Genomic DNA, 50,002 nt, shown 5'->3' with positions numbered 1-50,002 from the left:
GTATTGCCGTCTACCACGAGAGTCGCCGTCATCGTTCCGCTTTCCGTAGCATAGGTGGCCGTCGTCGTCTTCAAACCGGTACCATTCGCAGTTCTTTCTGTCGACTTCGGCATGGTCCATTCATACGCAGCCTTTGCTCCAGCCGTAATGCCAGCCATACCAGCCGGGGTCACCTGGGTAAAGGTCCACGTGGTCGATTCACCCTTGTTGATCGTCGCCGGAACCGGTGCACAAGTACCGTTTACCGTACCGTCATCCTGAATTTCAACAGAAGAACTCGACACGACTGTCGAAGACGAAGAGGTCGAAGCGCTCGAGAAGTTAATCACAGCCGAAGAGCTCGACTTTTCCGTTGATGCGGAACTTGTTACTGCAGCAGAAGAAGAACCCGGTTCCGTAATTTCTGAGCTAGAAGAAGATTCTTCAATAACAGTATTATTCGCCTTTTTAGCGCATTCCGCATCGCTTGCACAGGCATTCGTGGCCGTTTCGACACGACCTACATAGTAAGAAGAATCATAAACGAAGACGTTACCCTTGTCTTCCGAAGTAACACCAGATACGTCACCGCTGCCACAAGCGACAAAAGCGCCACCGGCAATCGCAGCGAGAGCGAGTCCATACATCAACTTTTTCTGCATAAGAAAGGCCTCTTTCTTGTAAATTACAACAATCCAATGAGGAATTTAAACTTTTTTAGGCTAAACGCAACATATTTATGCGGTACAAAAGTTCCTCTTTTTCAAATCCCGTGAGTCAAAGCACGCAAAAAGGCTCGCAATCCCCCTCTGGAACATTTTTGCCTAAATTTTTATTTACAAAAAGCGTACGGCATCGTTGTCTGCGAACAACGAATAAATTGTGAAATTCCGCTATCCTACGAAACCACAATAGATTCAGGAAAGGGAACTTTGGCTCAATTCAGAGTTAAAGGATTCAGGTTGGATGCCTATGAAAAACACATTCTGTAAAAAAAGAGCCCTGATTGCAGGGATCGTCCTCAGTTGCAGTTTTGGCTTAAGCCAAGCCGCCATTTCTCCGACTGAAGTGGTCACTCTTCCGTCCGACGCGAAGCTCGGCGGCGGTGACGCCGTCGGTTCTACTTTATCCCGCTCCACCTATAACGGCGGAAAAGGTCCGGGCATTTGGATTGTGGCTGACGGCGGTTACCGTTTGTACCATAATGGAGCCCTTCTTGCCGAAGACAACCAGGCTGGACGCGTTCGCTTTGTGCCGATGACGTTCCTTCCGGGCGAAAACGCCATTTCTGTAATCGGCGTCGATGAAGACGGCGCCCACGGCGTGATGGTGCAGATCGATGAACTGCATGAATCTTATTACAGTGGCGGTACAGGCTGGTACGCAAAACCCGACTACGGCATTTACAACAACGCATGGAAAAACAAGGGCCGCGACTTGAGCCAATGGGGCGGAGCTACCACCCTGAGCTATTCCAATACGAAAATGCCAAACGGAGCCGATTTAACGGGTTGGCCGTCCGGTTCGCAGTCCAAGTGGATTTGGACGGGATCTTCCACCGATACCACCGTGGCCCTTCTTTACAACTTAAACATCACGGCCGAAGGCTTTGGAGCATCCACCACCGGCGGCGATGCGGGATCCATTGTCATCGCCTCGGATTCGGCTTCGATCCGAAAATATTTGCAGTCTAGCGAAGCGGTAACGATTCTTGTTCCGGAAGGAACCTATGATTTTAGACAGTTCCACGATGCCGTCACGGAAGCGACTGCCGCAGGGCGCACTTGGTGTAAATCCGCCTGCGGTGCAAATGACAAGAATTCAAGCAATACGTTCTACCGCATCAACTTTGCAGCCAACACCTGTAGCGGTCTAGACGGAACGACGATTGTCGGAACCGGTGAAATCCAGTCGTGGGATAATTGGATTACCATCAAGAACAACAAGAGCCTCATCGGCATGGGACGTGGGGCCAATCTCCGCGGAGCCTCTCTCAACAACCGCAAAAACGAAGGCGCCGGTAACAATATTTTCCGCAATCTCGCCATTTACGACGTGAACCCGCATTTGATCGAAGCGGGCGATGGTCTAGAAATTTCCGGTAACAATGGCAATGAAGTTTCGAATTTCTGGTTTGACCACATCAGTTACAAATGGATTTCGGACGGCATGGACCTGGAATTTGTCAAGGGTCTGACAGTTTCCTATGTCGACTATGACGGAGCAAACGAATACAACTGCTATTACTATGATCCCTATATGCATCTTGTGGAAAACGCACAAGCGACCATTCACGATATGTATTGGCATAATTCCTTTGGACGTGTTCCGAAAATTTATGCCAAGGACGGAAGTAGCGTCGCCCCCACGGTGCACATCTACAACTCCTATGTGGATTATAACCATTGGCATATTATCGATGTCAACGGCACCTCTTCTTTAACGTCTCAACTGCTTTACGAAAACAATTACATCGGCACGGCCAATATCCAAGTCGCCGGCAAAGATGCCTATAGTAAAGTCAACATGAAGAACAACACGATCAAGAAAGCAAAAAGTTCGACTCCGTACAGCAACAACGGAACCGCAACAAGCACCGCTTTCACCGATAACGTGTTTACTCCGAGCTATTCGTACACTTTGCGCACGAACAGTACCCTTCCGGATTCCATGCCTCTGCTCACAGGTGTAGGTGGTCGCTACGGTAGTATGCCCAGCTACAATCAGGCGACAGGGATTTCCCCCATCGCATCTACGGTAAGCGTTTCGGCAACACCTGCCCAGAATGCAGTTACTTTATCTGCAACCGTCAAAAGCAACAGCGGCTCTGCCATTACCAAGGTGGACTTTTACATCGGCACGACGCTGGTGGGTTCTGCTACGTCTAGCCCGTACATGACAACCGTTTCCGATGTCTCTCCTGGCACCTACAGCGCCATTGCGATTGCAACGGATAAGAACGGTCTCGAAGGCGTTTCCTCGTATACCACTTTTGAAGTCTCGGGTGAAGCGGTTCTCACCAAGGCTACCTTGACCAAGAACGGCGCCGGTTCTTCGAGTCAAACAATCACCCTGGGCGAATCGATTGCGTCCTTCAGCTATGTCTGGGGCAACTGCTCCGGAGTTGAAGTCACGGGTCTTCCAAATGGAGTCAACTACACCTTGAATGAATTCGAATCCCGTGTAACGATTTCGGGAACGCCAACGGAAGCGGGAGCATTCACTTATACCATCGCCACAGTTGGTGCAGACACAAACGTTTCCGTCGTCCGCAAGATTACGGTGAACGATCCAAATGCAAGTTCTTCGAGCGTCGCCGCGGAATCGAGCAGTAGCGAAACCGCAACTAGCAGCGCTACGGCAGAATCTTCGAGCAGCGCAGAAGAATCCACGGTGATTTCTGGAAACGTCAACTACGTCCGAGAAGCGACCACCTACTACCGCATCTTTGACATGCAGGGACGCCCGCTCTTCTCCGGTGCACAAAAGCCAAACCAGATGCCCGCCGACCGAGTCATTGTCATCGAATACACAAAGAGCGGAAGCATTAATCGTCGATACATCCAGGCGCAATAATTCGGAATTTCTCTCCTGTAAATATCAAAAGCGAGACTCTACGGAGCCTCGCTTTTTGTTTAGAATCAGACTGGAGGATTACCAGTCTGTATTACAACGAATTGATTTTCCTTCCGGAACAATCAGGTAAACCGCCGAATCTGTTCGAGGAGCAGTACCCTCCACCGAATTCAATGCTGTAGTAATCACAACCTCTTTGTCATTCACCAGAACCGTCACAGTCGAAGACGCTTCACAGCGAAGCAATCCGCTCCATTGATTCGTGGAATAAACCGCATACGCTCCCGCAGCGATTTCTGTTAAATCTCCACCATATTTCAGCACAATATCCGTATAAGAAATACTACTCGAGCTTCCTTCTGACGAACTCGAACTTTCCACACTGGAAGAACTTTCTGCTGAACTTGAACTTTCCACACTGGAAGAAGACGAAGCGACTACCGCAGAGCTTGAGCTTACCGCACTCGAAGAACTTGTCTCGGAGCTGGAGCTTAAGACGCTCGAAGAGCTTGTCTCTGAACTGGAGCTTAAGACGCTCGAAGAGCTTGTCTCTGAACTGGAGCTTGCAACACTCGAAGAGCTTGCCTCGGAACTGGAGCTTAAGACGCTCGAAGAGCTTGCCTCGGAACTGGAGCTTAAGACGCTCGAAGAACTTGCCTCGGAACTGGAGCTTAAGACGCTCGAAGAGCTTGCCTCGGAGCTGGAGCTTAAGACGCTCGAAGAACTTGCCTCGGAACTGGAGCTTAAGACGCTCGAAGAGGACGAAGCAATCTCCACAGAACTAGAGCTAAAGACAATCTGAAAAGAGCTCGACGAAAGAGCGCTACTCGACGAAGAGACATCCCCTGCAGATGAATTCCCTTCCACAGACGAAGAGCTTTCTGTCGACGCAGAGCTTTCGCCACCCAGTTTTTCAGCGCATTTAGCATCTGCCTTGCAAGCTTCCAACGCCTTTTCCACTTCCTGGGCATAATAGGTAGAATCCTGCAAATACTGCAGGGTTTCGTCGTCCGAAGTCACATCGGAAATATCACCCGAACCACAAGCCACAAAGACACTGGCAACGGAAAGAGCAAAAATGAGTCCCGAAAAAAATTTTTTATTCATAAAATTCCCAAGATCGTTAAAGATCCTAAAGAGAAATGTAATAACTTTCGGCAGACTGTAAACTTTAGTTTGCGGTATCTTCCGGATTAATCTTACGTTTTCCGGTAATAAACTGCTTCACAAACGGATTTGTGGTGTTTTTGATTTCATCGACCGTACCGACTTCAATAATACGTCCCTTATACAGCATCGCAATGCGGTCCGCGACCTTAAACGCGCTGACCATGTCATGCGTCACCACGACCGAAGTTACACCGAGTTTACTCTGCATATCGAGAATCAAATCGTTAATCACATCGCTCGTAATCGGATCCAAACCTGTCGTCGGTTCATCGTACAAAAGAATTTCAGGGCTCAAGGCTATCGCACGTGCTAGGGCGACGCGCTTTCTCATGCCACCCGAAAGTTCACTCGGCATCTTGGTGCGAAATTCCGGCACCAGGTTAATCAGCTTGAGCTTTTCCGTTACCACTTCCTGAACCTGTTTTTCAGAAAGTTCCGGATGATGTTCACGGAGTGCGAAGGCAATATTTTCACCCGTATCCATGCTATCGAAAAGCGCTCCGCTCTGGAACAGCATGCCCATCTTTTTACGAATGGTTCGGGTGTCAAAAAATTTGGGAGTACTGATCGTTACACCATCGACCACGACTTCGCCACCATCCGGTTGCAAAAGTCCAATCATGTGTTTCAAGATTACAGACTTACCACCGCCCGACTGACCGATGATCACCATCGTTTCACCCCGGCGAATGTTCAGATTCACATCTGCCAAAACCGTCTGCGTACCAAAGGTTTTCTGCAACCCGCGCAGCTGAATCATGATGTCATTGGGATCGATATTCACATTGGGCATAACGAAACCTATTGGAAAAGAATGGCGTCAGTGGCAAGGTCCAAAATCAAAATCATCAGGCAGCACGAAACCACCGCATCCTTTGTCGCAAGACCAACACCTCGCGCACCCGGAGCCGCATTGATTCCGTGAAGCCAACCGATCAAAAAGATAATGACTCCAAATACAAACGATTTAATGGCACCGCCGAATAAGTCCATCGGATTGAACAAATACTGCATACCCGTGTAGAACGTATACGAGGAAATGTCGAGAACGAGCACCGCGACAATCCAACCACCGATCAAAGCGAGGCAATTCGAAATGACCGTCAAACACGGCACCATCGTCATAAAGGCGACAAAGCGCGGCATCGCCAAAAAGCGATACGGATCCAGCCCGAGCACCTCATGAGCATCGAGTTCTTCCTTTTCGCGCATCGAAGCGATTTCCGCCGCAAGAGCACTTCCCACGCGACCCGCCAACACGAGCGCCGTCAAAAGCGGTCCAAGTTCAATCAGCACCATTTTACAGGCGGCTGTACCCACCCACTTGTCGGCAACAAGCCCGCGGAACTGGAACGAGGCTTGCACCGTCGCCACCATGCCCGTGAAGATCGAAGTCACAAACAAAAGCGGCATCGACGAAACACCGATCGCCACCATCTGCTTGAGCACAAGTCCCCACGTGCGAAACACGTAAGGCAACTGGCGCAAGGTAAACCACAGAATACAGCATAATTCTCCAACGCTCGAAATGCCGTTGGTAATCATCTTTCCCATGAAAAATAGTGGGGCGAGGAGAATCTTTACCATACCTAAATTCCGATGTCATCCACCGAACCGAAGCCCATGCCGCCATCCGGGCCCGCTTCTTCTTCGGGAATGTAGTTGTCGAAACGCGTGTACTGCGGAATCCAAGTCAGGTCAATGTCGGCCGTTGCACCGTTACGGTGCTTTGCCACGAGCAGTTGAGCCTTGTTCTTATCCGCTTCATCATGGCTACGGTAGAACGGACGTTCAATGAACCACACCATATCAGCGTCCTGTTCGATAGAACCGGATTCACGCAAGTCGGAAAGTTGCGGACGAGCTTTGATACTGCGAGCGGCATCCGCACGTTCTTCCGTTTTACGGGAAAGCTGAGCAAGAGCGATAACCGGGATTTTCAAATCCTTCGCCAGCACCTTCAATCCACGGGAAATCGCACCGACGGCGACCGCACGATTTTCTTCCTTGCCTGTTTTCATCAGCTGCAAGTAGTCCACAATCACTAGGTCCAAGCCAACCTTGCGTTTTAAACTTCGGCACTTGGAAAGGAGTTCCATAATGCCCAAGTCCAAGTTGTCATCCACGTAGAGCGTATTCGACTGCATAATCCGGCTTGCCGCGCCCGGGAGCTTTGCAAATTCATCCTGGTTCAAATGGCCCGAACGGAACTTGGAAAGTTCAATTCCCGCCAAGGAACAGATAATACGCTGCATCAACTGTTCTGCGCCCATTTCCAAGCTAAAGAACGCGACATGCTTTCCGTAGTTCACACTGGAATTCGCCGCAAGGGTCAGCGCAAAAGCGGACTTACCCATACCCGGACGTCCAGCGAGAATGATCAAGTCGGAAGGTTGCAAACCGTTCGTCAAGCGGTCAAGATCCGTAAAGCCTGTCGGGCAGCCCGAGAAACCGTCCTTACGCATTTCCACGGCTTTTAAAATTTCTTGCACGACTTCACTTGCCGGGCGCAGGGAATTCTTCACCTGCTTTTCAGCAAGTGCCATCACGGAGCCTTCGAGCTTCGAAATCACATCGTCCGGTTCCGCCGTCGGATCCTGCGCCTCGCGGATCGCTGTCGTCGATACGTTAATCAGGCGGCGCATCACCGCCTTTTTCTGAATGATTTCTGCATGGTAACGAGCATTCGCGCCGCTCGCCACGGATTCGATCAGCTTCAAGAGATATTCTCTTCCGCCTGCCGCTTCGAGCTTGTTCTCTGTTTCAAGCGCGTTGCTGAGCGTCACCACGTCGATCGGCGTGTTGAACTGGGAAAGCCTCTGAAGCGCTTCCCAAATAATCTTGTGACGTTCCTGGAAAAAGTCCTCGGGATCGAGCAGCGAAACCACGTCCGAAAGGACGTTCGGGTCTTGCATCACACCGCCGAGGAAAAACACTTCCGCTTCGACTGCCTGGGGTGCTGCTCTACCGCTGTACTCGTAATTTTCTTGTTCCTGATCCATTCTAAACCTATTTGGAATTTAACCAAAAAATCCGCACTTCGGAATTTGAATTTTCCAAGTAACAAGCTTCAGCTGGCGACTCGTGAGCATTTCTTCCGGATCGATCAGAGCCGTTGCCTGGGTCTTTGCAAATTCAAGCGGTTTTCCGCCAAAGTCCACCACTTTCACGTTATTCTGCGAAAGAGCCTGTTTTAAGAGTTTATCACCAAAGAAGATGACCGTCTGCGGCTCCATCAGCAAAACTTCCTTTTCGAGCATCTTCTTCAAAACAAGAGCGACCTGCGGAAGTACCATACGGGAAACCTGCTTTTTGCAGAAGTACGTCACCCCAATTTCTTCCGGCTTGACATTCAAGCCTCCGAACATGCGAGCGACCATTTCACCCACATCGGACTTTGCATAACCGTTTTCGAGATATTTCGGAAGCGGAGAATAAACAACAAGCAGCAAGCGCGGTTTGTTCAAGTTGCCTTCACCCCGAATGAACGGAGTCTTGGCATAAAGCTTTTCAGCCGCCACGAGCTCGTAAAACTTTTCAAGGGAATCCGCCTTTTCGTAAGCCGAAGGAACGGCGGATTTTGCCGATTCCGGAATCTCAATCTTCGCAGTCGGCATTAAAGCCGGACGTGGCTTAGGAGCAGGGGCTGGACGTGGAGCAGCCGGTGCAAAGCCCGGCGTAAAATTCGGAGCGGGCTTGGGCGGCGTGAACTGCACAGCAGGCTGCGCCTGCAGCGGAGACCAAGCCCAAGGTTCATCCGAATACAGTTGATCCGAATCCAAATCGATCTGCGCACGGAGATAGTTTGCAAGTTCCGAAAAATCAGGCATCGAACGCCTCCCGCTTGGCACTCACCAACTTCACCACATCCTCGGCGAGTTCTGCCTTGGAGCGCATCAAAAGTTCCGGCACAGGTTTTCCCTTTTCGAGAATCGCAAACGGAACGCGGTCATAGCCAAAACCCGCACCGTCCACGACAGGCGTATTCAGCACCAAAAAGTCTGCACCGCTCTTGGAAAGTTTTTCTTCGCCGTGTTTTTGCACATCATCGGTTTCAAGTCCAAAGCCGACAATCACCTGTTTTGCGGCCTTATTTTTGACCGAGTCCCGCAAAATATTCGGATTCGGTTCGAGTTCCAAAACGAGCTGGCCGCGGCTATCCTTGATCTTTGTTTCCGATACATGCTTTGGACGGTAATCCGCCACCGCTGCGCAATGGACAATCACATCCATCTTCGACTGGGCAGAAAGAACGCGGTCATACATATCCTGCGAACTTGTCACCGGAACATCGAAAACGCCGAACGGCACTTTCACATTCATCGGACCGTGTACAAAGAATACGCGGTAACCCGCCTTCAAAAATTCATTCGCCAATGCGACTGCCGTCTTTCCGCTAGAACGGTTCGATATGTAACGTACCGGGTCAATCGCTTCTTCGGTACGACCCGCCGTAATCAAAACAGATCCCATCTTCGCTTCAGATTCCGGCGTATAGAATCTCAAAGCGTTGACGATTTCCGCGGGTTCCATAAAGCGGCCCGGGCCCATTTCGCCACAAGCGAGTTCCCCCGCCGGAGATTCCAAAATATGCGTGTCCGCAAAAGAACGGAGCGTTTCCAAATTCTTTTGCACGGCATTCGAAAGATACATCGCCGTATTCATCGCCGGGGCAATCCACTTGTCACCGGTACTTGACATGTAGCAAAGAGAAATCGGATCGTCCGCAAGGCCGTTCGCAAATTTTCCAATCGCATCCGCCGAAGCAGGCGCCACAATGTACAGATCCGCCCACCGCGGAAAATCAATGTGCTGGAAAGGACGTCCTTCCGGGTTACCGTCTTTCGTGTAAACCGGGCACTTGGAAAGCGAAGCAAAAGAGAGCGGAGCCACGAACTTTGTCGCCGCTTCGGACATCGCGACGCGCACTTCCGCACCTTCCTTTTGAAGCAAGCGCAAAAGTTCACATGCCTTATACGCCGCAATGCTTCCCGTGACACCCAAAAGGATTTTCTTTCCCGCTAAAATCATTTTGCGGCTCCTTCCTTTGTGCGCAACTGACGCAAATATTCAACAACGGCAAGGCCCGCCTTGGCACCTTCGCCCACAGCGACCGCCACTTGCAGAATTCCACCGAGGCAGTCTCCCGCAGCAAAAAGGCCGGGAACCGTCGTCATCAATTTTTCATCGACAACCAGCTTGTTCGACTGCACGGCCGCACCGGTCTTGCGGGCGAGATCCGCAGCGCTAGCCGTTCCAAGGGCCACAAAAATTCCATCCACCGGAATTTCCTTGCCGCTTGCAAAACGGATTTTCTGCACATGGTCGTCGCCTTCGACGGCGACGATCTTTTCTTTTTCCACGGCATATTCCGCAGGAATTTCCACCTTGGGTTCTTCGCCCAGCGTACAAATGGAAACCTGGGCGGCAAGCGGCAAAAGTTCCTTGGCTTCAGAAAGGGCATAAGCGCCGCTTCCTAAAACCACCACGTTCTTTTTGCGGTAAAAGAATCCATCGCAGACAGCGCAATAGCTCACGCCCTTGCCTTCAAAAGCGTCAAGGCCCGAAACAGGCGCCTTCGCACGCACAGATCCAGCGGCGACCACAACGGACTTCGCCAAAAATTCCCTTTCGCCATCGGCGCCTTTCACGCGCGCATGGAACTGGTCAGCAAACATCAAATCCAAAACTTCACCCGTAAAGATTTCGGCGCCAAGGGCCATGGCCTGGGCTTCCCCACGGCGTTCGAGTTCTGCACCCGTAATCGGTTCTTCAAAACCGTAATAGTTCGCAATCGCATGCGCACGGGCAAGTGCACCCGTATCCTTTGCGACGATCAACACCGATAGCCCAGAACGCAAAGCGTACAGGGCCGCCGAGATTCCCGCAGGGCCTTTTCCAACGATCAACACGTCAAAGTTATTCTGCATAATGGACCTCTGCCGGTTCTAAGGCTAAAGACTTTCCCGACTGCATGGCGGCATCAAGCTTTTGAGACTTGTCTATCGAAAGCCACCAGTACACCGGTATGCTTTCATCTTCACGTCCAAACTTCGCATAAACATTCTTCGGCAAACCAAAGCGATTCCAGTACAGAATGCGGTGGAAGTCGCACTGCCACATCAAAACGTACGGAACGATTTCCGTCAAACGCTTGTCCAAGGCTCGAAGAATTTCATTGCGCTTCGCAAGATCGAATTCGGTTTTCTGCAATTTCACAAGACTATCGACAACCGCGTCCTGCAAACCGGTCACGTTGTTTGTACCCGGATCGTTTGCCGTTTCGCTCGACCAGGAAGCTTCCGGATCTTTCAAACGGGAACTTCCCCACGCGATCCAGTACATGTCAAAGTCCGCATCGTCCAAGCGTTTGCGGAGCGTGCTCTGCGACATCTGTTCGATTGAAACCTGAATGCCCACCTTCTTGAGTGCTTCCTGATAGAGCGTCAAATGGCGCATATCTTCGCTTGCGGTGATGAACGTGATTTCAAACGGCTTGCCGTCTTTTTCTAGCATGCCCTTTTCACCCGGAACATAACCCGCTTCGGCAAGGAGCTTTCGCGCCGCATCCATATCGAACGGATAATTCAGCGACGTCGGATTTTCATGATTTTCCCAAAGGTCCGGGTAGTAGCTGTTGAGCAAGAAGTACTGGTTGTACATATACTTTTCGTTCATCAGCTTGCGGTCCATCAGGTAAGAGAGAGCCTTGCGAACGCGCACGTCCTTGAACTTATCGCGGCGCAGGTTCATCGCCATGCCCTGGAATCCGATCGGTTCACGGTTAAAAATGCGCTGTTTCACAGCCCAGCCTTTTTGCACGGCGTCAAAGTCCGTCTGTTTAATCCAAATGGAAGACGTGTAAATCGCATACGCGTCGAGATCGCCTTTCTTAAAGGCTTCGAGTGCCTTGGTGCGGTCTTCCATAAAACGGTAACGGATCTTTTCAAAGTTGTACTTGCCGCGGTTCCAGTTCTTGTGGAAGCCCCACCAGTTCGGGTTGCGGGAAAGTTCCACGTAGCGATCTTCACGGAATTCCGAAATCTTGTACGGGCCTTCCACCACCGGGAACTTGTAACGGATCTGGTTAAAGTCCTGATCCTTCCACACGTGCTTCGGGAAAGCCACAAGGCCTGCCGCTTCCCAGAAGTTCGCCCAATGCACATCCTTCGCCGTGATCGAAATCGTGAGCGAATCGAGAATTTTAGGACGTTCAAAACGGGAAAGTCCCACCTTGAAAATCGGCGTCAGATTCTTCGGATCCATGATGACATCGTAGTAATACTGCACATCTTCGGCGGTGATCTGCACACCGTCGCTCCACTTGGCGCGCGGATCGATATGGAATGTGAAAGTCATGCTGTCCGCAGAGATTTCCCACTTGTCCGCGAGAATTCCCACCGGGCGTTCTTCCGTTGTGTGCAGCGACACGAGCGGTTCAAACATCAGGCTCATCAGGCCCGCGCTAAAGCTGTTGTAATCCTCCCACATGTTGAAGGACTTCGGCATCGCCGAACCCCACAGGCGAATCGACCCACAAGCCACTGCAGACGTATCTGCAATCGGGTCAAATTCCCCATCCGCATCCGCCGGGTACACCGTCGATGCCGGGCAGTTCACCGCACCTTTCGAAGCGGACTTTTTGTCCTTGGAAGATTCCCCGTTGCAAGCCGAAAGGCTCGCTGCGAGCAAAACGCCCACGGTCAAAAGCACAAAGCAAGCTTTCACAGAAAATTTCATTTTTTCCCCTTCGCCCGAGCTTTCGCGCAATCCTTTTCCGCACGGGCGATCGATTTTTTCGTTACCTTCGGCGGTTTCACGTTTAACAGAGCTTCATTCGTCTTTGCGGCTTCTTCTTCCTTGAACTTTTCCAAAGCGATCTTCGCCGCTTCCTGCTCCGCTTTCTTCTTCGAAGCACCCGTTCCACGGCCGTATTCCTTGTCCTGGAACATCACCGTCATCTCAAAAACCTTGCAGTGTTCCGGGCCCGATTCCGAAACGAGTTCGTAATCCGGATGTGGAAGCGCTCTCGCCTGCATATATTCAAGCAGGGCGCTCTTGTAATTGATAAAGTCCGCTTCCGAAACCACCTGCTGCACATTCGGGAAAATGTGGCGGTTCAAAAAGGCTCGGCAATGCTTGATATCGCTATCGAGATAGATCGCGCCGAGAATCGCTTCAAAAGCGTCCTCCAAAAGGCTGTCGCGGTCGCGACCGCCATTCTTCGCTTCGCCCTTGCCTACGCGCAAATAGGTTCCCAAGTTCCAGCTGCGGGCTATTTTCGTCAAAGCTTGACCCGAAACGATTACGCTCTTCATCTTCGAAAGATCGCCTTCCGGCAAATGCGGATAAGTCTTGTACAGGTATTCCGTCACGAGCATATTCAGCACAGAATCGCCCAAGAATTCCAAGCGTTCATTGTTTTCCCAATAAGGGATTTCCTTATCCGAAAGCCATGAACGGTGCACAAGGGCATGCGCCAAAAGTTCCGGATTCTTAAAGGTGTAACCCAGACTGTTTTCTAAATCGTTTCCCGACTTCTTGCGGAACCACAAAAAGATGCGGTGGATGACATTCTTGTCTTTCTTTTCCATATAGGAAAAGATAAAAAATAAGCCTCTCCCAGATGGGGGCGAGGCCTTATCACTCGGGATTTCCTTTAAAAAGCAAACAGCTCTTTTGTCACGCTGCCTCATACAAGGATTTGCACAAGGACGAGTTTGACAAAAGAGCTGCGCCGAACAGTCGAGAACTTACTTGTTGAGCTTGTTCTGGATGTAGGAAAGAACGTCAGAAACCTTGATGAACTTTTCTGCATCTTCATCGAGGATTTCGATGTCGAATTCGTCTTCGAGAGCCATCACGAGTTCAACGCGGTCGAGGGAATCAGCGCCGAGATCGTTCACGAAGGAAGCTTCGCGAGTCACGTCTTCCGGCTTGACACCGAGCTTTTCAACGACAACAGCCGTAATTTTCTTGAGAAGTTCTTCTTCAGTCATTTTTAACTCCATTTGAGGTTTTGTGAAAAATTAGAAACTTTTTTTAAAATATCAAGCTCCAAGGCCGCCATCGACACCCAGAACTTGTCCAGTGATATAGCTAGCTTCATCGGAAACGAGGAAAGCGACCGCGTTTGCGACGTCCTTCGGTTCACCAATGCGCTGTACCGGAATGGCATTCTTGTACTTTTCGAGGGCTTCCGGGGCGATTTTTGCCGTCATATCGGTACCGATAAAGCCCGGTGCGACCGCATTCACGGTAATGCCACGAGCAGCAAATTCCATCGCATTCGTCTTGGTGAGGCCAATGATGCCCGCCTTGGAAGCGGCATAGTTCGCCTGACCCGCCTGAGCGCGAATGCCATTGATGCTTGCCATGTTCACAATGCGACCGGAACGGCGCCCCATCATGTGACGGGCGACAGCGCGCGTGCAGAGGAACGCGGAGCGAAGGTTCGTGCGAATCACGTCGTCGAAATCCGCATCCTTCATGCGCATCATCAAACCGTCACGGGTAATGCCCGCATTGTTCACCAGAATATCGACCTGGCCAAAAGCTTCGAGGATCGCCTTGAAGGTGGCCGCCACCTGATCTGCATCCGAAACGTCGCAAGCAAAGCTCTTTACTTCAGAGCCCGTTTCCTGCGCAATCTGTTCTGCGATTTCAGGACGTTCCTGCGTCGAAATCACAGCGACGCGTGCCCCCTGAGCGGCGAGCGTCTTCGCAATTTCGAGACCGATGCCACGGGAAGCACCCGTAACAACTGCAACTTTACCTTTCAAATCAATCATAGTTTTCCTTAAGCTTTGAGTGCCTGTACGGCTTCGACAGATTCCACCGCGGTGAACTTCACTGCGCGGTCGATCTTGCGCTGAAGACCGGCGAGGACGTGACCGACACCCACTTCCACACCGGAAGTCACGCCGAGTTCCTTAATCGCGTATGCCATCGACTGATTCCAACGGACCGGGCTCACGAGCTGACGCACCAAGAGATCCTTGATTTCAGCACCGCTTGTCACCGTCTGAGCCGTCACGTTTGCAATGAGCGGTTTCTGGAGATCGTTAAACTTTGTGTTCGCAATTGCGTCGGCAAGACCCGCCTGAGCGCTCTGCATGAGCGGGCTGTGGAATGCACCGGAAACGGCGAGCGGAACAGCCTTGACGCCTGCAGCGCCGCAATTGTCCACGAGAGCCTTCACAGCATCGACTTCACCGGACACGACGATCTGGCCCGGGCAGTTGAAGTTTGCCGGAACGACAATGCCGACATTCTTCACAGCGTCGCAAAGTTCCTGGATTTTGTCGTCGTCAACACCGATGATTGCAGCCATGGAACCCGGATGTTCCTGACCGGCCTTCGCCATCAAGGAACCGCGGAGACGCACAAGCTTCAAGCCGTCTTCAAAAGAGAAGCCGCCAGCAGCGCAGATTGCGGAATATTCACCGAGAGAGTGACCGGCGACGAAATCGAAGTCAACGCCTTCCGACTTGAGAACTTCAAGAACCATCATGGAAGAGACGAAGAGAGCCGGCTGAGTGTTCGCCGTAATCTTCAAATCTTCTTCCGGACCTTCGAACATCACCTTCGAAATCGAAAAGCCGAGAGTATCGTCAGCCTTTTCGAGGAGCTGCTTCGCCGGAACGAAAGATTCAGAGAGAGCCTTGCCCATGCCCACATACTGTGCGCCTTGGCCCGGAAAAACAAAAATTGTCTTAGACATAGTTTACTCCAAGATACATTAACTAAGTGCTTTGCGACAACAAAAAATCGTCCGAGAACGAGATGTTCCGGACGAAATCTTAAACAGTTGTTCAATAAAATCCAAATCCGAAGTCTGTTCAGACTGACCCAAACGGACCAAGAACAGATTTGAACTTTTCATCATTAAGCTTCGATACCTGCGAGCTTCTTGCCGATCTTTTCCGGCACATTGTTCGCGGCGAACGTATAGGCAACCTTAATCGCCTGTTCGATAGCCTTAGCATCGGAACGACCGTGGGCAATGATACCGGTACCCTTAAGACCGAGGAGAAGAGCTCCACCCGTGTTACGGTAATCCCATGCTTCGTTAAACTGCTTACCAGCCGGAGTGTCAATCACGCCGAACGTCTTGGTATGCAATTCAAAGAAACCTTCATACATCTTCAGAAGAACGTTGCCGACGTAACCGGAGCAGACAACGACATCCGCTTCGCCGAGAAGAACATCACGGCCTTCGATATTGCCGATAAAGTTCACCGGGGCATTCTTCAAAAGCTGGTACGCTTCCTGAACGGAAACCGGACCTTTCTTTTCTTCTTCGCCCATGTTCAAGAGGCCGACCTTCGGATCCTTGATGCCGAGATAAGATTCTGCAAAGACAGAACCTGCGAGAGCAAAATCTCTGAGGACGTTCGGCTTTTCATCCACGTTGGCACCTGCGTCCACGAGAACGCTGCGGCCCTTGGCATTCGGGATAATGCAGCCGATAGGCGGACGGGCGAAATCTTCGCTCGTACGGCCGAGAATCATGAGGCAGGATGCCATCATGGCACCGGAGTTACCGGCAGAAACGCTAGCCTGGACGAGACCCTTCTTCTGAAGGCCCACGCACATCACGAGACCGGAGTGCTGCTTCTTGCGGAGCACTTCAGTCGGATGTTCGTCCATAGCAACGAGTTCAGGGGCGTCTACAACCTGGATCAGCTTACCTTCGTAACCGAATTCTTGGAGCTTTGCCTTGACCTCGGCCTCAGGACCGCACAAAACAATCGCAAACTTTCCTTCAGAACTATTGACCGCGTTGATGGCTCCCTGGACAACCACGTCCGGAGCGTTATCACCGCCAAACGCATCAAGAGCAATGCTGATCATGGTGTGTAAACTCCTATCTAATTCTTAAAAATTAGTCTTCCTGAATGTGAACGACTTCTACGCCGTTGTAATAACCGCAGACCGGGCAAACGCGGTGCGGACGCTTTACGGAACCGCAATGGTCGCAAGTAGCGAGAGCCGGCATCTCGATCTTCCAGTGCGTACGACGCTTGTCACGACGAGCAGTAGAGGTTTTTCTTTTTGGTGTTGCCATTTTTGAACTCCTAATCGTTCGGCTTAAGGTTCCGGAATCATCCGTTCGGATGTTCCATCTTGGCCTTAAGCGCTTTCAATTTTTCCCAACGAGGATCTTCCTTCGGTTTTTCCGACTTTTCGCCGATTTCCCAAACGAAGGCCTTGTCCGGATCGTCCTTAACCGGATGGAGGGGTTCCTGGAGAATCACCAGTTGCCGAACACATTCGGTCACATCTACGTGGTCCTGAACCTGCGGTACGCGGAATCCAAAGATTTCATCGTCCGAATCGTCCAGTTCCTGCTCTGCCAGTCCCGAGGTGAGTTCCACCCAAAAGCTAATCGGCGTCTCAAACGGATGGTCGAAGAGCTCGAGCGTGCGAGAGCATTCCAAAATCTGTACCCCAGAAAGAGTCCCCGTGAGCATCCACTTGTTCGAATCTTCGGGGACGACCGTCAATTCAACTTGAAGCGGACCCTGGATACGGAGTTCTTCAAAAACGTTCGCATCGGAATTATCCTTTACGAAACTCGCCTGCAAAGAACCTTCACAGGAAGCAATTTTTGAAATCTCAATTCTCAAGGTAGCGCAAATATACTAGAAAAAAATTATTCAGTCAATAAAAGGAGGCAAAAAACACCTTCAAAGGGGATCTTTTCCGGCTATTCCTCGCTTTCAAACGCATCGTTTGCGGTCGTCGGAGGGGTGTAAGTGATGCCCTGGAACTTCAAAGTATCTCCATGAGGCAGGTTCACCCGAATGCTCTTGACGTAATCTGCAGGGTCAAATTTGCCCGACTTGAGATTGCGGATTACCAGTTCGTCGCCCGAATAGAAGACGAGATCCTGGTAGTCGGACGGCACATTCACCATGGTGATGGAGTTGCAAGAACTGACCGTTTTAAAGTTACTGGTTCCACGAAAACCGACTCGAATGCTGTACGCCCAGCAGAGGGTATCCTGCGTGAATGCGCCTTCTGCAACGAGGAAGACCGAGCCGAGGAAGTTCGAAGTTTTTGCAAGGGTCACCGTCGAAACATGGAGCGTGTCTTTTGCTTCTTCCAAATCGTCCTTGTCGATGTAGTCCGAAAGGCCCATGAGAACGCCGCCCGCAGAATCCTTGCTGCGGAATTCCACGCGGAAGCTGTCTTCGATCAAATCAAAAGCCGGAGCAGCCACACGCCAGACGCCCATCGAATCCGTGACAGCCTGCGTCACAAAGGCTGCGCTATCCAAAACGCCAAAGCCGTAAAGATCCGTCACTACATGGACCGAAACGCCCTTCGCCGGCTTGCCGTTTGCGTTCTTGACGACGCCCTGCAAAATCTTTACCTGGGTCGGTTCGTTTTGCGAAGCGTCCCAGCGCAGCTTGCCGACATCCAAAGTGTCACCGGCAGAAACCATCACCGAAAGCTTACGGATAATCGTCGAATCCGCATAGCCCGAGGAGCGGAGCTTTGTAATCACGCTCGAATCCGCCGGGAGGATCGTCAAAGAGTATGTGCCTTCCGGAAGAGCGATCTTAAAGGAATCCGGAGCGAAAACGTCGATCGAGAACGTCGTCGAATCGAGTTGTACCCTAAAGTGCGAACCTGCGAGGAACGAGGCGTTGCCCGTATATTCCAGTTCGCCCACCACCAAGGCCGATTCGCGGAGCTTTACGCGCAGGCTGTCTTCGCTCTTGGAAGAGACATGGCGAATAATCTGCGTTTCGGAGAGTGTCGAATCGTTTGAATGATAGCGGAATTCAAAATTCACCGTATCGGCAATGGTGCTGTCGAAAGCAAAGGCGCCGAGCGAATCCGTTTCCGTTTCAATAAAGTCCAAAATAGAAGCCGAACGAGCCACGACCTGGCGCACCGAGATCCCGCTTCTTGCAGAACCGTTGGCAAGGGTCACCGTACCAGCGATCGTGTTTTCCGTATCGGTCGCGGTCCCTGCAACCTTGTCGGAACAAGCCAAAAAAACGAAAGCGCCGAGGAGAAGCGCGAAGATGCGCAGACTAATCTTCATCATCGGAATCTCCTTCGGTTTCATCCATTCGAGCTTCGTTCTCCTGGAGAGCTTCGAGCTCCTTCGAGAGCGGGAAGAATTGGATATTCAGTTCACAGATCATCGACTCGTGATCGTCCGAGCGGACGATGTCGACCACTTCCTTACGAAATGTATCAATTTTATGGATGATGCGTTCAAGCCCTTGCGGAGAAACGCTCATCGTCGTGCACGAAACGTTACGACGTTCGGTACTGTAACGGTCCACGGCAGCCTTGCCGAGGTCCATCATTTTCTTTTGGAAGTCGTGAACGATAAACGGTGGAATTTCTCGGCCACTGGTGATTGTCTTGTTGACAGAGCGCCAAAAACCGTTTTCTTTTTCGATAAGGCCGAGATTCGAAAGCAGCTTGATCGCCTGCTTTGCTTGCGGAACCGTAATGCGCGGGTTGAGGAACAGGGCGAGATCCTGGTAGTTGTCCGAAACATTCAAAACGGACAGAGCCTCACGGACGGCGACATAGTACCATTCCTTATAATATTCTATCTGCTGACGGGAGAGCGCCTTGGTCGTACGCGGAAGAAGGGCGGACATTTTTTCAAAGATGACCTGCTTCGATTCCGGGGTTTCCGCATGGGTGAAGTCCACCATCAAGCTGAAATAGCGGCCTTCCTTTTCGGAAAGTCCAAGCGCATGGATGAACTTGGGAACCATTTGCGGGGTCAAAGACTTACGGCCCTTCACAAGATCAAGATAGAATCCGCTGGACGTGTAGCCCGCTCGCTTAGCGAAAGCGCGATACGAAAAATACCGTTGTACGGACTTACGGTACTCGTAATAATCCTGCAGGTACTTTCGATAATTGTAATAGGCGAACACGTTCATAGCGCATTAAAAAATATATTTTCTCCTATTTTTTGGGAACACCTAATTGTGCAAAGATTTTGTAAGTTTTTAGCGAAATTTCGTTAAAAGAACAATTTGGGAACACTTTTGGGAACAACCCCTCTACTCTTCGCGCGATTTTTTGTCTATTTTCAAGGAACACCCAATCCCATCCCTAGAATCGCGATCTATCAAAAGGTCGCGATTCTTTTTTATCTTGTAGCGCGATGAACGCTCTCAAGAACATCCTTTTCAAGATTCTGCGTCTGATCGGCATTTTCGCTCTGATCTACGTTTGCCTTCTCCTTTACATGGTTATGTCGGAACGCCGCCTGGCGTTCCCCCGTGCAGAAATCGACGACGCTTCCGAATCGGCGCTCCGTGACAACGCCGTCCTTTGCCACGTCGAAAACGACAAAAAGCTTCAGGGCTGGATCCTGAACGATTCCCTGCCGACAACCGCACTGTACTTTGCCGACCGTGGCGAAGATGCGGCGACCTTCCTCGCCAACGCAAAGAGGATTTCGGGATTTCGACTTGTCACGTTCAACTACCGCGGTTCCGCCGGGAGCGAAGGAACGCCAGGCGAAAAGTATTACGACTCGGACATTCGGGCAATGGTCGGCTGCGCCCATTCAAACGACCTTATCTTCATCGGTCATGGCACGGGAGCGATCGCCGCGTACAATTCTTTTGCAAGCGGGCTTGGCAAAGGAGCCCTTCTCGTTGACCCTGCAGAGAGTTTTAGTTCCGCTTTATCGGCACGTTACCGAATTTTCTTTCCGAAATTCCTGAGCAGGACCCATTCGCGGATGATTTTTAGCGATGAACAATCCAATCCGGCGACCGTCATCGCAGACGACCCTCGTCGTGGTGAACTTGTACGCAATTTATTGAACAAGCATTCTAAAAAATTTACCTTGGTCGAGCGAGAAGGCAATTCTTTACTGGAAGTCATGCAGGCCGAGCTTACAAAAATAAAAACAAAGTAACACTTATCATCTTGTCCCATTTCGGTGAATTTTTTAATATTAGTCCTGTGTACCCCAAAAGGTGAGGTTTAGTGTTATGGATAGCTTTAAAGCTAGAATGGATATCCGTGGTTTTCTTCGCTTCTCTAAAGAACTCGCGGAAAAGTTCAAACTCAAAACAGCCGTTTACGCAGATCTGATGGTGGATAAGGTCGGCGGTCGAATCGCCATTATCCCGACGAGCAAGCTCAAGGCAACATCCTTCCGCATTCTCCCGTCGAACGGCACTTATCTTCTGTATCTCCGTGGCGCAATGAACGTCGTCGGCATGAAGGTCGTTTCGGGAGACGTCGAACTCACGAAAGAAGACGACAAGATCATTTTCCAGAAGAAAAATTCAAAGAAGACCGGTACGTGGGAACTCTTCGCCTGCCGCAATTCCGCAGGCCTTCCGATGATTTCTATCGATGCCCGCGGAACGATGATCCTCGACAAGCGTTGCATCACCGCTCTCAACACAATAAAGAATTCGACGGCGACTCCGGAATTCGATCCCAAGAAAAAGACATTTAAATTAACTTTCGGCAAGAAGGGCCTGCTCAACATCCGCACCATCGAAAGTCACGCCAGTCTTTCTATGATGGGGACGTTCCACTCTTTCGGCGTCAAACTTCCGGAATCTCATGTGCGTTACTGCGTCCAGATTTCGGGAAACGTCATGACTTTCAAACTATAGGGGTTCAATCATGTTCGAAATTTTCAAGGCGTTTTACCCCGTCCATTACAATTTCGGCGCATTTGCCCTGCTATTGCTCTTGTTCGTGATCTTTTTGCTGACCAAGAAGAATTTCAAGTGGGCAATCATCTTCATCATCGTTGACATCGCCTTCAACGTATTCATCTATCACAAGACGGCTCACCGCGTTTGGATCATTACCGAAACGCCTGCCGCACAGAATGAATGGGACACTCCGACTCCGAAAACTTACAAGTTCTCTGCTCCGGACAACTGGGTGATCGAAGGCGAAAACGGCGAAAAGATGCACTGGTGCTGGGTGGAAACCTGGGCGGAAAAGTTCCTGAGCTTCGACTTTGTCGATAGACTTTGGGGAACGAACAAGGCGAAGCAGCTTCGCGGCGCTTCCGAAGAACGCTTGGACCAGTAAGCCTTTAAATTTTCGATCGACCTTTACAAAAAGTCCGGGTGCGCATCCGGACTTTTTCTTTTGCCATTTTTCTTTGAAGTTTTGGAAGCGCTTACTTTTGAAATGGGACAACAGAAATTTCGCCGTTTTCAAGCTTTGCATAATTCAAATGGAAAAGCCACTGCCCCGGGGAAACGACCTTGCCTTCTGCGTTTTCCCAAATGCCTGGAATATGGTGATGCCCGTGAACGCAGATGTCGCAGTGATTGTCTCGCATTCTTTCGGCAGCGGCATCGAGATACGAGAAAATGTCGATAACGCGGTCCTTGCCCGCCTTACGGCTATTTCTGCCGACAAAAGTTGCAATGTCCATGCCCAAGTCCGGATGGATTTGACGGAAAAGAAATTGCGCCCATTTGGCGTCGATCAGTTTTCTCGCGGCGCGGTACCCCTTGTCTGCCTTGGCGACACCGTCCCCGTGCATCAGGTAAATATCATGCCCCTGAATGTTTTTTGCAACGTAGGTACGGTGAACTTGTACGCCAAGTTCCTTCGAAAAAAAATCGCCCAGCGCAAAGTCGTGATTGCCCGTCAGATAATGTACTTCCGTTCCGGAATCCACTAAGTCTCCTAACACGCGGTAAAGCGGCATGTGTCCGCGAGCCACGTAATGGCGGTACTCGTACCAAAATTCAAACAGATCGCCGACGATAAAAAGGTGCGACGCACCGCCAATCATTCCTTTTAAGAAATGAACAAGAGTTTCTTCGCGATCTTCGATGGATCCGGGAGGATTCACGCCGAGATGCGCATCCGAAATGAAGTAGGCGACTTTGGTTTCCATATTTTGAAATCTAATAATTCTAATTTTAAGGGGTGAAATTTTGGCTTTGCATCTTGACCGTTCTTCTCTTTTCCGCTTGCGCGCCTAAGCTTTACCATGCGGATTTTTCGGCAGATGCCTCTGCAGATAAAGCCTTTGCTTCGCCCGATTCATCCGCAATCCATTTTCACGCCCGCGAAAACGGCAAAACGGTCGAATTCCCGGAACGTTTACAGACCGCCTATGCGCAAGGAATACAAGACGCCGTGCCGAACGGCTGCACCTTAGAGCTTTCTTTCGACGGAAACGTGGAAGAGCATTATGCGAGCCTCTGGTACTTGGGAATCCTTGTCCTTGCTCCGCTTTGGCCCGCCATGCCGCGTGAAGACGACATTTTCCTTTCGTTGCATTCTGAACTTGTCTGCGACAGCGTGAGCGTGGAACGTGCAGAACTTTTGGAAGAAGAACATCCGCGCCTTTTTTGGTACGGTCCATACCGCGGCGGATACATGCAGGAACGCGCCGACATGATTCACAGAAAGCTGATCGCACGTTTAAGACAGTCCCTTTTGCAAAACACCCCAGTGGATGAATCCATCCGCTCGGACATTTACTAAAATTCAGACTATGCATACACTTTACGTTGTCGCCACTCCGATTGGAAATCTTGAAGACATGACCTACCGCGCCGTGCGCATTTTAAAAGAAGTGCCGCTCGTGCTCGCCGAAGACACCCGTCATTCGAGACTTCTGTTTGACCACTTCGACATTCACACGCCGATGGAAAGCTATCACGACTTCAACAAGGAAGAAGTTACACCGAAATACGTGGAATACCTGAAGAACGAAGGCGACATTGCGATTATCAGCGATGCCGGAACTCCAGGCATCGCCGACCCTGCATTTAACCTGGTACGCGAATGCGTGCGTGAAGGCATTGATGTGCGAAGCGTCCCAGGTGCCTGCGCCATGATCAACGCCCTCGTTTCGAGCGGCATGCCGACCGACCGTTTCCGCTTCGAGAACTTTTCTCCGAAAAAGAGTGCCCAACGTTTGCACTTGCTTGAAAAGCTCAAGGAAACCGCCGACTCGACACTTATCTTTTACGCAAGCCCGCACAACCTGGTCAAGTTTATCGGTGAAATCCAGCAGGTCTTTGGCGAAACGCCTATCGCCCTGATGCGCGAGCTGACCAAAAAGTTTGAAGAACACCTGGTGGCGACACCTTCCGAACTTTTGGAACATTACAAGAAGTGCAATCCCAAGGGCGAATACGTTCTCCTGTTCCATCCGCAAGGTAAGGGTGGGTTATGATTTTTTTCCTTTTTATCCAAGCAGTCCTGAACATTGCGCTTGTTATGTCCGATCCGGACATGGAAGGCATTTACCTTTTTAAGGCTCAACTGATTCCATTTCTCTGCGCGCTTCCCTTTATTTTCAAACGTGATTTTCGAAAGAATTTTTCAAAGATGCTTTACAGTTACTGCGGCATCGGATTCCTTTCGCTTGCGATCGATTACGCGCTTCGTTCCCACGTCGGTCTGATTCAGCTTGCCACGGTCTTTGTACCTTTGGCGCTTTACGGACTGTTCCATTTTGCCGTTTGGAATGTGCAACGCGCTAAAGAAAGATTCTCTTTAGCGGCTCTGGCGATGAGTTCGCTCAGCTGGGGACTTTACGCCTTTGCATTTCCGCCACTTCCTCTTGGTCCGGGTGCCCTCGTATTTCTTGTGCCGTGGTTCATTGTGCTTCTGCGCTCCAATATGCAGACAGCTCTTTTCGCTTCGTTCTGGTCGGGCTTCATTTACAACGTCATCAATTACTATTGGATTTACAACGTGATGAACGTGGGACCGGCCGTTTTGATCATGATCGGTCTAATTCTCTTGATTTCTTACTTCAGCGTTTACAATACAATCGCCGCGGCGGTTTTTGTGAAAGCCCGCGATGTAAAAATCAAGGGCATTCCTGTTCTGCTCATTCTCTTCCCGCTCTTTTACGCGGGTCTTGAAATGACGCGGAGCATTGGAGACTTTAGCTTTCCGTGGAGCCATCTCGGGTACGCCTTGGGAAATCAACTTCCGCTGTTACAGGCACTTTCGATCATCGGCATTTTTGGTTACACAGCCATCATCATCGCAAGCAATGTGGCGGTCGCCGAAGCCTTCGTGAAAGGCAAAAAGTTTTTGATTGCCGCACCGGTTGCGATTTTTGCCTTGCTCTTTGGATACGGAAGCTTTGTGCTTTCTAAACCGGAAGCGGCTCCGTTCTATATGGAAAACGAGGCAGAAGCCCCGAAGGTTGCGGTTGTTCAGCCGAATATTCATCAGACGAACAAGTGGAACAAAGCCTACTACGATTCCGTCGTGTCCAAGACTTGGCAGATTGTAAACGACAGCGTCGATTGGAAATCCGGAGACTTGGACCTGGTCGTTCTTCCGGAGACCGCGATTCCCGACTTTATAAGGTTCCGCAGCCGTGAAAAGCTTTGGCTCAAGAACCGTATCAAGGGAACGCAGACAAGTCTCTTCATCGGAGCGTTGGACTTTGACCGCGAAGGAAAACCGCCACGTCCGGTAAACCTTTACAACAGCGGTTTCCTGTTCCGCCCCGACGAAAAGAATTACACGCGCTACATCAAAACGCACCTGGTGCCGTTTAGCGAAAGGCTCCCCTTCGATGACGTGTTCCCGATTTTGAATTACGTGGACGTTGGGCAGGGCAACTTTGTTCCCGGCAAGGAACGCCCGGTCTTTGAACCGTATTTCTGGAGCCCGTTCATTTGCTACGAAACAATCTACGGTGCCGAAGCCAGACGCTCCATCCGTAACGGCTCCCGCCTGATGGTAGACATCACGAATGACGGCTGGTTCGGGAAAAGCACCGCCGCAGCCCAGCATTTGAACCAGCTACGTTACCGCGCCATCGAAAACGGCTATCCGATTGTCCGTTGCACGAACACCGGAATTTCCGCATTCGTCGACCAGTACGGCCATGAAGATCTAAAAACAGAGCTTTACACGGAACGCGTCATCACACGTCGCATTCCTCTCCGCTCCCGGGATACTCTTTATTTCCACATAGGCGATGCAGTCGAGTATGGACTGCTCGGATTCTTCTTTGCCTATCTTGCGGCGCTGTTTATCCGATTAAAGACATGGGCCAGTGCCCAACCTTAGGGCGCACAGTCACCTGGGCGCCATTCAAAAGGGATTTCGCCGCTTCGACAGCCGGAGCGGTAACCCACTCGTCATCCTTGCCGAAGCGTACTTCGCAATTCGGCACAGATACCGGTTCTTCTATTTTGGCTTCCGCCAAATATTCGAAGCCCTTGGCAATCGATTCCGGTTTGATCTTTAAAGCGGTCTCCATCCAAAGATCCTGATTGACTTCTTCGGAAGGGCCAAAGAGATCTAGTATTCCCTGCAGAGCGACCTTTGGCATCTTCTGCACTTCCTTTGCCATCAAGAGCACTTGCTTTTGAGGCCAGGCGTCTTCTCCATGGCAAAAGTCGAGAATCGGAGCGAGCAAAATCCACTTCTGGTTCGCCGGGCGATTCACCAAATTTTTCAACATGACCAAAGCCGAAAAATCGATACCGACAAGCACATCTGCATTTTTCACAGCCGACAGCGAATACAGATCCTGCAAAACAGGAACCTCCTCCGCATAAGAAATAAATGTGTGTTCAGCGTCCAAATCGACCACGGAAAGTTCATCTTCCCAAACGTTCAAATCCGAAGCCAATCCAGAAAGCCACGTCCAATTCGACATAAGCTATCCTCGCATTAAAATCATTCTTTGAAAAAAAGATATAATCATCTTTTCTGTTACGCAACATTTTATGTGATGTACGTAATAAAAACGCCGAATCCGGAGTTCAAAACGGTCCATTTCGGAATAATCGTTTTGCACAATTTCTCTCGTAATTTCGATCTTTTATAAATTTTGCCTTTAAAATATGACTTCCGCAACAAATGAAAGAATCGGTTGGATAGATGAATTCAAAGGCTGCGTGCTTCTGCTCGTGTGCCTTTTTCATGTGGAGCAGTCCTTTACAAGCATCGACATGGGACTGTCCCACGCAAGCGCATTCCGCATGACCGCCTTCTTTTTTATTTCGGGAGCCCTCTTTAGCACGCGCCGGTTTCCGACCTTTGTTAACTATACAAAGCACAAGGCGAAGGTTTTGCTGTTGCCGTATGGACTGCTTTCGCTTTTATTCTTAGCCTTGGATCCGGTGCTGTACAACTTTGAGCTTTATTATCCACGCTCTCCCAAGATGATGCTCCTCGGGATCGTTCCCGACATTCAAAATGTATGGCAGTATATCGGTTGGAACCTGTTCAAGATTTTTGTCGTCGGAAAATCCTCGGTCGGGTCCGGGCCTATTTGGTTTGTGTTCAATCTTTTTTGTGTAAGCGTCGCATTTTACCTGCTTCAAAAAATCACCCGGGGACACTTTTGGAAAACCTTTTTGCTCGCGGTCCTAAGCCTTATCGCCGGATGGGTGATGAACCGTTACCAGGTACACTTGCCCTTTGGATTTGAACGGGTCTGTACAACGCTCTTTTTCTTTGCCTGCGGATCGCTTTGCAAAAATGCGATTATCGCTCTTGGAAAACAAAAGTCTTGTATTCTCGTTTTCGTTGCTGCAGTCTCTATTTGGCATTATCTCTTTTTTGAAAATGCGAGCCCGTGGTTCAGTATCATGAACAACCATCTCGGAAAAAATATCGGATCCTTCCTTGCGAGTTCAGGCTTTGGAATTTTATCGCTCGTTTCCGTGTTTTTGCTGATGGACCGTTTGCCCGCTTGGAAAGGCTTTGCAACCGCCAAAGGAATTCTTCGAAACATTTCCCGCAACGGCCTCATTATTCTCGCCGTTCACTGGTGGATTCTACTCGTACTTCGAATCGTTTTCAAAGCGGAACTCGACAAGCCTGAGCTTGCCTACATTTCGATTCCAATCGTCATCATAGGCGTTATCCTTGCAATCCCGCTGTTCCGTTGCAAATTGTACCGCTTGATTTCCAAAGAAAAAATCAGTGCAAAAGAAAGCCTTTCCATTCACTGAAAAGGCTTCTCGTTTTGAACTATTCCATTCTCAATACGACGGCGCCCGTTTTCCGGGTTTCCCTCATATCGATAATCCGCTGATTTTCCGAACCTCGGAAGCGGAGCATGAGATTCTTTTTTTCGATCATGAAAGGCCCGTCCACCAGAACATCGATCGAATCCAAAATTTCATCGGTGACGTCCGTATGTTTTTTTCCGCCCGCGATCAGGTCGCGGTCATAAACGTAGCCGGAAAACATCCAGATGCTCTTTTTCGGAAGTTCCTTTTTTATGCGACGGATCAATTGCACTATCGTTTCTTGATTCGACGGTTCAAAAGGTTCCCCGCCGAGGATGGTAATGCCCTCGTAGTAGCTCTTCGAAAGTTCGCTTAGAATGAAATTTTCGATTTTATCGTCGTAAGGGACGCCAAAATTAAAGTCCCACGTTTGAGCATTGAAGCAGCCTTTACAATGGATGGTGCAACCGGAAACAAACAGCGAAACACGAATGCCCGTTCCATTTGCACAATCCACTTTGTAAATCTGACCGACATGCATCTGGCGCGACCTTAATGAGACGCGTTCGGATTCACAGAGCCTGTTTCCTGAATTTCACCGAGACCGATGTGAAGCACACGGTCTGCGATTTCCGCTGTACGACCCTGGTTCCAGAACTGAGTGCCGATGTAGCCACAGGTTCTGCGTGCCACATGCATTCTCGCCTGTTCACGGTTGCCGCAGTTTGGGCATTCCCAAACGAGCTTTCCCGTCGAATCCTTGACCACGCGAATTTCGCCCGAATAACCGCAGACGTCGCAGAGGTCGGACTTCGTATTGAGTTCCGCGTAAAGAATCGTGTCGTAGATGTGCTTCATAATCGCGAGAACAGCCGGGATGTTGTCCTGCATATTCGGCACTTCTACGTAGCTGATAGCGCCACCCGGAGAAAGTCTCTGGAATTCCGCTTCTTTGGAAAGCTTTGCGAACGCATCGATTTCTTCTGTCACATGGATGTGATAGCTGTTCGTGATGTAGTTCTTGTCGGTCACGTGCGGAATCTTGCCAAAACGTTTCTGCAGAGCCTTGGCAAACTTGTACGTGGTACTTTCGAGCGGGGTTCCGTAAACAGAGTAGTCGATATTTTCTTCGGCCTTCCACTGGGCACAGGAATCGTTCAAGAGCTGCATGACCTTGAGACCGAAAGCGTCACCGGCAGAGCTCGTATGCGAAACGCCCTTCATGTAGAACACGCATTCGGCAAGGCCTGCGTAGCCGAGAGAAATCGTCGAATAGCCATCATAAAGAAGACGGTCGATTACTTCACCCGGTTTGAGACGTGCCAATGCTCCGTCCTGCCAAAGGATCGGGGCGACATCGGACGGTGTACCGAGAAGACGTTCGTGACGCAAACGGAGAGCTCTGTGGCAAAGGTTCAAACGATCCTTCATGATTTCCCAGAACTTGGCTTCGTCACCACCCGAAGAGCAGGCTGCATCGACGAGGTTGATCGTCACCACGCCCTGGTTGAAACGGCCGTAATACTTGTGAACGCCTTCGACGTAATTTTTTGCATTGCCAAGGTTACCCTTTTGCGCATCCGTAAAGCGGTCCGGGGTGAGGAAGGAGCGGCAACCCATACACGGATAGCAGTCTCCCTTCATCGCAAGAGCCATCTTTTCGGAGATGTAGTCCGGGACCATACGCTTTGCAGTGCATTCCGCGGCGAGCTTTGTCAGGTAGAAGTACTTGGAACCTTCTTCGATGTTGTCGTCCTGCAGCACGTAGATGAGCTTCGGGAAGGCCGGGGTGATGTAAAAGCCGCGATTGTCCTTCACGCCGAGGATTCTCTGTTTGAGCATGACTTCGATAATCAAAGCCAAGTCATCACGGATCTGTCCTTCCGGAACTTCGTGAAGGTACATAAAGACGGTCACAAACGGAGCCTGGCCATTTGTCGACTGAAGCGTAATCAGCTGATACTGGATTGTCTGGCAACCGGATTCCACTTCACGGCGGACTTCGTCTTCCACAATCTTCTTGAGTTTTTCTTCATCGACATCGACGCCTGCTTCGGCGAATTCCGCCTTCAGACGCTTGGAAATCTTCTGACGGCTGATGTCCACATAGCGAGCAAGGTGGGACATCGTAATCGTCTGTCCACCATACTGACTCGAAGCAACCTGCGCCACGATCTGGGAAGCCACGGTACAAGCCGTGTTGAAACTTCTCGGCGTATCGATATGCGTTCCGCTGATGCACGTGCCGTTGTCAAGCATGTCGCCCAAGTTCACAAGGCAACAGTTGTGCATGTGCTGGGCAAAGTAGTCTGCGTCGTGGAAGTGGATGAGGCCATCCTTGTGAGCCGCCACGATGTCGTCGGAGAGCAGGTAACGATTCGTGTAATAACGGCTCCATTCGCCTGCCATGTAGTCACGCTGCACAGAGAGAACGGTCGGGTTCTTGTTCGAGTTTTCCTGCTTGACTTCTTCGTTATCCCGTTCGACAATGCCCGAAATCTTCTGGTCGATGTTGCTCATCTTACGAAGTTCGTTGTGCTTGTAACGGTAGGTGATGTAGAGACGCGCCACGTTGAACTTGCCCGTCGCCATCAAGGAGTTTTCCACCTTGTCCTGGATTTCTTCCACGGAAAGGTCGCGACTTGCGTTGCGGGCATCGCGTTCGATACCGTTTACAATCGCAGCGATCTGTTCTTCGGTTAATTTATCCGAGAGAATACCTTCTTCCTTATTCGCCTTACGAATCGCGTTTGCAATCTTTTCACCATCAAAAATGACACGTTCCCCAGAACGCTTCATGATGTAAATCTGAGGAGCTTCAATGTCCATGTTACCATCGAGGGATTCATCGTAAATCGCCATCGTTTTTCACCTCTTCGAAAATTTATGTTTCTTTTTTTCTGTAGTCTTGCACCCAAATATACCAAAATCGGACCGCCCCTCCTGGTCCGCTTTCGGAGCTTTCGTCGTGAACTTGTAGACCCTCGTCGGTCCTTCAAAATCGCTTCAAATTCGCCATTTTGGATATGAAAAAAGCTCGGCCAAAGCCGAGCTTTTGTGAGTCTTATCACACCCGGTTTACAGGCCCTTCTTGAACTTTTTCAGCATCGAGGAAAGCTTGCTCTGCGGTTGGGCATTTCCCTTGCCCTGAGAGGCGTTTGCACCGCCGAGACGAGCCTTCAAATCGGCGAGGGTCGCATGCGGACGGATACCGCCTTCACGACGCTGACCGCCACGCGCATTGCGCGGAGCTCGTCCCGCACCGGCGACGCCATCGACCTGTTCGGGCTTCATCGAAAGGGAAATGCGTTTCTGGCCTGCATCCACGCCGAGGACGCGCACCTTCACTACATCGCCGACCGTAAGAACGGTCTTTGCGTCTTCCACGAACTTATCGCTGATTTCAGAGACATGCACCAGGCCGTCCTGGTGAACGCCGATATCGACGAATGCGCCAAAGTTTGCCACGTTCGTCACGACGCCTTCCATCCAGCTGCCCGTCACGAGATCGTTGATGCTCTTGATCGAATCATCGAACTTTGCATAACGGAATTCCTTACGCGGGTCGCGGGACGGCTTTTCGAGTTCGGAGAAAATGTCTTCGAGGGTATGCTTACCGACCGTATCCGAAAGGAATTCATCCGGGGAAAGCGACTTGATGGCGCTTGCGTTACCCACGAGATCCTTCACGGCGACGCCGGCCTTAGCAGCCATACGTTCGACGAGTTCATAGTTTTCCGGGTGAACGGCGCTGCAATCGAGCGGGTTTTCGGCGCCCGGGATGCGGAGGAAGCCTGCCGACTGTTCAAAAGCCTTCGGCCCAAAGCCCTTCACCTTCAAAACGTCCTGGCGGCTCTTGAAAGCACCGTTCTGTTCGCGGTACTTCACCACATTTTCAGCAAGCGTTGCCGAAACACCTGCCACATGGGTCAAAAGCGGTGCACTTGCACTGTTCAAATCCACGCCGACCATGTTCACGCAGCTTTCGACGACTTCGTCGAGGCGCTTCTTGAGTTCACGCTGGTTCACATCGTGCTGGTACTGTCCAACGCCGATCGACTGCGGATCGACCTTCACGAGTTCGGCGAGCGGATCCTGCAGACGGCGGCCGATAGAAATCGCGCCACGGGTCGTCACGTCTTCATTCGGGAATTCCTGAATAGCGAGCGGACTTGCGGAATACACAGAAGCGCCTGCTTCGGAAACGATCACACGGGCCGGCTTTTTTCCCTTGAACTTGTGGCTCATGGCGGCGACAAAAGCGTCCGTTTCACGGCTAGCAGTGCCGTTACCGATTGCGATCAAGTCCACTTCGTACTTTTCAGCGAGAGCGGCGATATAATCGCCCGCTTCGGCGACGCGCTTCTGCGGTTCGTGCGGGAAGATGACGCCGTGATCGATAAACTTACCGTTCTTATCGAGAACAGCCACCTTACAACCGGTACGGAAGCCCGGGTCGAGGGCGAGAACGGCGTGGTGACCGGCCGGCGGAGCGAGAAGAACGTCCTGAAGGTTCTTGCTGAACACCTTGAACGCTTCTTCTTCTGCCTTGTCCTTCAAGATCAGGCGGACTTCGCTTTCGAGGCTCGTCTTGAGCAAACGATCCCAAGCGTCCTTGCACATTTCTTCCAAATACGGTTTCCAGATGCTGTCGCCCTTGATCACCTGGCGCTGCAGGTAGCCGACAAGAGCTTCATCCGGCATTTCCACGGAAAGACGGAGAACCTTTTCCTTTTCGCCACGGCGAAGGGCAAGCATACGGTGGCTCGGAATCTTCGAAACCGGTTCGGAGAAGTCGTAGTAGTTCTTGAACTTGGTTTCCTGCTTTTCGAATTCCTTGCGGACCTTCGACGTCATGACGCCTTCCTTTTCGATCTGCGCACGCAGATACTGACGGCAGGTCGCGTTGTCAGCGAGTTCTTCAGCGAGAATGTCACAGGCGCCAGCGATTGCCGCCTTCGGATCGGCAAGGCCCTTTTCTTCGGAGAGGTAAATCCGGCCGATTTCTTCCGGCGTGTTGGAGGTTTCTTCCTGAGCCATGATGATACGAGCGAGCGGTTCGAGACCGCATTCCTTCGCAATCGTCGCACGGGTACGCTTTTTCGGCTTGTACGGAGCGTAAAGGTCTTCGAGAAGGGTCTTTTCCTTGCAGGATTCGATCTTTGCCTTAAGTTCCGGAGTCAGCTTGCCCTGTTCTTCGATGGACTTCAAAATAGTCGACTTACGGTCTTCAACTTCTTGCAAATATTCACGGCGGTGCTGGATGTCACGGAGTTCGATTTCATTCAACGTTCCCGTCTGGTCCTTGCGGTAACGCGCAATAAACGGAATCGTACCGCCCTGGTCCATCAATTCCAAGGCTTTGGCCACACGCCATTCTTCTAAGTTCAGTTCTTGGGAGATGACTTGCGAAAAATTCATAGTTCCTATTCCTCAAATGTTTAGTCACGGGGACAATTTAACATCTTTTCCGGTTAAAACGGGAAAAACAAAGGTAGCACAAAGGTCATGATAAAACCCATTCCGAACTGCAAAGGACCGCCGATTTTCAGATAATCGTTGAAAGTATAGCGGCCAGCATTCATGACCAAAGCGTTCGGAGGGGTGGAAAATGGCGAAATAAAGCAGCAACTGGCCGAAACCGTCACCGCAAACAGGAACGGATACGGGCTCACACCGAGACCCGCGGCCGCACTCATCGCAATCGGGGTCAAAAGGACCGCCGTCGCCGTATTGCTGATAAAGATTGTAACAATGGACGTTGTATAATAGATACCGGCGAGCAGAGCATAAGGCCCGATCGTCCCCAGATATTCCACCAAGGCATTCGCAATGATGCCCGAGACGCCCGTTTTTTCAAGAGCTGTCGACATCGGGAGCATCGCCGCAATCAGCACGGTACTTTCCCAGTTGATCGACTTGTAAGCGTCCTCCACATTGCGGAAGCAGCCCGTCAAAACCATGAGCAGCGCAGCGATCAGCACCGCCGCCACCGAAGACACCGCGTTCGTCACCATCAAAATGACCATCAAAACGAGAATCGCCGCCGCAAACGGCATCTTGTGGTCGAGCGGAACCGCAGCAGCCGATTCCAAGGGTTCCCCAAGGACAATCCATTCCGTATTCGACGAAGAAAGCTTGCGAATATTCTCCCAGGTTCCCTGCACAAGAAGCGTGTCGCGGGATTCCAGGTTCTTTTCCGTAAGCCCATGGATGATATATTCCCCGTTGCGCTGGATGCCAAGCAGGTTCACCCCGTACTGCGCACGCAGATTCGTCTCCATCACATTGCGGTTGATAAAGGAAGAATCCGGCATCACGAGCACTTCGGCAATGCCCCAGTTGCGAAAATGGAAAGATTCCCTTTCCGCTTCCTTTTCCGAAAGGATCGGAGCGCTCATCTCCTTGGAAAAGCGTTTCACGTCTTCGATGTCACCCATCATATAAAGGATGTCGTCCCCATAGGCGACGCTTGTCGGGCCGGCGAGTTCCTGGCGACCTTCGCCAAAGAACTTTCCTCGGGAAGGATGGTCCACCTCGATGACCGTCAAATTGTAATGGGTCGGAAGCTTGAGTTCCGCAAAAGAACGCCCGATCAGCGGAGAATCGTAACGGACACGAACGCGGGTCACGTTGCGCGAAAGACGGTATTCTTCGGCAAGCTCGTTCAAGGACTTGTTTTTGCGTTTATTGGACTTCTTTTCTTCCGTCTTTTTGCAAAGCAAATGCGAAGCCGGGAGAAGCGCAAAAATAATGAGCAATAGCACCACGATACCTATCGGCGTAAACGAAAAGAGCTTTAAGCTCGGATATCCCGCCTTGATCAAAGCCTCGTTGATCACCATGTTCGGAGGCGTACCGATCAAGGTCAGCATACCGCCGATACTGCAAGCAAAGGCCATCGGCATCAAAAATCGCTTCGGGCCGGACTTTGCGCCCGCCGCCACGCTCATCACAATCGGGAGCATCAGCGCAGCCGTTCCCGTATTCCCCACAAAAGCTCCGATAAAGCCCGTCACGAGCATAATCACGACAAACAAAACGCTCTCCTTGTCGCCCGCGATCTTCACAATCTTCTGGCCAGCGACACGAGCAAGACCCGTTCTAAAAATCGCACCGCCGACGACAAAAAGCCCAAGGATCATCAAGACGATCGGATTCGAAAAGCCTTCGAGCGCTTCATCGACCGTCACTACGTCAAAAACCATCAAAATCACAAGGGAACAGAGCGCAACGATATCCGAGCGAATCTTCCCCTGTACAAAGAAAAACATCGAAACTGCCAATACAAGCAGTGTAACAACGAGAGAAAACATACAGCCACAAAATTAGCAAATTCAAACGGAGGCAATTTGCAGAACCCCTGCCGAAATATTAGTTTTGAATTCAAAAATGTAAAATTCACCCCGAATAGGAATGTTTATGTCTGACTGCATCTTTTGCAAAATTATCAAAGGCGAAATCCCTTCTACCAAAATCTACGAAGACGATGAATTCTTCGCCTTCAAGGATTTGAACCCGCAGGCGCCCATCCACACGCTCGTCGTCCCGAAAAAGCACATCACGAGCCTTATGGATATGGAAGAAGCGGACGCCCCGCTGATGGGCCGTCTTCTTTACCGCGCCCAGGAAATTGCGAAGTTGCAGGGCCTCGGCGAAGGCGGAGCCCGTTTTGTGTTTAACTGCAAGGGTGACGCCGGACAGACCGTTTGGCACATCCACTGCCACATTCTCGGCGGAAAGCGTCTCGACGACGGTTTCGGCGTAAAATAAGCTTCTCTGATACCGTTTTGCTCAAACAGACCAAAGTCATCGTTCTCCATCGAATGCCCTACAGCGATTCCTCGTTGATCGTGAAGGGCTTTTGTTTTGATTTTGGAGTCCAATCCTTTTTGGTCAAGAGCGCAAAGAGCCACAAGAATCCATTCAAAAGCTCCCTCGATCCGCTTGCCGAAAGCGAAATCGTCTTCCATGATTCCGGAAAGAGCGATTTGCACTTTATCCGGGAGGCAACCCTGATCGACTGGTTCCCGAATCTGCGCAAAGACCTGGAAAAGACCGCGATGGCGGAAGTCATGGCGGAAATTCTTTTGCGCTACCTGCCGACCGGACTTTCGCAGGAACTTGAGTTCCGTTACACGGAAAAGGCTTTGCAAGTGCTCGACAGGGGAAACTGTCCGCAAGACGCGCTTGCCCGTTGGATGTGGCACATTGCCGATTGCGCGGGGTATGCGCTTTCCGTCGACGATTGCATTCGCTGCGGAAATTCCATCTCGGGGAATCCCGCCGATTTCCTTTTTGAATCGGGCGGGGCGCTTTGCAAAGACTGCCTCGGCTTCTTTTTGCCGCACTATTCCCCTGAGTTTTTAAGCGATATCGCCCGTTTGACCGCTCGAATGCCGCTTCACGACCCGCGAGCCCTCGAAGGGGAGTTTTTCAAGTATCTCAAAACACATCTCGGCGAAAACCGGGAAATCAAATCTTACCGTTGGTTACAGGAGGTTCGTGGTTATGCTTTCAGCACAACAGATTAAAGAACGTAAAGGAAAACAGAAGATAGCCCAGATTACCACTTACGACTTTGGCTTTGCCAAAATCGCGGAAGCCGCCGGCATCGACCAGATTCTCGTCGGTGACAGTCTCGCCAATACCATGCTCGGGTACAAAAGCACGCAATCCATCGGCATGACCGAAATGCTCGTCTTTACCGCAGCCGTTTGCCGTGGCGCTCCGAACACGCACGTCATCGCCGATATGCCCTTCAAGAGCTATGACGATCCGAAATCGGCTCTGGAGAATGCGAAAAGATTCATGGACGTCGGCGCAAGCTCTGTAAAGCTCGAAGGCTTTATGCCCGACGCGATTGAAACGCTCATCCAGAACGGCATTCCTGTCTGTGCACACCTTGGACTTTTGCCGCAAACCGCAGTCAGCATGAAGCAAGTCGGCAAGACCGAAGAAGAAGCGGAAAGACTTTTAAAAGAAATCACCGCGATCGATGAGCTCGGCGCTTACGAATGCGTGCTAGAACACATTCCAGATATCCTTGGCGAAAAGCTCACCCAAGCCGTGAGCCTAATAACCATCGGTATTGGCGGCGGTCCGCACACCGATGGTCACGTCACCGTTTTGCACGATGCACTTGGCATCAACAACGGAAAGATTCCTCCATTTGCAACAAAGTATTGCAACATCTTTGACATCGCCAAAAAAGGGATCGAAGATTATGTTTCCTTTGTTCACACCGAGGCGCTATAGAGTGTTATTTCCGATTGCCAAGTTGGCAAAAAATTTTTTAAAATAAATGTTGATATTTTGTGAAAATCAAGTTATTTTATTGTCATAGTTATCAACAAATCCAAAAGAGGAACAAAAAAATATGGCAAACGCAAAGAAAACTGTAAAAAAAGCCGAAGTGAAGAAGGCTGCTCCGAAGAAGGCTGTCGCCAAGAAAGCCGCCCCGGCTAAGAAGGCTGCTCCGAAGAAGGCTGTCGCCAAGAAGGCCGCCCCGGCTAAGAAGGCCGCTCCGAAGAAGGCTGTCGCCAAGAAGGCCGCCCCGGCTAAGAAGGCTGCTCCGAAGAAGGCTGTCGCCAAGAAGGCCGCCCCGGCTAAGAAGGCCGCTCCGAAGAAGGCTGTCGTCAAGAAGGCCGCCCCGGCTAAGAAAGTGGCGAAGAAGAAGTAATTTTTAGTTTTCTCTCTTTGCTAAAAAAATCAACAAAAAGACCTGGCTTCAGCTGGGTCTTTTTGCATTCATACACCGATTTTCTAAATTTTGGGTATGATTTCCGAAAAAGACTTGAAAGAAATTGAATCTCTCAGCCTCGAAGAAAAGGCCACCCGCGTGGAAAAGCTTCTCGAAGGCAAAGAAACGCCCAGCGCCTTTGAACTCGGACTCTATCTCGCCCTGAAAATGGCTCTTGAAATCAAGACCGGTCAGGAACTCGGCAGTGCCACGGGCAAAATTGTCGCCGGCTGGATGCAAAAGTATTCCCCGGAGCTCGTCGAACAGGCGATTCCTCTTGCCAAGCAGTTCTTTACCGATCCCGAAAAAATTGCAAACCGCATCCGCAACGGTCTTCTCGCAGAAAATGGCTAAACTGGTTAAAACGCTCCCCGCCTCGGTCGACATCGGCAGCCATTCGACAATTCTTTTGATTGCTGATTTTGAAACCGATGCAAATGGCAAAGAAACGCTCCAACCCAAAATTCAAAAGGTGGAAGTTTGCCGCCTTGGCGAAGACGTTTACAATACCGGAAACGTTTCCGCAGAACGCCTGGAAGAACTTTCGAAGATCCTTTCGAACTTCCGCGCAACGGCACACGCCCTGGGTGCAGAAATCAAAGCCTGCGCCATGACCGAAGCCGCCCGCAAGGCGGAAAATGGAGATGAGATTATCGCTGCGGTCGAAAAAGCGCTTTGGACCAAGCCGCAGATTATTTCTGGCGAAGAAGAAGCCGCCTACACGTTCCGCGCCGTCGAAGAATGGCACGGCGAAGGCATTGTGACTTTGGATATCGGCGGAGGCTCGACCGAAGTTTCCGACGGAAAGAAAGCGGTTTCGGTTCCGGTCGGCGCGCTTTACCTTTTTAAGCAAATGGGTGCGATTCCAGGTCCGGAATACAAAAAGTGGGAAAAGGAAATCCTCAAGGGAAATCCTTTGCGCCCGTATTCCAAAAAGCAGATTTACCTTGTCGGCGGAACGGGTACAGCCCTCGCCATGGTATTTTTGAACCTGCCGGAATTTGACTTCAAGTCAATCGAAGGCTTGGAGCTGAATCTCGATCAGCTCGAAAAAACGATTACAAAAATTTCCAACGTGTCGAAGGAACTCCGCGCGAGCATGCCGGGCCTTGAAAAAGGTCGTTCCGACGTCATCATCTGCGGCCTGTATTGGCTGCGCAGCCTGCTCGCCCGTTTGCACGCGGAAAGCTTCCGCATCAGCACGGCGGGTCTCCGCTTTGGGCTTCTTTACCCGCCTAAACCGGGAGAAAAAAACGTCGAAGAAAAGAAGGAACGCAAGCTCCCACCTTGGTTGCAAAAGAAAAAGGATTCTGAAGATGCGAATCAATAAATTTCTTTCGCTGTGCGGTGTCGCAAGCCGCCGTGCTTCCGACGATCTGATTCGTCAAGGCCGTGTAACCGTCAACGGAGACGTCTTGGAAGGACTCGGCCGAGAAGTCGATGAGCACAAGGACGATGTCCGCGTTGACGGCAAACGCGTGCGCCCGCCTAAAAGGACTTCAATTCTGATGTTCCACAAACCCGCAGGTTGCGTTTGTTCTGCAAGCGATCCGCAGGGTCGCACAACCGTCTACGATTACCTCCCGGCGGAATACCGCTCGATGAAGTATATTGGACGTTTGGACTTGCAGAGCCGTGGACTTCTTTTGTTTACCGACGACGGCGATCTGCTATACAAACTCACGCATCCGAAGTTTGAAGTTCCCCGCAGCTATTATGTTTGGACGACTCGCCCGCTTTCCCATGCCGACGCCCAGAAACTCGTCGATGGTGTCGAAATCGGGGAAAATGAAAAGGGTGTGATGGAATCCGCCCACGCCGAAGAAATTTTCTTTGACCAGGGATTCTTTGAAATGGTTCTTTGCGAAGGCAAGAACCGTGAAATCCGTCGCATGCTCGAACAGGTCGGTTATACGATCCGCGACTTGAAGCGTGTAACTTATGCGGGCATTGGGCTTGGAAACCTGCCGACCGGCGAATTCCGAGAACTCTCTTCCGCGGAAGAAAAAATCCTTCGCGAAGCGGTTGAGGATTAACCAATGAAACGCAGCATTTTTATCGGAGACATTCACGGTTGCTACGATGAAATGATGAAAATGCTCGACGTCGTCCATTACACGCCGGGCGATGACTCCATTTATTTTACCGGCGACCTGATCAATAAAGGTCCCGATTCCATAAAAGTCGTACAGGAACTTCTCGCCAATCCGTTCCAGTACGTCATGGGAAATCACGAAGCCTGGCTTTTGAATTTTGTAAAGATTCCCGAAAACGAATGGACCGAAAAACAAAAGCGCTCCGCAGAAATTCTCGGCGATCCATTCTGGCTTGCATCCATTGTTAAAAATTGGCCCCTCTGGATTGACACGCCTCAAGCGTTACTCGTCCACGCAGGCATTGAACCAGGAAAGGCAAAGATCGAAGACATGGATCCTAACGTGCTGCTTTCCGTGCGCACCTGGGACGGCAAAGGCGAAGACCTGAACAACCCCGAGGATCCCGCTTGGTTTGAATGTGTAACCTGGCCCAAAACCGTCATTTTCGGACATTGGGCTGCCAAGGGACTCGTCGATAACATTCCAGGATTCATCGGACTCGATTCCGGCTGCGTCTACGGGAAATACCTTTCCGCCTACTGCCTTGAAGAACGAAAGTTCTATTCTGTTCCCGCGGCACGGCCGTACAGCCCGATCAAAAAGAAGAAACGCGTACCTACGAACGCCTGAGTTTCAAATTGGCTCAAAATCGTGACGCAGAGCCAAATGTTTTTTCCAAAAGCCAAGGAACCATCGTTTAAATCCTTTGCTTTTTAAGCGTCAATTTCTAAATTGTGTCGCACTATGACAGCGCAAGAACTTTTCAATCGTCTCAAGAGCATTCAGCCGGGTGCCGTTCTTTGCAACTACACCATGGAATACTGCGAAAAATTGATTCCGATTATCAACGAAATCAACGAACTCAAAAAAGAACGCAACGCGGTGATTCTCGCCCACAGTTACGTGGCACCGGAAATCGTCCTCGGTGTTGCCGACTACGACGGTGATAGTTTCAAGCTGAGCCAGGACGCTACCAAGGTCCAAGCCGACATGATTATTTTTGCCGCGGTCCGCTTCATGGGCGAAACGGCAAAGATTTTGAATCCGACGAAAGAAGTGATCATTCCGGGTCCGCTTTCCGGTTGCAGCCTCGCCGACAGCATTACCGGCGAAGACGTGAAAAAGCTCCGTGCAAAATATCCGGGTTATACGGTCGCCTGCTACATCAACACGACCGCTGATGTGAAAGCGGAATGCGATGTCTGCGTCACGAGCTCCAACGTTTACAAAATCATCGCAAACCTTCCAAACGACAAGATCATCTTTGTCCCGGACCGTTTGATGGGGGCAAACCTTCAGGAAGCTCTTGAAAAGAACGGCATCCACAAGGAAATCGTTCTGTTCTCCGGTTGCTGCTATGTGCATGAAAAGTACGATCCGGAACTCATCAGTTTCTTTCGAAGCCAGAATCCAGGGCTCCGCGTGGTGAGCCATCCGGAATGCCATCCGGGCGTCGCCCTTTTGAGCGATTACGTCGGCAGTACCGGTCAGATGGTCAAGTACATCAAGGACCAGCCGGAAGGCACCCCGTTCCTGCTTCTCACGGAATGCGGCTTGAACGCTCGCATGCATTATGAATTCCCGAACAAGCAGTTCATCGGCAGTTGCAGCATGTGCAAGTACATGAAGTCGAATTCGCTCGAAAACATTCTTGAATCTCTGCGTCACCCAGAAAAGGCTTCCAAGGTGGAACTCTCCGCCGACGTAGCAGCCCGCGCCAAGCACTGCATTGACGAAATGTTCCGCTACGCAGCGATGTAATCTTGCAACGGAGGTCCGATGAGATTCCTTTCGAAGCTTCTGATTCTTTTGTTGATTGTGACCGGTACAAGTTTTGCCGGTTACCGCGGAAAAGTCATTTGGCACCGAAGCTACTTCATTTCCCTCGGCGTGGATGCGCTCTTCTCCTTGGGCGGTGACTTGAACGGTGACGGAGCTATCGAAGCCAACGGCGATGACACCGATGACGTCGTTTACCTTCCCCACATCGGATCTTTCCCATTGCCGAACATCGAAGCGGGTGTAAACTTTAACCAACACACGATTGCCGTCCATTTCGGCATTTGGCAGCCTGACGTCCGATACGGCGAAGATACGGATTACTTCACCGAAGACGATGCGAACTACTGGCGCCTCGGCGTGGAATACCGCTACTACTTCTTCTGGCCGGAAGACTTTATGATTGGCCCGGGCCTCGGTTACGCCTTTGCCCGTTACTCCGTCCACGGAGCAGCTATTGGCTTTGACAAGTATGACGGCGAATACCGCGAAGCGGCCGTCTTTGCTACAAACTCTTTTGCCGTTTCGGCAAATATGCGTTACAAGATTCGCCCGTTCGGCATGGATGTCGCTTTGCGTTACCGCCCCACGTTCATCCGCAGCTTAAGCACCGAATCGGCCGGCTACTGCAGCCTTTCCGAAACGCTCTGGCACCACATGATTGAAGTGAGCGCCCGAGTGTTCCTCGAATTCTAAGATTCGACCTCTTAAAAGACCAGCTCCTTACCAATCCTTTTCGGGGCGAGCCTGACCGCGCACCGGTTTCCACGGTTTGCGTTCTCCATGTTCCGCATCAAAGTCTTTGAGCAACTGGGAAGCTTGCTCTGGAGTCATCTGTCCCGGAGGCACGGTTTCCGGATTTTCATTTCCGCCTTGCGGTTGTTCCGACTTTTCCTGCTCGTTTGAATTGCTGGATTCTCCGTTACCACCCTGCGAATGACTGGAGTCTGAATTGCTTGACTGAGAATGGCTGGACTGCGAGTCGCTAGAATTTGCACCTTGGGAATCGCTCGAACCGTTTTGATTCTCGTCCTGATTCTGTTGATCCTGATTCTGTTGATCCTGATTTTGCTGATTCTGCTCGTTTTGATTCTTGTCCTGGTTTTGATCCTGGTTCTGATTTTCGTTATTCGGATTGTTCTGCTGATTCTGCTTTTGCTGCTCATCCTTGGATTCTTCGATACGATCCTGAAGCATTTGCAGTTTGGCATCATCCGGGTAATACGAAAGACCTTCCTTGCAGGTGATTTCTGCCGTCGGCAAACGGTTTTGAATGTACTGGAAAGCCGCGTCCGAATAATACTGGGCAGCACTCTTCGGGGCTTTTGCCGCAAAGGCGCATGTGGAAGCAGCCACAACGGAAAGGAACAGGGTAAACTTTTTCACTAGATCACCCCCAAATCGTTATCGGCATTGGACTGATCGATTTTACTCTTGGGAGCACGTCCTGCCTTAATGTCAATTACGTCTTCAATACGTTGAATGTACGGGCCAAAGCTCGAAGCGGTAGAGTCCGAGGTCATCGTATTTTCGAGCAAATTCTTGGCAGGCGTGTATTCACCGTCCTTGCACATTTGCAGGGCCCTGGCAAGAATCTGTTTTGCATTTTCCGAAAGTTCGGGCTGCTTTTGATCCTGATTTTCGTTCTGCTGATTCTGTTCTTTCTGCTTGTCAATTTCTTCTTTGAGCTTGCGTTGCACAATTTCCACATTGCGCTTCGCATTTTCAAAATTCGGATCGAGATCGATCGCTTTTTTTAAGTAGCCAACCGCTTCACGCCATTTTGCAATGCGTTCCGACGGTTCCGAAGACTTTTCTCCGATGCGGTAGAACGTGTTTGCCAAATTGAAAGCGGCCTTTGAAGCGATCGAAGAGTCCGGCATGCGAGAAGCGCTTTCGAGTTCCTTCTGCGCTTCTTCGTAATTGCCGAGCTTGTACTGGCACGTTCCGATGTTGTAAAAGAGCAATGGATTCGCAGGTTCATCCTTTCGCGCTTCCATGTACTTTTGAAGCGCTTCCGCAAAGTCGCCCTTGCGGAACAGCTCATTGCCATCGTTGATCGGGCGAGCGAAAGCCGCAATCGCCAAAAGCGAAATTAAAATGAAGATTCTTTTCATTTGCACAACCTTCATCAGCTAAAACGTCCAGCGACCTGCTTGCGCTTTTTTCCGCGTTCCGAAAGGAGCGCTTCTGCCAAAAAGAGCAGCGCCGCGATCGCCAAAAAGATTTGGTAACGGTCCTTGTAATTTTCCACCTGGTCCGAAGAGGTGTCCCGCTTTTCTAAGCTCTGAATTTCCGAGAGCACCTTCTGCAGCTGGAATTCACCCGGGCTTGCGTAAAAATACCGCGCACCTGTAATGCCTGCGATATCCTGCAACGTCTTTTCTTCCAAATGGGTCGTCACAATATTCCCAAAGCGATCCTTGTGATACGAGACGTCTCCATTTTTCGAAGGTTCCGGAATAGGAACACCTTCCTTGGAACCGATGCCGACCGTGTAAATGCGAATGCCCGCTTCTGCCGCTTCCTTCGCCTTTTCCACCGCCTTGGCATCTTGTTCTTCGCCATCGCCCATCAGCACCATCACAGCGTACTTAGACGGCACCTTGGAACGACGGAACATCTGCAAGCCTTTATCGATTGCCGCGGCAAGATCCGTTCCCGGCAAAAGCCAACCCGGTTCCAAGTCGCGCAAAATCAACTGCACCGTGCCGTAGTCCAAAGTGAGCGGCACTAAGGTCTGCGCTTCACCCGAAAAAGCCACAAGGCCCACACGGTCGCCCGAAAGCGTATCGAGGAATGCAGAAATTTCATGACGGGAACGCACCAAACGATTCGGCTTGACATCTTCCGCAAGCATCGAAAGGGAAATATCCTGGAGCAGCAAAACGTCAAGGCCCTTGCGTTCAATATGTTCCATCTGACGGCCCCACTGCGGACGGGCAAGCGCCAAAATCAAAAACGCAAGACCGAGGAGCAATAGGCTCGTCTTGATCGCACGTCGCCACGGAGAAAGCGAAGTCGCAATCTTCGGGAGCATCGATATGGACGCAAAGCGCGAAGCGAGCTTTTTCCGCCGATGGTACGCATAAATAAAGAGCAACAAAAAAAGCGGGAGCGTAAAGAGAGCCCACAAAAAATTCGGTTCTGCAAATCTCATGGAATCCTCACAAACCGCGTATTCGCGAGCACAAGTTCAAGCAAAATCAAGAGTGCACCCACAAGGAGCCACGGATAAAACTTTTCCTGGTAACGCGCATAGGCGATCGTTTGAATTTCGGTCTTTTCGAGTCCATCGATTTCGGAATAGATTTTTTCCAAATCGTCCTTGCTTTCTGCACGGTAAAAACGTCCGCCCGTACTGGAGGCGATTTGACTCAACGTTTTTTCATCCAAGCTGTTTTCGGCAGGAATCGGCTGTTCCCCCCACGAGATTTCACCCGTCCAAGGGTTCTGCTGGAACGCGAGGAACGTTCCGCTCTTTTTGCCGACGCCAATCGTATAAACCTTGACTCCAAGCGCCTTTGCCACTTCCGCCGCATGGAGAGGCGGAACAAGGCTCGCATTGTCAATGCCGTCCGTCAAAAGCACCACGACCTTCGACTTCGCATCGGACTTTTCTAAACGCGCCAAGGAATTCATCAAGCCGTCACCAATTGCGGTGCCGTTGCCCGAAGCCGAGGAATCGTCCACCGCCTGCAAAATTTCAAGCAGTGCACCGTAATCCAAAGTCAACGGCACGAGCGTGTAAGAGTTTCCCGCAAAAACAGAAAGTCCTATGCGGTCGCTTTCACGCTTTTGCACAAATTCAGCCATCACGTTTTTCGCATAGCCCAAACGGGAATAGTCCCAAAAGCGACCGCTCTTCAAAACCTTTTCCGCATTCATCACCCCGAGCTTTGCCTGATCCGTACGGGTCAGCATATCGAGAGTGCCCATGGAACCGGAAACGTCCAAGGCGAGCATAATGTCCACGCCATCCGTCGAAGTGTATTCGACTTCTGTCGCATTCTGCGGACGAGCGAGAGCCACGACAAAGCAGCAAAGCGCAGCCATGCGAAGCGCTGGGACAATGTAGCGGGCACGCACTTTAGAGCCCTTCGCCGCCTTTTTGGCAATAGCGAGCGCCGGGAACTTGATCGTACTTTTTCGTTTATGCGCGTGCCACCACCAGTCCAAAATCAACAGGGGCCCGAGCAAAAGCAAAAAGAACGCTTCGGGATTTTGAAAATGCAAATTAGCGAGATCCATTTGCACCGCCCTTCTTACCGTTCTTGTTCTTTTCTTCTTCCGGGACAGGCTTCGTATCTTCTAAAAGGCGACTCGCCCAATCTTCCCAAAAGACACCGCGGTCGTCGCCGATTTTCATCTTGGCAAACTTCACCGGGTAAGTTTCTTCTTCGAGTTTCACCAAGGACTGCTTGTACGCTTCGGCAAGGCCCGCGATCTGCGAAACACGAGACTTCAACTGCGAAAGTGTCGCGTCGAGAATTCCTTCCGACGGATGTTCGCCGAGGAACCTACGTTCCACATAGCGACGCATAATAAAGCTCAAAGCCGTATAGTAATCCGCCTGATTTCCCATGGCAAGAAGCTGCTTTTCACGCAGTTCCTTCAATGCGAGAAAGGCTTCTTCATACGGCGGAAGTCTCGGAGCTTCCTTATTCTTGCGGAACTTTTTGTGCAAGAACCAGCCGAGTACCACCAAAAGGATCGCTCCGAGAACAATCAAAAGTCCCGAAAGCCATGCAGGGAGCCTCGAGTCGTCCAAAGGTTCTTCCACATCCAAAATATCTTCTTCCGAACCGTCTGTCCGCGTCACAACCTTCACCGCCACCGGATCCGTTTTCGTCACCACGGTATCGGCACCCAGAACCGCTCGCACCTCTTGCGGCGCAATCAAAAAATCACCTGCGACAAACGTATTGAGCGTTGCCCGCCAAACGAACTTCTTTTGGCCTTTCACTCCCGCAATCGGAATTTCTTCATGCTGCATGTCCTTGACTTCAAAGCTTCCGAGATTTCCCACAAAGCTCGGTAAATCCACATAAGCGCTTTCCGGAGCGTTCACATCGATTTCATAATCGAAACGATCGCCCACAAAAATCTGTGAAGCAGTCGTCGAAGATTTCACCGACAGGTTGAATGCAAATGCGGAAGCTACAGAGATTGCACCGATAATCAGCGCAAGCTTCCTTGTCAAAAATCGAAATTCAAACATCATTAACTCCGACGTCTCTGCAACATTCTAAAATGTTCCACGAGCGGATTCACCGTGTCGCGGAATTCATCCTGAACCTGGCACAGCACATAGTCCACGTTCATTTTCTGGAAAAGGCTCCGGGTCGCTTTCTGGGCCTTTTTCGCCTCGTGCGCAAAGGCTTCACGGAAGGCAGCATCACCCGTATCCACAAGCATCGTCTCACCGGTTTCCGGATCTTCGAATTCCACGAGTCCCACCGGCGGCAGTTCCATTTCACGCGGGTCCATCACCGAAACCGCCAGCATGTCGTGACGCTTGCAAAGGATCTTAAAAGCTTTGTCGAATCCCGAATCCTGAAAGTCCGACATCACCACGATCATCGAACGACGATTCAGTACGCCGCCCACATATTCGAGCGCATTCTGTAGATTCGTCCCGTGATGTTCCGGCTTAAAGTACAGGATTTCTCGGATCAAACGCAAAACGTGCTTGCGCCCTTTCGCAGGCGGAATAAAAAGCTCCACCTGATCCGTAAAAATCAAAAGTCCAACCTTGTCGCCCGTCCGCACGGCGGCAAACGAGAGAAGCGCGGTGATGGCCGCCATGGCTTCACCCTTCATTTCCTTTCCCGAACCGAATTCCGAACTGGAACTCGCATCCACCATCAGCATCAAGGTCAGTTCACGTTCTTCCACGAACTTCTTGATGTAAGGAGTCCCCATACGAGCCGTTACGTTCCAATCGATCGAGCGAACGTCATCTCCCGGCACGTACTCGCGGACTTCGCTGAATTCGACGCCATTGCCCTTGAACGAGCTGTGATACGCGCCAGCCATCATCGAGTCGAGAGATCCCCGCACCGAAAGTTCGATGCGGTTCACCGTTTTGAGAATATCCTTCGAAAGCATATTATGGCACTTCGACAGAATCCAAGATCTTCTGGACAACGAGTTCCGCAGAAACTTCTTCCGCTTCCGCTTCATAGCTCAAAATGATGCGATGACGGAGAACTTCCATCGCCACAGCCTTCACATCTTCCGGCGTCACGTAACCGCGGCCTTCGATGAACGCGTGCGCCTTCGCCGCCTTTGCAAGGCCAATCGAAGCACGCGGAGAACCGCCGACCGAAATAAAGCTCGTCAATTCCGCTTTCTTGATGCTTGCCGGATCGCGCGTCGCAAGAACAAGGTTCACAATATATTCGCGAATGCGTTCATCCACGTAGATTTCCTTCACCAAGGAACGCGCCTTCAAAATGTCTTCCTTGTTCGCCACGGCACTCGGAATCTTTAAGCCCGTTCCGCTCACCGCTTCAAGGATCTTCATTTCGTCATCCTTGCCCGGATAACCGACCTTCACCTTTAACAAGAAACGATCCACCTGAGCTTCCGGCAACGGATACGTACCTTCCTGTTCAATCGGGTTCTGCGTCGCAAGAACAAGGAACGGTTCGTCGAGCTTGTACGTTTCGTCGCCGATCGTAATCATGCGTTCCTGCATCGCTTCGAGAAGGGCGCTCTGCACCTTGGACGGAGCACGGTTGATTTCATCGGCAAGAACGAGGTTCGTAAAGAGAGGTCCCTTGCGGGTTTCAAAACGAGATTCCTTCGCGTTGTAAATCGTCGTACCGAGCAAGTCCGCCGGGAGAAGATCCGGGGTAAACTGAATACGCTTAAAGTCGAGAGAAACCGCACTTGCAAAAGCGGAAACCGCAGTCGTCTTCGCAAGTCCCGGAAGGCCTTCCAAAAGAATATGACCGTCGGCAAAAATACCGGTGAGAATGCTCTTCACCATGTCCTTTTGACCGATCACGGTCCCTTCTACTTCACGCAAAAGATCTGTGCAAAAATAGCCCTGATCCTTAATCTTTTCCGTCAATTCTTGTACGTTTGTCATCTTGACCTCATTCGTCTTCTTCAATGTTTAACAGTTTTGCTGCGGTTTTCCAGGTTTCCTTATTTTGGAAAGCGTCGCGTTCTCCGCCTCCATAACGAGCATGGGCAAATTCCTCTAGCAGGGAATCAAAACCTTCCAAGGTCCCTGCCTTGGCAAGTTCCTCCAGATTATCGCTACCATACCGCGTCATAGCCCATGATTTACAAATTTTTTCCAAATCGAGCAACCAAGCGCGGCTATCCGCCTTGGCGATTCTCTTCTTCAAAAGCAAGAATTCTTCGGCAAGTTCTGCGTCTTCCTGTTTTACCGCCTTTTTCTTCGCTTCAGAGCTTCTCTTTTTTTGCAGAACGGCCAACAGCCCTCCGAGAACGATTCCAAACACGCACACGCCCAGAATCAAAAACTGAACGGTGTCCGAAGGCTCTTCAATGCGGAACGAGACGATATCCGTCTGAACTTCCACAGCCCCTTCCGCCGAAGGAATCTGAAAATGCAATGCCGGAATCGAAACGTTCCCCGAATCGTCCGCCAAAAGCTTGTACACGAACTGCGTATTCGAAACGGACTTTCCGTTATGCACCACTTGGGAATGTTCTTCTCGCAACCCGATCTGCGTCACGCCCTTGGTATTGGCAGAACTCGTCGGCACCACCAGCAGAGCGTTCCGCCCCGCCGAAGCTTCCCAGGTCACATTCACCCGGTATTCAAAAGTATCGCCTTTAACGATTGTTTCGGGAAGCGCATCCGCATGGACAGAAACTTTAATCTGCGCAGGTTCCACAGCAGCCGAACCTTCAACACTTGCAGAACTTTGTTCTAAAACTTCTTCATTCATCATTTGGAATATAATAAAGGCTTATTTTCAAAACGTCACAAAAAGTTCACGGGAAAGTAAAAAATCGCCCGGCACAAGTCGGGCGATTTTTCAATTTCAAGCAAGAAGGATTAGATTCCCATATTGCTCGGCTTCGTGTAGTAACCGTTCAACAGCTGACTGTACATCATCTGAAGAATATTCGGGAAGTAGCTCGAAGCAGATGTCTGCATGGACGTTCCGTTCAACAAAGTCGTGCAAGAATTCAGCCATTCCGCAGAATTGCCAGCCATACCGGTTGCGCACCAGGCAGCCTGCCAGTGCACAGGGACCGCCTGGCCTTGGATATCGGCTCCGACGCTCAAATTCCAAGAATAGTTCACCGCCGGGATTGAAGCCGGATCGTTGTTCGACTTTTCCATGATGAACTTGTTCAAGGTGTTCAGCACTTCTGCAGCGCGTTCATCCGAGAACCAGTAGTAATCCCAAGCGATACGCCACGGAATACGCACAGATTCCTTGTTGAAGGTCCAGTACGTAGTCTTTGCACTGTTGTTCGGCGGGTTGATCGCATTGCCTTCGCCATCGCTCCAGTCCGGAAACACACCCGTACCAGCGTCCTGCACCTTCTTCATGTAGGCATACTGAGCATCGAGCACAGATTTCCAGTCATGATTTTTATCCACCACGGCGAACAAGCGAAGTGCCACCGGAGAGAAGTAGCTCAAGTTGTAAGACGGATTCGCGGCAGCCTTCCAGGTCGGCGTGTCACCCGAATAGAGGAGGTTATTCGAGGTATTGACT

General features: G+C 50.8%; 50 protein-coding genes and 1 pseudogene. 18 read left to right on the top strand and 33 right to left on the bottom strand.

Annotated elements, in window-relative coordinates; all coding sequences use genetic code 11:
- Positions 1-641: pseudogene (locus tag MR847_RS09665) on the bottom strand (hypothetical protein); the annotation flags it as partial.
- Positions 642-951: 310 nt separating this feature from the next.
- Here MR847_RS09665 and MR847_RS09660 point away from each other — a divergent pair.
- A complete protein-coding gene (locus tag MR847_RS09660; RefSeq protein ID WP_287723630.1) occupies positions 952-3,555 on the top strand; it encodes an Ig-like domain-containing protein in 2,604 nt (867 codons plus the stop codon).
- A 78-nt stretch (positions 3,556-3,633) separates the two neighbouring features.
- Here the strand turns inward: MR847_RS09660 and MR847_RS09655 are convergent, their stop codons facing one another.
- The 17 genes from MR847_RS09655 to MR847_RS09575 all read right to left on the bottom strand — a co-directional run bounded on the left by MR847_RS09655 (position 3,634) and on the right by MR847_RS09575 (position 19,652).
- Positions 3,634-4,662: a hypothetical protein gene (locus tag MR847_RS09655; RefSeq protein WP_287723629.1), complete on the bottom strand. Its 1,029-nt coding sequence runs from the start codon at positions 4,660-4,662 to the stop codon at positions 3,634-3,636.
- A gap of 64 nt (positions 4,663-4,726) precedes the next feature.
- On the bottom strand, positions 4,727-5,518 hold the full coding sequence (locus MR847_RS09650; protein ID WP_100424923.1) for an ABC transporter ATP-binding protein: 792 nt from the start codon (positions 5,516-5,518) through the stop codon (positions 4,727-4,729).
- A gap of 8 nt (positions 5,519-5,526) precedes the next feature.
- Positions 5,527-6,312 carry an MlaE family ABC transporter permease gene (locus tag MR847_RS09645; RefSeq protein WP_100424924.1) on the bottom strand — a complete coding sequence of 262 codons (786 nt, stop codon included), beginning with the start codon at positions 6,310-6,312 and terminating at the stop codon, positions 5,527-5,529.
- A gap of 2 nt (positions 6,313-6,314) precedes the next feature.
- A complete protein-coding gene (gene dnaB, locus MR847_RS09640; protein ID WP_106520340.1) occupies positions 6,315-7,727 on the bottom strand; it encodes a replicative DNA helicase in 1,413 nt (470 codons plus the stop codon).
- An 18-nt stretch (positions 7,728-7,745) separates the two neighbouring features.
- Entirely contained in the window at positions 7,746-8,555 is an 810-nt protein-coding gene (locus MR847_RS09635; protein ID WP_287723628.1) for a hypothetical protein, read from the bottom strand.
- Complete coding sequence (gene coaBC / locus MR847_RS09630) at positions 8,548-9,756, bottom strand: bifunctional phosphopantothenoylcysteine decarboxylase/phosphopantothenate--cysteine ligase CoaBC (protein ID WP_287723627.1); 1,209 nt, start codon at positions 9,754-9,756, stop codon at positions 8,548-8,550. The genes MR847_RS09635 and coaBC overlap by 8 nt, the downstream gene beginning before the upstream one ends.
- Complete coding sequence (locus MR847_RS09625; RefSeq protein ID WP_106520343.1) at positions 9,753-10,655, bottom strand: NAD(P)/FAD-dependent oxidoreductase; 903 nt, start codon at positions 10,653-10,655, stop codon at positions 9,753-9,755. Before MR847_RS09625 ends, coaBC begins: the two co-directional genes overlap by 4 nt.
- Positions 10,645-12,465, bottom strand: coding sequence for an extracellular solute-binding protein (locus tag MR847_RS09620; protein ID WP_106520354.1), 1,821 nt, complete (start codon positions 12,463-12,465; stop codon positions 10,645-10,647). Before MR847_RS09620 ends, MR847_RS09625 begins: the two co-directional genes overlap by 11 nt.
- Entirely contained in the window at positions 12,462-13,319 is an 858-nt protein-coding gene (gene rnc, locus MR847_RS09615) for a ribonuclease III (protein ID WP_157797863.1), read from the bottom strand. Before rnc ends, MR847_RS09620 begins: the two co-directional genes overlap by 4 nt.
- A gap of 159 nt (positions 13,320-13,478) precedes the next feature.
- Positions 13,479-13,724 carry an acyl carrier protein gene (acpP, locus tag MR847_RS09610; RefSeq protein ID WP_100424930.1) on the bottom strand — a complete coding sequence of 82 codons (246 nt, stop codon included), beginning with the start codon at positions 13,722-13,724 and terminating at the stop codon, positions 13,479-13,481.
- A gap of 51 nt (positions 13,725-13,775) precedes the next feature.
- Positions 13,776-14,516, bottom strand: coding sequence for a 3-oxoacyl-[acyl-carrier-protein] reductase (gene fabG / locus MR847_RS09605; protein WP_287723626.1), 741 nt, complete (start codon positions 14,514-14,516; stop codon positions 13,776-13,778).
- 8 nt (positions 14,517-14,524) lie between these two features.
- A complete protein-coding gene (fabD, locus tag MR847_RS09600) occupies positions 14,525-15,448 on the bottom strand; it encodes an ACP S-malonyltransferase (RefSeq protein WP_100424932.1) in 924 nt (307 codons plus the stop codon).
- Between the two features lie 164 nt (positions 15,449-15,612).
- Positions 15,613-16,581, bottom strand: coding sequence for a phosphate acyltransferase PlsX (gene plsX, locus MR847_RS09595; RefSeq protein WP_100424933.1), 969 nt, complete (start codon positions 16,579-16,581; stop codon positions 15,613-15,615).
- A gap of 31 nt (positions 16,582-16,612) precedes the next feature.
- The gene (rpmF, locus tag MR847_RS09590) at positions 16,613-16,795 is read right to left on the bottom strand and encodes a 50S ribosomal protein L32 (RefSeq protein ID WP_100424934.1); all 183 of its coding nucleotides are present in this window, start codon (positions 16,793-16,795) and stop codon (positions 16,613-16,615) included.
- Between the two features lie 37 nt (positions 16,796-16,832).
- Positions 16,833-17,315 (bottom strand): YceD family protein, encoded by a 483-nt coding sequence (locus MR847_RS09585; RefSeq protein ID WP_241899442.1) that lies wholly within the window; start codon positions 17,313-17,315, stop codon positions 16,833-16,835.
- A 122-nt stretch (positions 17,316-17,437) separates the two neighbouring features.
- Positions 17,438-18,790: a hypothetical protein gene (locus tag MR847_RS09580; RefSeq protein ID WP_287723625.1), complete on the bottom strand. Its 1,353-nt coding sequence runs from the start codon at positions 18,788-18,790 to the stop codon at positions 17,438-17,440.
- Positions 18,777-19,652: a TIGR02147 family protein gene (locus tag MR847_RS09575; RefSeq protein ID WP_100424936.1), complete on the bottom strand. Its 876-nt coding sequence runs from the start codon at positions 19,650-19,652 to the stop codon at positions 18,777-18,779. Before MR847_RS09575 ends, MR847_RS09580 begins: the two co-directional genes overlap by 14 nt.
- A gap of 227 nt (positions 19,653-19,879) precedes the next feature.
- Between MR847_RS09575 and MR847_RS09570 the strand changes: the two genes are divergently transcribed.
- From MR847_RS09570 to MR847_RS09560, 3 genes are all read left to right on the top strand, one after another.
- Entirely contained in the window at positions 19,880-20,644 is a 765-nt protein-coding gene (locus MR847_RS09570; protein ID WP_100424937.1) for an alpha/beta fold hydrolase, read from the top strand.
- A gap of 76 nt (positions 20,645-20,720) precedes the next feature.
- Positions 20,721-21,359 (top strand): hypothetical protein, encoded by a 639-nt coding sequence (locus tag MR847_RS09565; protein WP_277002790.1) that lies wholly within the window; start codon positions 20,721-20,723, stop codon positions 21,357-21,359.
- Positions 21,360-21,369: 10 nt separating this feature from the next.
- Positions 21,370-21,789, top strand: a complete 420-nt coding sequence (locus MR847_RS09560) for a hypothetical protein (RefSeq protein ID WP_277002787.1) — start codon at positions 21,370-21,372, stop codon at positions 21,787-21,789.
- 91 nt (positions 21,790-21,880) lie between these two features.
- Here the strand turns inward: MR847_RS09560 and MR847_RS09555 are convergent, their stop codons facing one another.
- Positions 21,881-22,612, bottom strand: coding sequence for a UDP-2,3-diacylglucosamine diphosphatase (locus tag MR847_RS09555; RefSeq protein WP_287723624.1), 732 nt, complete (start codon positions 22,610-22,612; stop codon positions 21,881-21,883).
- Between the two features lie 32 nt (positions 22,613-22,644).
- Between MR847_RS09555 and MR847_RS09550 the strand changes: the two genes are divergently transcribed.
- Genes MR847_RS09550 through lnt form a run of 3 tightly spaced genes read left to right on the top strand, consistent with a single transcriptional unit; the run spans position 22,645 to position 25,770 of the window.
- On the top strand, positions 22,645-23,208 hold the full coding sequence (locus tag MR847_RS09550; RefSeq protein ID WP_287723623.1) for a hypothetical protein: 564 nt from the start codon (positions 22,645-22,647) through the stop codon (positions 23,206-23,208).
- A gap of 10 nt (positions 23,209-23,218) precedes the next feature.
- Positions 23,219-23,905, top strand: coding sequence for a 16S rRNA (cytidine(1402)-2'-O)-methyltransferase (gene rsmI / locus MR847_RS09545; RefSeq protein WP_100424941.1), 687 nt, complete (start codon positions 23,219-23,221; stop codon positions 23,903-23,905).
- Positions 23,902-25,770 (top strand): apolipoprotein N-acyltransferase, encoded by a 1,869-nt coding sequence (gene lnt, locus MR847_RS09540; RefSeq protein ID WP_287723622.1) that lies wholly within the window; start codon positions 23,902-23,904, stop codon positions 25,768-25,770. The genes rsmI and lnt overlap by 4 nt, the downstream gene beginning before the upstream one ends.
- On the opposite strand, the gene MR847_RS09535 is transcribed toward lnt, so the two are convergent.
- Positions 25,733-26,365: a hypothetical protein gene (locus MR847_RS09535; protein WP_277002777.1), complete on the bottom strand. Its 633-nt coding sequence runs from the start codon at positions 26,363-26,365 to the stop codon at positions 25,733-25,735. The genes lnt and MR847_RS09535 overlap by 38 nt on opposite strands.
- Positions 26,366-26,552: 187 nt before the next feature.
- Here MR847_RS09535 and MR847_RS09530 point away from each other — a divergent pair, with 187 nt between their 5' ends.
- On the top strand, positions 26,553-27,668 hold the full coding sequence (locus MR847_RS09530; RefSeq protein ID WP_287723621.1) for an acyltransferase family protein: 1,116 nt from the start codon (positions 26,553-26,555) through the stop codon (positions 27,666-27,668).
- 19 nt (positions 27,669-27,687) lie between these two features.
- Here the strand turns inward: MR847_RS09530 and nrdG are convergent, their stop codons facing one another.
- The 4 genes from nrdG to MR847_RS09510 form a co-directional block, all read right to left on the bottom strand.
- On the bottom strand, positions 27,688-28,209 hold the full coding sequence (nrdG, locus tag MR847_RS09525) for an anaerobic ribonucleoside-triphosphate reductase activating protein (protein WP_100424944.1): 522 nt from the start codon (positions 28,207-28,209) through the stop codon (positions 27,688-27,690).
- Between the two features lie 11 nt (positions 28,210-28,220).
- A complete protein-coding gene (gene nrdD, locus MR847_RS09520; protein WP_353846854.1) occupies positions 28,221-30,476 on the bottom strand; it encodes an anaerobic ribonucleoside-triphosphate reductase in 2,256 nt (751 codons plus the stop codon).
- Positions 30,477-30,746: 270 nt separating this feature from the next.
- Positions 30,747-33,089, bottom strand: a complete 2,343-nt coding sequence (locus MR847_RS09515) for a Tex family protein (protein WP_100424945.1) — start codon at positions 33,087-33,089, stop codon at positions 30,747-30,749.
- A 53-nt stretch (positions 33,090-33,142) separates the two neighbouring features.
- Positions 33,143-34,984, bottom strand: coding sequence for an SLC13 family permease (locus MR847_RS09510; RefSeq protein WP_100424946.1), 1,842 nt, complete (start codon positions 34,982-34,984; stop codon positions 33,143-33,145).
- 106 nt (positions 34,985-35,090) lie between these two features.
- Here MR847_RS09510 and MR847_RS09505 point away from each other — a divergent pair, with 106 nt between their 5' ends.
- From MR847_RS09505 to MR847_RS09460, 10 genes are all read left to right on the top strand, one after another.
- Positions 35,091-35,441, top strand: a complete 351-nt coding sequence (locus MR847_RS09505; protein WP_287723619.1) for a histidine triad nucleotide-binding protein — start codon at positions 35,091-35,093, stop codon at positions 35,439-35,441.
- Between the two features lie 17 nt (positions 35,442-35,458).
- Positions 35,459-36,202: a DNA repair protein RecO gene (gene recO, locus MR847_RS09500; protein ID WP_287723618.1), complete on the top strand. Its 744-nt coding sequence runs from the start codon at positions 35,459-35,461 to the stop codon at positions 36,200-36,202.
- Entirely contained in the window at positions 36,180-36,926 is a 747-nt protein-coding gene (gene panB / locus MR847_RS09495) for a 3-methyl-2-oxobutanoate hydroxymethyltransferase (protein ID WP_287723617.1), read from the top strand. The genes recO and panB overlap by 23 nt, the downstream gene beginning before the upstream one ends.
- 121 nt (positions 36,927-37,047) lie before the next feature.
- On the top strand, positions 37,048-37,350 hold the full coding sequence (locus MR847_RS09490) for a histone (RefSeq protein ID WP_106519763.1): 303 nt from the start codon (positions 37,048-37,050) through the stop codon (positions 37,348-37,350).
- Between the two features lie 96 nt (positions 37,351-37,446).
- A complete protein-coding gene (locus MR847_RS09485) occupies positions 37,447-37,764 on the top strand; it encodes a hypothetical protein (protein WP_106519762.1) in 318 nt (105 codons plus the stop codon).
- On the top strand, positions 37,757-38,740 hold the full coding sequence (locus tag MR847_RS09480) for a Ppx/GppA phosphatase family protein (RefSeq protein WP_287723616.1): 984 nt from the start codon (positions 37,757-37,759) through the stop codon (positions 38,738-38,740). The genes MR847_RS09485 and MR847_RS09480 overlap by 8 nt, the downstream gene beginning before the upstream one ends.
- Entirely contained in the window at positions 38,727-39,446 is a 720-nt protein-coding gene (locus MR847_RS09475; protein WP_100424951.1) for a pseudouridine synthase, read from the top strand. The genes MR847_RS09480 and MR847_RS09475 overlap by 14 nt, the downstream gene beginning before the upstream one ends.
- A 3-nt stretch (positions 39,447-39,449) precedes the next feature.
- Positions 39,450-40,136 carry a metallophosphoesterase gene (locus MR847_RS09470; RefSeq protein WP_287723615.1) on the top strand — a complete coding sequence of 229 codons (687 nt, stop codon included), beginning with the start codon at positions 39,450-39,452 and terminating at the stop codon, positions 40,134-40,136.
- 114 nt (positions 40,137-40,250) lie between these two features.
- A complete protein-coding gene (nadA, locus tag MR847_RS09465) occupies positions 40,251-41,267 on the top strand; it encodes a quinolinate synthase NadA (RefSeq protein WP_106519761.1) in 1,017 nt (338 codons plus the stop codon).
- A gap of 18 nt (positions 41,268-41,285) precedes the next feature.
- The gene (locus MR847_RS09460) at positions 41,286-41,981 is read left to right on the top strand and encodes a hypothetical protein (RefSeq protein ID WP_287723614.1); all 696 of its coding nucleotides are present in this window, start codon (positions 41,286-41,288) and stop codon (positions 41,979-41,981) included.
- Positions 41,982-42,008: 27 nt separating this feature from the next.
- Here MR847_RS09460 and MR847_RS09455 read toward each other — a convergent pair whose 3' ends face one another.
- The 9 genes from MR847_RS09455 to MR847_RS09415 form a co-directional block, all read right to left on the bottom strand.
- Positions 42,009-42,671 (bottom strand): hypothetical protein, encoded by a 663-nt coding sequence (locus MR847_RS09455; RefSeq protein ID WP_287723613.1) that lies wholly within the window; start codon positions 42,669-42,671, stop codon positions 42,009-42,011.
- Positions 42,671-43,402 carry a tetratricopeptide repeat protein gene (locus MR847_RS09450; RefSeq protein ID WP_287723612.1) on the bottom strand — a complete coding sequence of 244 codons (732 nt, stop codon included), beginning with the start codon at positions 43,400-43,402 and terminating at the stop codon, positions 42,671-42,673. The genes MR847_RS09455 and MR847_RS09450 overlap by 1 nt, the downstream gene beginning before the upstream one ends.
- A 14-nt stretch (positions 43,403-43,416) precedes the next feature.
- Positions 43,417-44,445: a VWA domain-containing protein gene (locus MR847_RS09445; RefSeq protein WP_287723611.1), complete on the bottom strand. Its 1,029-nt coding sequence runs from the start codon at positions 44,443-44,445 to the stop codon at positions 43,417-43,419.
- Complete coding sequence (locus MR847_RS09440; protein WP_100424957.1) at positions 44,442-45,536, bottom strand: vWA domain-containing protein; 1,095 nt, start codon at positions 45,534-45,536, stop codon at positions 44,442-44,444. The genes MR847_RS09445 and MR847_RS09440 overlap by 4 nt, the downstream gene beginning before the upstream one ends.
- Entirely contained in the window at positions 45,523-46,509 is a 987-nt protein-coding gene (locus MR847_RS09435; RefSeq protein ID WP_100424958.1) for a hypothetical protein, read from the bottom strand. Before MR847_RS09435 ends, MR847_RS09440 begins: the two co-directional genes overlap by 14 nt.
- Entirely contained in the window at positions 46,509-47,396 is an 888-nt protein-coding gene (locus tag MR847_RS09430; RefSeq protein WP_100424959.1) for a DUF58 domain-containing protein, read from the bottom strand. Before MR847_RS09430 ends, MR847_RS09435 begins: the two co-directional genes overlap by 1 nt.
- A 1-nt stretch (position 47,397) precedes the next feature.
- Complete coding sequence (locus tag MR847_RS09425) at positions 47,398-48,384, bottom strand: AAA family ATPase (protein ID WP_100426751.1); 987 nt, start codon at positions 48,382-48,384, stop codon at positions 47,398-47,400.
- 7 nt (positions 48,385-48,391) lie between these two features.
- Positions 48,392-49,222 (bottom strand): BatD family protein, encoded by an 831-nt coding sequence (locus MR847_RS09420; RefSeq protein ID WP_287723610.1) that lies wholly within the window; start codon positions 49,220-49,222, stop codon positions 48,392-48,394.
- Between the two features lie 107 nt (positions 49,223-49,329).
- Positions 49,330-50,002, bottom strand: a 673-nt coding sequence (locus MR847_RS09415) for a glycosyl hydrolase family 8 (protein WP_287723609.1), incomplete at its 5' end; no start/stop codon positions are given.

The sequence above is a fragment of the Hallerella sp. genome (genome assembly GCF_022776125.1).
GTDB lineage: Bacteria > Fibrobacterota > Fibrobacteria > Fibrobacterales > Fibrobacteraceae > Hallerella > Hallerella succinigenes.
The sequence above is the reverse complement of the archived record's forward strand: the minus strand, read 5'-3'. Positions and strand labels throughout refer to the sequence as shown.

Coding starts and splice junctions, on each gene's coding strand:
- MR847_RS09660 (WP_287723630.1), top strand. CDS start 952: ATGAAAAACACATTCTGTAAAAAAAGAGCCCTGATTGCAGGGATCGTC.
- MR847_RS09655 (WP_287723629.1), bottom strand. CDS start 4,662: ATGAATAAAAAATTTTTTTCGGGACTCATTTTTGCTCTTTCCGTTGCC.
- MR847_RS09650 (WP_100424923.1), bottom strand. CDS start 5,518: ATGCCCAATGTGAATATCGATCCCAATGACATCATGATTCAGCTGCGC.
- MR847_RS09645 (WP_100424924.1), bottom strand. CDS start 6,312: ATGGTAAAGATTCTCCTCGCCCCACTATTTTTCATGGGAAAGATGATT.
- dnaB (WP_106520340.1), bottom strand. CDS start 7,727: ATGGATCAGGAACAAGAAAATTACGAGTACAGCGGTAGAGCAGCACCC.
- MR847_RS09635 (WP_287723628.1), bottom strand. CDS start 8,555: ATGCCTGATTTTTCGGAACTTGCAAACTATCTCCGTGCGCAGATCGAT.
- coaBC (WP_287723627.1), bottom strand. CDS start 9,756: ATGATTTTAGCGGGAAAGAAAATCCTTTTGGGTGTCACGGGAAGCATT.
- MR847_RS09625 (WP_106520343.1), bottom strand. CDS start 10,655: ATGCAGAATAACTTTGACGTGTTGATCGTTGGAAAAGGCCCTGCGGGA.
- MR847_RS09620 (WP_106520354.1), bottom strand. CDS start 12,465: ATGAAATTTTCTGTGAAAGCTTGCTTTGTGCTTTTGACCGTGGGCGTT.
- rnc (WP_157797863.1), bottom strand. CDS start 13,319: ATGGAAAAGAAAGACAAGAATGTCATCCACCGCATCTTTTTGTGGTTC.
- acpP (WP_100424930.1), bottom strand. CDS start 13,724: ATGACTGAAGAAGAACTTCTCAAGAAAATTACGGCTGTTGTCGTTGAA.
- fabG (WP_287723626.1), bottom strand. CDS start 14,516: ATGATTGATTTGAAAGGTAAAGTTGCAGTTGTTACGGGTGCTTCCCGT.
- fabD (WP_100424932.1), bottom strand. CDS start 15,448: ATGTCTAAGACAATTTTTGTTTTTCCGGGCCAAGGCGCACAGTATGTG.
- plsX (WP_100424933.1), bottom strand. CDS start 16,581: ATGATCAGCATTGCTCTTGATGCGTTTGGCGGTGATAACGCTCCGGAC.
- rpmF (WP_100424934.1), bottom strand. CDS start 16,795: ATGGCAACACCAAAAAGAAAAACCTCTACTGCTCGTCGTGACAAGCGT.
- MR847_RS09580 (WP_287723625.1), bottom strand. CDS start 18,790: ATGATGAAGATTAGTCTGCGCATCTTCGCGCTTCTCCTCGGCGCTTTC.
- MR847_RS09575 (WP_100424936.1), bottom strand. CDS start 19,652: ATGAACGTGTTCGCCTATTACAATTATCGAAAGTACCTGCAGGATTAT.
- MR847_RS09570 (WP_100424937.1), top strand. CDS start 19,880: ATGAACGCTCTCAAGAACATCCTTTTCAAGATTCTGCGTCTGATCGGC.
- MR847_RS09565 (WP_277002790.1), top strand. CDS start 20,721: ATGGATAGCTTTAAAGCTAGAATGGATATCCGTGGTTTTCTTCGCTTC.
- MR847_RS09560 (WP_277002787.1), top strand. CDS start 21,370: ATGTTCGAAATTTTCAAGGCGTTTTACCCCGTCCATTACAATTTCGGC.
- MR847_RS09555 (WP_287723624.1), bottom strand. CDS start 22,612: ATGGAAACCAAAGTCGCCTACTTCATTTCGGATGCGCATCTCGGCGTG.
- rsmI (WP_100424941.1), top strand. CDS start 23,219: ATGCATACACTTTACGTTGTCGCCACTCCGATTGGAAATCTTGAAGAC.
- lnt (WP_287723622.1), top strand. CDS start 23,902: ATGATTTTTTTCCTTTTTATCCAAGCAGTCCTGAACATTGCGCTTGTT.
- MR847_RS09535 (WP_277002777.1), bottom strand. CDS start 26,365: ATGTCGAATTGGACGTGGCTTTCTGGATTGGCTTCGGATTTGAACGTT.
- MR847_RS09530 (WP_287723621.1), top strand. CDS start 26,553: ATGACTTCCGCAACAAATGAAAGAATCGGTTGGATAGATGAATTCAAA.
- nrdG (WP_100424944.1), bottom strand. CDS start 28,209: ATGCATGTCGGTCAGATTTACAAAGTGGATTGTGCAAATGGAACGGGC.
- MR847_RS09515 (WP_100424945.1), bottom strand. CDS start 33,089: ATGAATTTTTCGCAAGTCATCTCCCAAGAACTGAACTTAGAAGAATGG.
- MR847_RS09510 (WP_100424946.1), bottom strand. CDS start 34,984: ATGTTTTCTCTCGTTGTTACACTGCTTGTATTGGCAGTTTCGATGTTT.
- MR847_RS09505 (WP_287723619.1), top strand. CDS start 35,091: ATGTCTGACTGCATCTTTTGCAAAATTATCAAAGGCGAAATCCCTTCT.
- panB (WP_287723617.1), top strand. CDS start 36,180: ATGCTTTCAGCACAACAGATTAAAGAACGTAAAGGAAAACAGAAGATA.
- MR847_RS09490 (WP_106519763.1), top strand. CDS start 37,048: ATGGCAAACGCAAAGAAAACTGTAAAAAAAGCCGAAGTGAAGAAGGCT.
- MR847_RS09485 (WP_106519762.1), top strand. CDS start 37,447: ATGATTTCCGAAAAAGACTTGAAAGAAATTGAATCTCTCAGCCTCGAA.
- MR847_RS09480 (WP_287723616.1), top strand. CDS start 37,757: ATGGCTAAACTGGTTAAAACGCTCCCCGCCTCGGTCGACATCGGCAGC.
- MR847_RS09475 (WP_100424951.1), top strand. CDS start 38,727: ATGCGAATCAATAAATTTCTTTCGCTGTGCGGTGTCGCAAGCCGCCGT.
- MR847_RS09470 (WP_287723615.1), top strand. CDS start 39,450: ATGAAACGCAGCATTTTTATCGGAGACATTCACGGTTGCTACGATGAA.
- nadA (WP_106519761.1), top strand. CDS start 40,251: ATGACAGCGCAAGAACTTTTCAATCGTCTCAAGAGCATTCAGCCGGGT.
- MR847_RS09460 (WP_287723614.1), top strand. CDS start 41,286: ATGAGATTCCTTTCGAAGCTTCTGATTCTTTTGTTGATTGTGACCGGT.
- MR847_RS09450 (WP_287723612.1), bottom strand. CDS start 43,402: ATGAAAAGAATCTTCATTTTAATTTCGCTTTTGGCGATTGCGGCTTTC.
- MR847_RS09445 (WP_287723611.1), bottom strand. CDS start 44,445: ATGAGATTTGCAGAACCGAATTTTTTGTGGGCTCTCTTTACGCTCCCG.
- MR847_RS09440 (WP_100424957.1), bottom strand. CDS start 45,536: ATGGATCTCGCTAATTTGCATTTTCAAAATCCCGAAGCGTTCTTTTTG.
- MR847_RS09435 (WP_100424958.1), bottom strand. CDS start 46,509: ATGATGTTTGAATTTCGATTTTTGACAAGGAAGCTTGCGCTGATTATC.
- MR847_RS09430 (WP_100424959.1), bottom strand. CDS start 47,396: ATGCTTTCGAAGGATATTCTCAAAACGGTGAACCGCATCGAACTTTCG.
- MR847_RS09425 (WP_100426751.1), bottom strand. CDS start 48,384: ATGACAAACGTACAAGAATTGACGGAAAAGATTAAGGATCAGGGCTAT.
- MR847_RS09420 (WP_287723610.1), bottom strand. CDS start 49,222: ATGATGAATGAAGAAGTTTTAGAACAAAGTTCTGCAAGTGTTGAAGGT.